Here is a 57,462-nt window from a genome sequence, read left to right on the forward strand (position 1 = left end):
CGGGCGGTATCCCCGGCCAGGCGTTGCTTGCCCGCCTCGAGGAATTCCTTCGACCAAGTGTAATACAGGCTCTCGCTGATACCCTCGCGTCGGCACAGCGCGGCAATGCTCTCCTCGCCGCGCAGGCCCGCCAGCACGATCCTGATCTTCTCTTCCGCCGAGTAATGCTTGCGCGTCTTGCGCTTGATCCCTTTGACCAGCTTGTCAGCCGCGTCCTTCGATGTTCCGGATTTCTTGTTCATCTTCGCTCCTTGGTGGCTGCGATGAACCAGAAATCCTCCGTTACGAAAACCTCAAATCTGTCCCATAGGCGCTGACGTCAGACAGTCCTCTCTGACACTAGCCGCTCTCAGGTACAGTGAATGACGTGAAGTGATCCTTCGAGCCGATGGCACAAAGGTAATCTTGCGCGTAAATCGTCTCTAGCCCTCACAGCCAATCGGGAAAAGCGTCTTAGGGCCGACCAAATGGTTATTCATTCTATGACTTCGGTAGCCATTCGACTCTCAAGCAATTCGTTCTCCACGAGTACGTAGATATCATTTGGCGGTGTTTTAAGACCGTGGATCATTACGCCGGGATCAATACCCATCTCAATCAGATAGCCCATCGTTTCACCTTGGCTAAACTGGATGTCCTCAACCGCAAAGAACACCGGCATATAGCCTGGTGTTTCATAGTAGTGTTGGTGAAGCCCAACCGCGCCCCCAAGAGAAACCCGACGTTCCACCCCACCGGCGAGTACATATGGACAGGAGGAAAGGCAGACCATTTCTGAGAGTATAAGAGTGTTCAACGAACGATTTCGTACAAGACGTCCCAGTTCGAGTGCCTCATCAACAATACCGCCAAGGCTATTGATCGCGATGCTGTCCGGTGGCACATCAAGGCCCTCAAGGTAGGCATGCGCTCTTTCTGCGTCTCCGGTAGCGATCTGCCCATGCATGATCACCAAGGAACCGATGTCTGGTTCATCTCGAAGCGAGAAATTCAGGCGAGGAGGAAGATCAGATGGCAGGTCGATATCTGGTCTTGATCCTGGCTCGGAGAGCTGTGGGTCGTACTGGTTCGGGTTGTATCTCCTAACCTGGTCGCCAGGTGAGACTGGCTGGGTGATCTCTGGTTTGTCGGAAGGTCTGTCGAGATTCCACCGCGCACCAACGTCCGTCAAGATCAGCAAACCGGCGATCACCACTTGAAGAAGTAGAATGAACTTGAGTCCTCTACCAATTGTTAGTGAACGGCCTTTCTCAATGAAGCGCTGCAAAGCCTAGTCAGCCTCTGAGGTTTTATCGTCTTGCGATGGCTTGTTGATGCGCAATCGCCTGAGGATCTCGGCATCCGTATCGCCCATTGAGACCTCGACGTCTCTCATCGCGTTTATGGCAGCCTTGAGATCGGAAAGGGTAAGAGTCTCTTCGATGCTCAGACCGTCTCGGCCACTTCTGATCGCGGCCTGTGTGACGGCAAGGACAAACACGAGAACTCCGGGAAGCAGATCGATGGCAATCGCACCCGCCCAAGACGGTGCAAAGCTGCTCGCATATCGAATTACGGCGTCCGCACTCGAGATCGGATTGTAGGCCGTCTCTTGAGGTGGCTCCATCTCCAGGACTTGTGCAGCCGCCTGCCCGAGTGTCCGGCTGCGCTGATCCAGGGCATCAAGTACGGACCCAATGGTCGTGGATTGAGCTTCCCGCACGCTATTTGTACGACCGTCGAGTTCAGGCAGTACAACAGAGGCCGGCAGATCTGCCGCGGCACGGGCTACGAGCAATGCGACAGAGAACTGATTGAGATTTGATATAACGCCGGCAAGCCGAACACTTTCTTCAGAAAAGGCTACCGAGCGCTGTTCGACAGGACCCGGTGCGACTGTAAGCCCACGCATCCGGCCGAGGATTTCATTTCCCTGTTCGAAAGCAGCGTCGATCAAGGGCTGCTGCTCTGCAATCTGGGCTTCGAGGCTCTGCAGTTCTTCGGTTTTTTGTCGTAGGACGCGATAGACCGCCCCCTCACCTGCCGTCCCTGACAGCTCACCGGACCGCTCCTGCTCGGCAAGTGCTTCAAATGCCTCACGGGCACGGCGGACCTCTCGCTCCAGGGCCTGCGCGGAAAGGGCAATATCATGGGCTTGCTCGAGCGCGTTCTGATAATCCCGAACGGTCAGATCGAGATGCTGTTCGACTGCAGCCGACCCTGCGAGAGCGGCAGCATTCAGCCAACTGGACATCGCTATGATTGCGAGGGATCCGACCATCGTGGAGACGGTCAGGCCGATGAACCCACCGGCACTTCGCATTGATGGCAGCAGCCGCAGCATGTAGCTCCAGAAAACAAATATGCCGACGGAGACCGCAACCGAGTAGGCAACGGCAGCGAAAAAACTCATCGCACCAGTGTCTTCAAGAAGCGACGTTACGCCTAGGTAAGTATATATGCCCGACGCTATTGCCAGAACGCCGAGCGCGGCCGGGGTGAAGGTGTCGAGCCATGCGAGGTGCCCTTCAAGCTCCTTGGCCGTGCGTAGGCCCTTGGTTTCCGCGGCCGTCAAACGCCTGTTTTGGTTGGTCATGCTAGGTTCCCGAAGATTGGTTCAGCAGTAATTTGACTGTGGCAAGCGTGACCGTGCACCGGCTGGCTCGAGGGACCTGTAGCGGCCTCCGGAATACCTTTGACAGTCCAGTGCATGGCCGTTGGCGATCACGACTGCGCCAACGTCGACCCATTGTCCATCTCGCTCGATGAAGCATGTGCCAACCCAGCGGTCGTATGTGCGGTCGCCATTCAGGTCACAAAAGACCTGCTCACCGCGCAACAACCTCTCCATAAAGGCCTTTGCTGTTCGTCCGTACCGGTTCGAAAGCTCCGGCGCATCCACTCCATTCAGGCGGACCGGTGTTCCGGCCACCACAACAGTGTCAGCATCGCGGACATAGGCACTCCCAGAGATCTCTCGGGCGTTGACGGACGTCGTGCCGAAGAAAAGGAATATCGTGAAGACCGTTAAGAGATGCTTCAAATTTCTGAACCTTCTGGCGATTTTCGTGAGCTCGAATGCAAGTTCATCAGAACTGCTCAACGATTCCGAGGTACCGTAGCGCCGTGCAATTATATCGTCGAGCCATATCATATCTGCTGGTCTGAGCTTGCGGCCGCAGCAATTTCAGGTTCCAGTATTTTGTAGACAGCCATTTCAGAAATTCTGGGACCCACATATCGGTTGCTCCATACGGCTCAGGGATTGTTCCTGAATGGTTGCTCATCACCTGCGCCACCACAGCATTCCCTGTGGGTGAACCACTTTCAGCGGGCTACTCCACAAGACTCGGTTTCTCTACAACAACTTCGTCGAGCGACTTTAGCGATCCCGGGAATACGAATGCGACTATTTCAATGCAGGAAAAACAGGACCAGGTTGGAAAGTCGCCGTCCAAATGTGGATAAAGTTTTACACCTCAAAACGCCCATACTCCGCTCTTGGCGACAAACATCTGGCCGCGGTCTATTGGCTGAGAAAAGACTAAAACCAACCCGATCAACAGGAGCAGAGAGTAGCTTGAATCAAGCCAGATACTGTCAGAACATTTGAGAGTATCTCAAATCTACGAAATCAATCCAACCAGCTTCTCCCGCGCCCGTAAAAATTGCGTTCCATCCCTCACCAATGTCAAATTTAGTCAAATTTCTGCTTTGACTCGTGCATATGGGGGAGAACGATAGCGCTTCAGAAAACTCTGTTTTTCTGAATTTATATTTGCATCCAGATGCTTGAATGCTATCGCATTGGAAATACGAGAGGCACATTGGGCTCAAGCGGGAGAGAGAAGAAGTGATCAAAAATATTCGGTTTGTTAGCGCTCTAGTGCTCACTTCATTTGTTGCGGCATGTAGCACACCACGCGAGAGTTGTATCTCAAATGCGACGAGCGACTACCGAACACTGCAAAGCCTAATATCCGAAGCACAGCAAAACATCTCCAGAGGCTACGCCCTGCATTCTGAAACCGTGCCTTATACAGTCCAAGGAATTTGCTACAGGACTGACCCCAATACCTATCAATCAATTCCTTATTCTTGCCCGTCAACTCAGTATAGAACTCAAACTACTCCAGTCTCAATCGACGTGAATGCAGAAAGGGCAAAGCTAAAGCAGTATCAGACTTTCTTGCCTGAATACGCTGCCCAAGCAAACGCTGCAGTTCGTCAATGTGAAGCTCAGTTCCCTGAAAGTTAGTAGAGGCAAGATCAGTCATCGTTCTTGTGAACCTTCCTGTAGGATCGGACATAGAGTGGCAACATGAGCCTGGGATCATGGCCATGTTGCAGGCTTCCATCGCAACAACTCGGGGCGGAAGCCGATTCAAAATACTCCGATGACAAAGGAAGCTCTTGGAACACAGCAATGCATCCCCATTGTCCAATTCTGCAAGACTGCAGGGGGTTGGTCCCTCAGTCGTGCATTTGTATCCATGGCAAAATTCTTTTGCGGTGCAATTTTCCATGTCTTAAGGGGAGCAAGATTTCACCCAGCATGACTCTCGGAAGTGCTTTGTATCAAGCAAGGCAACGCGTAAAAACAATAAGGTATCAATGATGATTGACCGCAGAAGGTTTTTGGCGGCAACGACGTGCTTCGCGTACCTCGGTAGCGAGGTGAAGGCATTATCCCCTGAAGATGCTGACCCGTTTGCGGGCCAACTTCTCATAACAGGATTCCGGGGCACTGGCCCCTCGGATCCGGAGGTGGATCAGCTTCGGCGCTATATTGAAGATGGAATTGTCTCAGGCGTGATTTTGCTTCGGCGGAACATCCGGTCGCCGGAACAGCTTTTGAACCTAACGACGTCGCTACAGTCCACGTCATCAGAGCATCCAGTGATCATAGCTATCGACCAAGAGGGGGGTGAGGTTACACGTCTTGATCGCAGGAGTGGTTTTTTGCCATGGATGTCCGCCGCAGATATGGCGGCATCGGGACGCAAGAACGATGAGGTTTTCGAGTATTACTCGGTCCGGGCACGAGAATTGTCGGTAGTCGGTGTGAACCTGAATCTCGGACCTGTGGTCGATCTGAATGTAAATCCGTACAATCCGATCATAGGCGCCAAGGGACGTGCGTACGGCAGCCAAGTCGAAGATGTAGTCAGGTTCGCAGAGTTGTTCATTCGAGCACACCGCTCAGAGGGCGTGAAGACATGTCTGAAGCATTTTCCAGGACATGGGTCGTCAGTCGGAGACAGTCACTTCGGCACCGTGGATATTTCAAAGACTTGGAGCGCCGAAGAGATTGCTCCTTTTGAGCGTCTAGTGCGTGCGGGATTGGCCGACACAATTATGAATTCTCATGTTCTCCATAGGCACCTATCCGACGCAGCGTGGATCCCCACCTCACTATCAAAGAGTTCTGTTGCCGAGATGCGAGAAGGTCTTTCTTTTACAGGGCCAATCATTACGGATGATATGCAAATGGGTGCGATAGCGGACTTCATGCCAGCTCGAGACGCGAGTATCGCTGCCGTCTCGGCTGGTAACTCCCTTCTGATCTATTCGAACTATGCGGATCGATACTCAGTCCGTTCAATAAATGAGGTTCACCAAAAGCTGATCTCAGCGATACAGGACGGCACGTTGCCCGCGCCGCTTGTCGCCGAGCACGCAAGACTTGTCAGGAATTTTCGGAAGTCCCTTATCAATCATCATTGACGATGCCTGAAATCACGCCGAGCTGCTCCGTGTACTGACCAATCCCATGCTTCGGAAAACACCAGGCTTTCTTTGGAACATAGCTCCAGGCGACACAATCTGTTGTTGCCTGACAGGCGTGACGGCATTGATCGAGGCTCATGTTTCGCAGGCCTCGAGGATATAAATCATATCCGCGGATATCGAGACCTGTCGCTTCAATGAAGGGACGGTTGAATATCTCTGGGTTAATACGGCTCGGGTCCGTTATTCCGCTTGTCACATTTTTGGCCATGCTGATGTTCTCTACCCCGGATTTCGGCCAGCACCATCGAGTTGCATGAACATAACTCCATGCGGAGCAGCTTGCGGTGCGTTTGCAATATGCTTCGCACTGATCGATGCTCACATTGCGCAAACCACGGGAATTTAGGTCCATACCGAAGAAATCAGTATCAGAGTATCTTTTCTCGATATCTGGCGTCGCCTCAGGTGCAGGCTGAACCGGTACAGATGGTGGTGTTGATCGCGCGGTTTCGGTTGAATCCGGCTGCCGGGATGGACGTTCTAAAGCGCTAGGAGTTGCGTTTATGAAACCATCAACCTCCACGACACGATCCAGAAATTGTGTATCATTGAGCCCAAGCCCAAGCTGCTGTTTTTCCAACGCCTTAAAGTAATAAATATCAACCGTACCGAACATCTTTTCATACACAAAAGCCGGCGTGTCGAATTCATTCAGTATGCCGATGATGTCTGAAGTCGTATACTGTGTAGAAGCGGTTGTAAGGTCCTTCCGTCCCGATTGCTTTGCATTATCAGAACCTGAAAAGAACTGATGAACGCCTAACTCACCGAGCACCATACGCTTGCTACCACCGAGGAAGATTTTCGCGCAGGAGGACTCACAGTTTGCCTGCTCTGGAATATAGGTGTTCACCCCCTTGTCATTAAGGATACTGGCCATCTGGAGGCCTTCGTAAACGCTGCCACCCGCGCTCGCGGCCACGACCATATCCACGTCGTAGTCTCGCATAGCACGGCGAAGCTCAAACGAATCCCCGTTCTTTATTTCACCGACCAAAAAGAGAACGTTTGGGATTTCGTCGTAGTGGCGATAGCTCCCATAGGTCGTCACCTCAGCGCCAGCAATGCTCGGTGTGAGCGTGAGTGCCGCGTATACCAGTATCAACATAGAACGCATATTTAGTACTTCCCCGAATCTCGTTTTCTCGTGAAGTTTTATCAATAAACATGTTGATGTTGGGGCGAAATTCACAATTTCCGCACCTCGTGAAGCTCGGTACTTTCGGCCCATTTCTGCCGTTCATTAAGTATCTGTCGCTGCGACGCAGCTAGCCAAATACTACACACAGCTCTTGAAGGAAAAACGAACCTCAGTCCCGTCAATCCTTCGAATCCAGAAGCATCGGGTTCCAAAGTCGCCTCTTCCCACGAAGAAGTGTTCGATGCCAACGCCGGTTTTTGCCAGATAATCGGGATGCCGCTCGATAGCTGCATTGAGAAACTCTTCGTCCGCTCCGGAGATCCGCTCTTCGAACTCGAAGCGGTACAAAATGCCACGAAAGTGGGCGAGAGCAGCTGATTTCTTTGGGAAATCAATACCGCCTATATTTACTGGCTGCGCCCTGGCCATTACGTTTCCTGAATGCCCGCTGCGCCTGAAGCCTCAAGGCGCTTTTGCTCTATCACTCGGTTGATCTCTCGCTTTACCAAAGCTGGAAGGTCTAACGCTTCCCACTCTCTAGACTCTAAGCTTTGCAGCACTTCGGCTTCGCTTAAACGTGTTCTTCCAAGAAAGTTACTGAGTTCGATAGAGCTCGTTCTCGATAGTCCCAAACCAATCAAGCTAATGAGTGTACGTGTACTCACACCGAATTCGAGGAAAAGATCGTAAGTCAGCTCTTCGGGGAACTCTTCGGACAAGCCACGTTCATGATAAAACTGTCGCAAAACAGACAGGTACGCGCCGAGGTATTTAGGTGCTAGAAATCTAGCAATGTTCTCGACATCAGCCATCGTGTCTCGAATGAATTTCGCATAAGGAAGTTCAGTGTCACCTCGATATTCTGGCTTTTCTCTTTCACGCCGCAGTCTTGCCGCAATAATTCTGCCCAGTGTTTTTCCGCGCATCCAATCCCAAGTTGTCAGAGCACATGGCAACACGCGTTTTTCCGGTGCAAAAACTGGAGCAAGCGTTCGGTTGATGATATCGAATATGCGAACAAACCGATCCACGGACTCGTCGTCTTCCGGCGGTATTGGGAGAAGTTGTTCAGGCAAGCCTGAGTAGGCGCGGAAGAAATCAAGAAGCGATTGAAGGGCTACGATTGATATTCCAGGATTGGCTTCCACAATTTCCTGGGAAACGTCAATCGCGTCTAAAGAAGGTTGAATGAGTTCTTCGAGCTTGGTTGCGACATCATCGCTTAGCTAGCTGACCGGGGGCGCATTCTTGATGGTTCCCTCTCTGTACTGCCAACTCATGAGGTATGCCGCAACGTGTTCTAGCTTTCCATCAAAAGCGTCTTGATCCATTTGGGTTCGCTCTTCGAGATACCCTGATAGATCATCAAACTGCTCTATCACTTTGTCCGTTTCGCGTTGGATCGGGTACGCTGTCTTTTTAGGCAAACCGTTTGGCCATACGTTGTCCTTCTGAACGTCAACGCAAACAATATTGCCATAGAAATCAGACCCCCAACGACCAGCTCTTCCCGCAAGGTTCCAAAAATCTTGAGGCGACATCGGGTTGCCTTGTCCTTTGCGAGGCCCTCTGACGACGATTGTGCGGCATGCAAGATTTACGCCCTCGATTAGGGTGGAAGTCGATACCAGGAAGCGTAATTTGCCTGATGTGAAAAGGCGCTCAATCTCTTCGCGCAGTAAAGAAGGCATGTTCCCGTAGTGGAAAGCCACACCTCTTTTGACAAGATGAACTAATTGAAACTTCGGGTGGATGACCTTTTCGCAGAACTCAGAGAGGTCAGCGAGTTCGTCGTTGTCATCAGTCACCCAAACTTCAAGTCCATCGTAGATGAGTTGCGCTACGATTTCCGCTTCACTTGCAGTGTTGGCATAGACAAGCGTTCCCGTTGTTTCTTTGCCCAAGGCTAACGCTACGAATGCTATGCGCTTGCGTTGGTTGATTGGACGATCATAGAGATCGAACTTGCCCAACGGTTTTGGATCACCTTCAGTAACAAGCGAAAGTGTCCATTCCTTGGGTTTTCCGCGTATTTGTTCTGCCATTACAAGGTTTTGCATGACGGTGGCAGTGTTGCTAGGGACAACAGATGTCCGGATCTCGTCAGGAGAGTTCTCGAGAAGAACATCAGGGTTTTCGCTGTGTGGGCTTAAGAAAATAAAGCTACAACGATCATTTGCGCGAACTAGTCTTTCTACTGCGTCCTGAAGAATAACTCCACGCCGCTCGTCTGAAAGCTTCTGAGCTTCATCGACCACCGCAATGTTGAACGGGTGCGGTTCTTCACCAGCATTCAAAAAGATATGCAATCTTTCTTGTGTAAACACTGCGATGAAACGATCTGAACGCAACTCTTCTTCATTTATTGGCAGTGAAGTAACTTTGAGATCGTTGAGGCCGTGAACAAGCTTCAATTCATTAAGTTGGCGCTCGACCTCGGAGACGAGTGCTCGGGTTGGCGCTAAAAAGACTGAGCTCTTCGACTTTCCAGTGGCATGCTGCCGAAGAAGCCAATTGAGCACAGCATAAGTTTTGCCTGCTGCTGTGGGCGCAGTCGCAGACACCCATTGAGCTTCCGAGAGTGATGACCACAAGTCTGATTGAAACCTGTTTCCCAAGATCGACTTTGTATCGTTGAGAATAATCTCGGACCGCAGCCTTCGACGTGTCTGCAAAAGAGCTTCCATCGTGCCAAGACGGTCGTCTAACTCGGGTTTCAAAAAACCCTTTTCCTCGGCTAGCGCGACAGCCCTGTGGTTTGAAAGTCTGGTCAGGATGAGGCTGCCAGCATCTTTCACAAGGTCTTCGTCTGAAAAGCACACAGCCGCTTCGGCCACCATGAGCGCATACTCTTGGGCTTCGCGTTTATCACTTTCTGCAAGTATGCTCGCAGCAAGCAAAAGATGCCGCCAATCCTTTGGCGATGTAGCATCTTCGATCTGGAGCACGCCTTATCCAAAACTCAGTGCTGCTGACCACTGCCTGAGGCTATCAAGCTCATCCCTAATCCCATTACAGCTAATGAGCCAATCCTGAACATTCTTTAGGCTCATGTTTCGTGTCCTAAGAGGCTGAGGAAGTAAGAGCGGAACTCTTCGATTGCCCTCATCGGCACGCAAATAAAGCTTATCTCAAAACTCGTGATTTCTTCTTTTCCAACTCGACTTTTGATCTGCTTGATCCAACCTGGCACTTCTTCTTGCAAAGCAGTTTCAAGGGCATTCTCGTCGATATTTTGACCATCCTCCAAGTAGCTAGTGGAGTCGAAACCAACGAGCGCTAGTCCGCAATGACGCAGGGCCAATGACTCTTTTTTATCCTGATTAAAGTAGTTTTTCAGGCCTTCAGTGAGCTTTTGGTCGTCGAAGTTGGCAAACTCGTTGATTAGGAATACGTCTCGGGTACGCGCTGAGTCAGCGCCGTCAGTGTCTGTTAGAAATGGCGCAAGCGAATTCAGGCAGTCTCTTACAGCGTCTGACGCACCACCATAAAGCTTTGACTCACCCCAGTAGACTTTCAACCCACCATCGTCTGTTCCTTTGGCGTAAACGCCATCTGCTCCGTGGTAGTGCATCTCTGTGGATGTCTTTAAGCTCATTTTACTAATGATCTGGGACATGCCAAAAACTGCCTCGGCAAACGCAAAAACGAGAAGTTCGCCTCCTTCGCCGCTCTTGGCAAGCGAAGTGAACAGCGCTTCCGCCTCCTTTTCAAGTTTCAGAACGAGTGCTGAGGAACCTGTATCATTGAAAGAGTTTTTTGCTTCTTCGATGCGTTTCCGGGGGATAGCGTAGTCGACAATTCTTGCGCGCAGAAACTCCGCAAGCGGCTTAAACCGTACTCTCCCGTGCGCATCAATCGGCAGTCGGTAGCAATGCACCTCTGTCGCTGTGTCTTCGACAATTTGTGCGGGCGTGAGCTCCACAAGATGTGAATCTGTGACCTTGCCTCCAGTCCGTAGCGTCTGCGTGAGAAGCGTGGCTAGGTCAAGAGGCGCATCTTCAATTTTGGTTTCTTCGTTCATATGGTAGTGCTCATTACTCGTGCCACAAGTATTAGCTATCCTAGCAATGAATACGTTCTACCAGAAGCGGAATTTCCTAGGTTTTTCACTCGTGTTTTTGCTCTTGAAGCTGATCCTTTTGTAAACAAGTAGGTGCAGACTTTGTGGTGGAATGGAACGGGAAACATGCACCACTCCCGAAGGCCGTTGAAGGCCCGAGTCAAGAACCGCTGTCTACAGCGCAAGTCTTTCGAAGCCTTTTGGCAGTTCATTATCTATCAAAAGTGATCTTCTGTCGCTTCGCGAGTGCTCGCCACGTGTCCTATGCTAACTGCGACGTCAATTGATTGGAAATGGCGTAGAGCGCTGAGCGGATCACACTGCTGCGCGCGTCACACGCCAAAAATGCCGTTAGGGTTCAGGCATGTTTGTCCATGAGAGCCGCAAATTCTTACCTTTTCTTCTTGGCAAATTCATCCGTTTCACAAGACGTCCGGAAACCTCGAAATCGGCACTAACCTTTACAATGAGAAGTCTGTTGAAGTGCCTGTCGAGACGCACGTTGATTTGCTCTTTGCTGTTGAGCGGAGAGATTGTTTTTATCTCAACAAAGTCATTTCCCAGCCGGCCATCAGAACCTTGGGCATAATTCCTGTGAAGCTTAATTCCGTACATAATCGCGCCAAAAAGCTCACCGATGTCACCGTAGACGTTAAGATGCTGCCCAGTTTCTTGAAAGTAAGATTCTGCAAGCGTCAACAGGTCTTGAAAATATGGGATCAAAGTTAGGTCAGCGTTCGGATATTTGAATCGCAGGTGGGCTTCCCGTTCCAGCTCAGCAAGACGGCTATACCTGACTTCTTCTGGGTCGATAATGCTATCCCAATCCAGCCATTCTCCGTCGATCCAAAAAGCATTATCTGGCCCAAGTTCTTTCATTGTTACTCCAAATTTAACTTTTCGAAGCTTTAGTAGGCCACTTTGGTAAAATTGTGACTGCTTTGAGGGAGGCTCAGACGGATCCAGTTGGCAGCGTATTTCGGAGTTGGCGATCAGCCATCCGGGACCTTGCTGCGCTTTTGCCGATACAGCTATCGCGTGCCCAGAAACTGCTCGCGTGACCTCAAACTCGGCCCTCCATCAAAGGATATTTCACGAATATCAGAACCGAATGTGATACAAAATGTGATACACATTCTGGGCGCACGGCTCCGCAAGAATCAAAATTCTACTTGCAAATCAACCACTTGATAGTGGTTTCGTTTTGCAAAATGGTGCCCGGGGGCGGAATCGAACCACCGACACGAGGATTTTCAATCCACTGCTCTACCCCTGAGCTACCCGGGCACGGGAGAAGGCGAGGCCTTCGGGTGGATGCGTTTTAGGCGAGGCGGGGCGGGGTGTCCAGAGGGTATGCGCAAAAATCAATGGGGTTTTTGCGGCTCTTGATCAACAGCTTCAATGGCCGCCTCGACATCCTCGGGATCGGCGGAGGGCACGGCGTAATCGCCGCTGAACCACTTGCCCAGATCGACATCGGCGCAGCGTTTCGAGCAGAACGGGCGATAGCGGGTATCGGCAGGCTTTCGGCAGATCGGGCAGGTCATGTCACCACATCGGTCAGGGGCAGGCGGTCGCGTTTGCGTTGCAGTTCAAAATGGCTGAGGGGCGTCCATCCCGCAAGCGCGGTTTCGGTCGCATCCTTGCGGAAAGCCGCGCGCAGGCTGGTCTCGAATGTGCGCCGATCCTTCTTCGGCATCGGCGCAAGATCGAGCGTGATCTGCCCGCCCAAACCGCGTAGGCGCAATTGCCGGGGCAGGTCGCGGGCCATGGCGAGATTGGCCTTGAGCCCTGCGGCAGGGCTGGCATCCCCGCCGGTGTTTACATCGACGGCCACCAGCGCGCGTGTCGGCTCCACGAAATACGAGCCGCCACCGGGCAGGGGCACCTGCGCGTCGCTCAGCCTGTCCACCTGATCAAGCACGCCGAGCGTGGCGAAGCAGCCTGCATCGGTGATCACCTCCGAGGGCTCTGCCCAATCCCGCCAGGCGAGGGCATGCGGGCCATCGCCTTCGGTCAGCTTTTCAGGCTCGCGCCCGGCAGCATCGGCCAGCACCGCGCGGGCCAGATCCTGCATGGTGCGAATGTCCTCGGCGATCTCGTCTGCGTCCCCCACGGCGCAAGCCGAGCGCAGGATCAGACCCATATTGCTCTCGCCCATTTCCGCATGGGCGATCTGCAAAAGCGTGTCGCGCAGGTCGTCGTCCTTGATCGACCGTGATACGTTGAGCCCCGGGGCATCCGGCGTGACGATTGCATAGCGGCTCTTGAAGAGCAGTTTCGTCGTCACCGGCAGCGCCTTGCCCGGTTCCGCATAGCCCGTCACCTGCACCAGAAGCGGCTGACCGGGGGCGAAGCCCTTGACCTGCCGCAGAAACGCCGAGCCATCGGAGGTGCGCAGGAACATGCCGCCCTGTCCCTTTACGGGCCGGTCGGCGATGGCGCGGTAGATGGCACCGGGGCGGGGTTGGTCCGAATCGATCAGCAGATCGTCGAGCCTGCCCTCCACTATAAGGGCGGCGGCCTCGGCCCCGCCGATATGATCGAGGGCGATGGTGCGCGCGGTCATTGGGTGTCCTTCCAGAGGGGATAGCCTGCGGCCTGCAAGAGCCCAGCGGTCTCGGCCAGCGGCAGGCCGACAACGGCGGTGAACGAGCCCGAAATCCACGGGATCAGCGCCCCGGCGGGGCCCTGAATGCCATAGCCGCCCGCTTTGCCCTGCCAGTCACCCGAGGCGAGATAGGCGTTGAGTTCTTCATCCGAGAGGCGCTTCATCCGCACAGCGGTCACCACGTCCCGCTCCCATATCCGGTCGCCGCGTCGCACCGCGACGCCGGTGATCACCCGGTGACGGCGGCCCGAAAGGGCAAGCAGGAACTCGGCGGCCTCTGCCGCCGACTCGGGCTTGCCCAAGATACGGCGACCCAGAGCCACGGTCGTATCGGCGGCGAGCACGATATCGTCGTCCTCCGCGGTGACCGCCCTCGCCTTTTCTCGCGCCATGCGGGCGCAGTAGGGGCGGGGCAATTCCCCCTTGGCGGGGGTCTCGTCGATCTCGGGCGGGCGGATATCATCCGCCACGACGCCGATCTGCGCCAACAGATCCCTGCGGCGCGGGCTGCCCGATCCGAGAATGAAACGCATGAAAAATCAGACGCTTACTTGAAGCGGTAGTTGATCCGACCCTTGGTCAGATCATACGGGGTCATCTCAACCTGCACCTTGTCGCCTGCCAGAACGCGGATGCGGTTCTTGCGCATCTTGCCTGCCGTATGTGCGATGATCTCATGGCCGTTCTCAAGCTCGACCCTGAATGTCGCATTCGGCAGGAGTTCCTTGACGACACCGGGGAATTCGAGCGTGTCTTCCTTGGCCATGGTCTCTCCTTGCTTTGGCTTTCCGCCTGTTTTGCGGAACGCGCTAGTAAATGAGCCTCTTTAACGTTTTTTTCAAGGGCATATTCACCCGAGCGGTGTAGATGTGACCTGCATGTCGCGGCCCCTCTGTTCGGCCCAGTGGCGGCGGTTGAGCACGACGCCATCCGCGCGGACATGCGCGACGCGCGCGAGGTCGACCTCGGCCAGTGTCCATCCCGGTCGGTTGAGCGCGCCTTCGGCAATGACGCCCGACGGCGGAAAGCCCGTGTCGGGCGGGCCGAAGATGCCGCCCATGCCGGTGTTCTCATCCACGGCCGGGGACCATTCCGCGTCGCCCACGGTCGAGGCCATGACGGTGACACATTGCAGCTCGAGCGCGCGCGCCATCGCACCGATGCGCACCCGCCAATATCCGGCGAGGGCCTCGGTGCAGGAGGGCACGAGGATCATATCCGCGTCCTGCAGGGCGCGACCCAGCAAGGGAAATTCACTGTCATAGCAGATCAGGATGCCGATCTTGCCGAGGCTCGTGTCGAACAGGCGCAGCGGCCCGCCCGGAACAACATCCCAGTCCTCGCGCTCGAACCGGGTCATGATCTGCTTGTCCTGAACACCGCGGCCTCCCGAGGGAGTAAAAAGCCGCGCGCGATTGACCGGGCGGGCGCCAAGACCGGGATCGAACACCGGGGCCGAGGCCGCGAGGACGTGCATCCCGTGCCGCACGGCCAGAGTGCTGTGCAGATCATCCACATCGGCAATCCGGTCCGAGACCGCATGCAGCGAGCGTTCCAGATCGCCCGCCACCTCCGGCCCGTCGAGCATCGCCAGTTCCATCGCCCCATATTCGGGAAAGACCGCCAGATCGGCCCCCTGCCCTGCGGCATCGGCAACCCACTCGGTGATCTTGGCGGCGTAGTCGGCCCAGTTGGTCAGCACATCGAGCGGATAGGCGGCGGTCGCGATTTTCATCGAATTCCTCATATGCAGCAGGTGGCGCTCTTGTAATCGCTCTGCAAGGGCACGTCGAGCGATTGCCGCCTTGCGCGCAACCGTGCTATCACTTGTCGTATCGAGGCAGGGCAGCCCTACATATGGCAAAAACGGCACTCAGCAAATACCAGCGGCTCGAAGCGGCGGGCCTTTGGCGCGCCGACGCAGAGGCGCAGCGCATCGACGTGATCGTGTCGGTGGGCGAGGCGACGCTGACCATCACCGACATGCGCGAGCGGGTGCAGGCGCATTGGTCGATCGCCGCCATCGCGCGGGCCAATCCGGGGCAGACACCGGCGATCTATCACCCCGATGGCGACCCCGGCGAGACGCTGGAACTGCCCCAGAACGAGACCGACATGATCGCCGCCATCGAAACCCTGCGCAATGCGATTGCCCGGCAACGCCCGCGCCCCGGACGGCTGCGGCTCTACGGCGTACTGGCCAGCGTGTTGGCGGTGCTCCTGATGGGCCTCTTTTGGCTGCCGGGTGCCGCGCGGGACCATGCGCTGCGGGTGGTCCCGGCAGTCAAACGCGCCGAGATCGGCCAGGCGCTTATCACCCATTTGCAGCGCGCCACAGGTCCCGCCTGCCGTGCGCAAGGCGGCAACGCCGCGCTGGCTGCGCTGGCGCGTCGCCTGCCCCCGCGCACAGGCGGCGTGCGGTTCATGATGGTGCGCAGCGGCGTCGAGGACACCCTGCGTCTGCCCGGCGGAACGGTCATGATCAACGCCGATCTGGTCGAGGATCATGACGAGCCCGACGTCGTCGCGGGCCACATCATCGCGGCCTACCTGCGCGCCGAGGCCCGCGACCCGCTGCACCGCCTGCTCACCGACGGCGGCGCGATGGCGAGCCTGCGCCTGCTGGCGACCGGACAACTGACCGACGACACCCTGCGCGCCCATGCCGAAACGCTGTTGAAATCGCCGCCCAACCCACCACCCGATGCCGCGCTGCTCGGAGGATTCGCCCGTTGGCAGGTGCGCATGGCCCCGTATGCTTACGCGCGCGACATCACCGGCGAAACTGTCTTGTCGCTGATCGAGGCCGACCCGTTCGCGCGCGGAGCAGAGCCGCCGCCGCCGATCCTGAGCGACGCAGACTGGTTGCGGCTTCAGGGAATTTGTGGTGGCTGAAAAATCCATGGTTCTGGCCGTCTCAAGCGCGATCACCTTGATGATCCTGGCCAGCGCCGCATCGGCGCACGCCTCAGAGCAGGGGTTCGTGCTGCTCTTGCCGACGGATGTCTATATCGCGACGGGCGGGGCCACCGTGGCACTGACCGTGGCCTTATTGGCGGCATTGCCGGGCCGGGTGGCAGGGGCGCTCTTTCGGCCTCTGCCGTTGGCCGTCTCACCGCCAAGGCCCCGCCATATTCTCAGTCTTGTGGCAACCGCTGTCCTGTTGTGGCTAATCTGGCGGGGCCTGTCCGGGCCACGCGATCCGATGCTCAACCCGCTATCGCTGAGCATCTGGGTTGTCTTCTGGATCGCGCTGGTCAGTCTTCAGGGGCTGATCGGCGACATCTGGCGCTGGATCAATCCGTGGTCAGGGCCCGCCGCACTTGTCGCGAGGGCCACCAGACGTCGCGCGCCCCTGCGCTATCCAAGGGCACTCGGGCATTGGCCCGGAGTGCTGAGTTTCCTCGCTTTCGCAGGCTTTCTGCTGGCTGACCCCGCTCCCGCCGATCCGGCGCGGCTGGCATTGGCGGTGGCGGTCTATTGGGCGGTCCACATGGTCGGGGTCCTGCTCTTCGGTGGCCCGTGGCTCTTGCGCGCCGAGGGGATCACACTCTTGATGCGCAGCTATGCGCGGATGGGCCTTTTGGGCCGGGCGCGCGGACGGCTGGCCCTGGGCCTGCCGGGATGGCAGGTACTGGCCCGCTCGATGCCGTCGCTCAGCCTTGCGGTGCTGATGCTGGTCCTGCTCGGGAGCGGCAGCTTCGACGGGCTGAACGAGACCTTTCTCTGGATGGGCTGGCTTGGCCTCAACCCGCTGGAGTTTCCCGGCCGTTCGGCGGTGATCGGGCCTAATCTGCTGGGGCTGCTGCTCACCAACCTGGGACTGATTGCGGTCTTTGCGGCTTGTCTCTGGCTTGGTGCGCGGCTGGCGGGTGAGCGGGCGGGGCCGGGCCTGCTGATCCGTCGCTATGCGCCCACGCTCCTGCCGATCGCGCTGGCCTATCACATCGCCCATTACCTCACGAGTTTCCTGCTCGACGGGCAATACGTGCTGGGCTGGCTCTCGGAAACGTGGGGCGCCGGGCATGTCCATGTCACGGCCGGGTTTCTGAACAGCCCCGGCCCGGTGCGGCTGATCTGGATGACGCAGGCGGGCGTGGTGGTCGCGGGGCATGTGATCGCGCTGCTGCTCGCCCATGCCATCGCCATCCGCGCCGGTCAGAGCACGCGGCGCGCGGCACTGGCGCAGGCCCCGCTTGCGCTCTTCATGGTGGCCTATACCGTCTTTGGCCTGTGGCTCTTGGCCACGCCGCGCGGGGCCTGAGGGCTAAAGGGCTGGACATGCAGGCCGCTGTTGCGCAATTTGCGCGCAACCGGGCCTTGCGGCCCTAGTTCTGACTGATCGGAGGATCGCCCATGACCACCCCGACCAAGACCGCCACCCGTCGCGGCGCGCTCAAGACGCTGGCAGGCGGTGCCGCAGCCGCCACCTTGCCGCTTTGGGCGCGCTACACCCACGCGCAAACCGCCGAGCCGATCCGCATCGGGTTTCAGCAGCACCGCACCGGCATCGGCGCGGCCTATGGGCGCTGGTATGGCCGTGCCACCGAGGCCGCCGTTGGGCTGATCAACGCGGGCGGCGGTATCAATGGTCGCCCCATAGAGATCGTCGCCGAAGATGACGGCACCGACCCCAAGCGCGGGGCCGAGGTTGTCGAGAAATTCGCCAACCAGCATGGCTGCCACGTGGGCTTCGGCACGCTTTTCAGCCATGTGGTGATCGGCTCCGCCCCCCGCGCCGGAGAGTTGAAACTGCCCTATTTCGTTGTGTCCGAGGGCACGCATGTCTCGTCGGGCATGCTCAACCGCTACACGTTACAGCCCGGCATCACGGATGTGCGCAGTCAGGTCATCGCCATGGCCCCGTTCATCACCGACACGCTGGGCAAGAAGGTCACGATGATCTTTCCGGATTACGGGTTTGGATATGACCACCGCGATGCCCTCGCCCCGGCCATCGAGGCGCAGGGCGGCGAGGTGCTGGCCAAGATCGCGATTCCGCCGTCCGAAACCTCGTTCACCAAGTATTTCCCCAAGATCCCGCGCGACACCGAGGTGCTCTATCACGTGATGGTCGGGCCGGCGGTGCTGACCTTCGTCAAGGAACTGGGCGAGTTTTTCGGCGGGCAGGGGCCAGAGCTTTTCGGCTTTATCGACAGCCTCGAGGCAGTGGCCATCGACAGCCCCGGCCTCGACTTCCTCGAAGGCAGCCATTTCTGGGAAGGCATGTGCCGCCACCAACAGCCCGACGAGAGCGCGCATGAGACATTCTATCGCGAGGCGGTGGGCGTCGATGCACGCGGGGCCTCGGTGAACGATCCGGCGGACGTGTCGACCTACGGCCACATGTTCGGCTGTTGGGAGACGCTGCACGTGATCAAGGCTGGCATGGAGGCGGCGGGCTATCGCGGGCCGCAAGACCGCGCCGCACTGATCGAGGCGGTCGAGGCGATGACCGACATGCCCCACTCCCGCGAACACCCCCAAGGGGCCAAGCGGTTCAACGGCAAGACCCATCAGGTCTTTGGACATCAGTATATCAGTCAGGTGCAGAACGGCACGCTGACCCGCGTTCATACCACCGCGATCGAGGATTCGGCCTATCCCGATATGGTCGATTACACCACGCAGGCGTTCTGAGATGGGTCCGGCGGCGCTCTTGCGGGGGATGCTGGCAGGGGCGATGCTCTTGCTGGCCGCCTGCGCGGCACCGCCTCCCCCGCAACTCGAGGAGGTGAGCCGCCTTGCCTCCGCGATCCGAGGCCTCGGACCGGAGGTGGACCCGGAGGAGGCACAGCGCGCAGCCACCATGGCCTATCGGCACACGCATGATCTGGCGCTGGAATACCAGATCACCGATCCACCCATCGTGCACAATACCAAGGTCAATATGGGGCTGAAGCCACGCGGGCTCTGCTGGCACTGGGCACGCGACATGGAGGACCGGCTGAAAGCCGAAGACTTCCAGACCCTCGACCTGCATCGCGCGGTGGCCAATTCCGACAACGCCTTTCGCCTCGAACACAGCACCGCAATCATCAGCGCGCGGGGCGACGCCTATGATGAGGGCATCGTACTCGACCCGTGGCGCAAGGGCGGCCGCCTGACCTGGGCAGGCGTGCGCGAGGACGCATCCTATGACTGGCAACCGCGCGACGAGGTCGTGGCCCGCAAGCTGGAACGCAAGCACGGCCAGATCGTAACCCTGACCGACGATCAGCGCCTCCTCGTGGGCGGGGTGGAGTACGCGGCGCAATGACCCCTGACACCCGGACAGCCTGATGGATCTAGGCCCCTATCTCGTGCTCGCCACGCTGGAAGGCGCGGTGACGGCGGCGGTGCTGGCGCTCACCGCCGTAGGGCTCAGCCTCGTGTTCGGGGTGATGCGGGTGGTCAATATCGCGCATGGCGAATTCTTCATGCTGGGCGCGGTGCTGGCGTGGTGGATCGCGACCAGCGTCGGCGGGCACCCGGCGTTCGGCTTCGGTGCGGCGCTGATCATGGCCCCCCTGATCGTCGGCGCGCTCGCCATGGCGGCCGACATGACCATTCTCAAGCGACTGGACTATGACCCCGAGCGTACAATCGTGGCCACCATCGGCCTGCTTTACATCATCCAGCAACTGACGCTGATGGGCTATGGCCCCGAGGCGCGCCCGGTCGAGGCGCCGTTCAACACGCGCCTTGCGATCCCGTGGTTCGAGCATGGCCTCGAAGGCTGGCAGATGATCTGGCCTTGGGGGCTGGGCACCACATCTTACAAGCTGGCGGTGATCGGAGCGGCGGTGGTCATCCTATGCGGGGTCTGGGCGGTGATGGCGCGCACGCGCCTTGGCCTCGTGATGCGCGCCACGCAGGCGGATCGTGAAATGGCATTGGCTTTCGGCATCCCGGTAGAGCGAGTCTATGCCATCACCTTCGGTCTCGGCGCGGGGCTGGCGGCGCTCGCAGCTGTGCTGATCGTGCCGATCCAGCAGGCGCATTACCTGATGGGGGCCGATCCGCTGCTGCTGTCGTTCATCGTGGTCATCATCGGCGGGTTGGGCAGCCTGCCCGGCACGGTTCTGGCCGCCGTGCTGATCGGGCTGTCAGACGGGATCATCTCGGTCTTCTTCTCGCCCACGCTGGCCAAGATCATCGCGACGCTGCTGGTGGCGCTGGTGCTGGTGTTCCGCCCGCAGGGCCTCTTTGGAAAGCGCGCGGCATGAAGGCTTTGGTGCTGCATCTTGGCCTTCTGGCCGTGCTTCTGGCGCTGCATTTCGTGCTCCCTGCCTATCATCACGGCAACCTTGCGCGGATCATGGTGCTGGCCAGCTTCGCCATGGGATACAACATCCTCTTTGGCTATACCGGGCTGCTCAGCCTCGGACATGCGCTGTTCTTCGCGGCGGGCATGTATGGCATGGGCCTGTCGGTGCAGCACCTCGGACTGAGCGCGGGGCCAGCATTGCTACTCGGTGTCCTCTCGGGTGCGGTCGTTTCGGGCGCGCTGGCGCTTCTGGCACTGCGCACCAGCGGCGTGGCTTTCATGATCGTCACGCTGATGTTCGCGCAGGCGGGATACCTGACGATCCTGCACTTTTCCGAGTGGACGCGCGGTGACGAAGGGTTCGTTCTGGCGCTGGCCGGGCGGATGGCCTGGGGGGTTGATCTCAGCGACCCGAACGCGCGCTATATCGCTGCCCTCATGCTGTTCGGCATATGCCTCATGCTCAGTCTCTGGCTGGTGCGCGCACCCTTTGGCCGGGTGCTGGTAGCGATCCGCGAGAACGAGGAGCGGGTGCGCATGCTGGGCTACGACACCTTCGCGCATAAACTTGCCGCACTGACAATCTCGGGCACCATGGCGGCGGCGGCTGGGGCCGCTTACGGCATTCTTTTCGGCTATGTCGGGGCGAGTTTCGCCGCCGTGCAATACTCGATCCTGCCGCTTCTTTACGTGTTGCTGGGGGGCGCGGGCACGGTGCTTGGCCCCTTCATCGGCACGCTTTTCATGTTCTACCTGATCGACCTCAGTTCCGGCATCACCACCGCCTATATGCTGATCGCGGGCATCGCCCTCGTCCTGCTCACGCTCTTCGCGCCGCAGGGGATCATGGGAGAATTGCGCCGCAGGCTGTGGAAGGGGCTGCCGTGATGCTCTTGTCGGTGAAGGGTCTCTCCAAGCGGTTCGACGGTCTGCACGCGGTCAAGAGCGTTGATCTGGACCTGCCCGAGGGTGAAATTCGCGCGCTGATCGGCCCCAACGGCGCAGGCAAGACAACGCTTGTCGGCATGATCTCCGGGCGCATCACAGCGAGCGCCGGGAGCGTGATCTTTGACGGTGAGGACATCACCCGCCTGCCCGCGCATCGCCGCATCGCGCGTGGCATGGCCTATACGTTCCAGATCACCTCGGTCTTCGCACGGCTCAGCGTGGCCGAGAATGTCGGACTTGCTGCGCGCCGCCACCTGCATGGTGCCAAGGCGCGCAAGGCGGTGGCCGAGGCGCTTGACCGCGTCGGCCTCGGCGCACGGGCCGAGCAGGAGGCGGGCGATCTGGCTTACGGGCATCAGCGCCTGCTGGAACTGGCCATGGGGATCGTGCAACACCCCCGCCTGCTCATTCTAGACGAGCCGACGCAGGGCCTGTCAGAAGGCGAGATCGAGGCGTTTCAGAGCCTGATCCGCAATCTGGCGCAGGAGACGACCATCCTGTTGATCGAGCACAACATGCGCGTGGTCATGGCGCTTGCCGACCGGATCACCGTGCTGGATGCGGGCCGTGTGCTGGCCGAGGGCACGCCCGAGGAGATCCACGCCAACGCCGCCGTGCAGGCTGCCTATCTGGGGGGTGGCGATGCTCAGACTGGATAAGATCGGGGCAGGCTATGGCCATGCCCAAGTGCTGCATGAGGTGTCATTGCAGGTGTCCCCCGGCGAGATCCTGTGCCTCTTGGGCCGCAATGGCGCGGGCAAGACCACGCTGATGCGCGCGGTCATGGGCCTTGTGCCGCTGATGTCGGGCGCGGTGCAGTTGGACAACGTGACGCTGAGCGACCTGCCCCCGCACGATGTGCCGCGCGCCGGTGTCGGATATGTGCCGCAGGGGCGCAGGCTGTTTTCGGGTCTGAGCGTGGCACAGAATCTGGAGATCGGGTTGATGGCTGGCGGTCAGGGAATGGCCATGCGCGAGGAGGTGCTCGACCTCTTCCCGCGCCTGCGCGACCGGATGGGACAGGCGGCGCAGACGCTGTCGGGTGGCGAACAGCAGATGCTCGCCATGGCGCGTGCGCTCTGCCTTGCGCCGCGCGTGCTCCTGCTCGACGAGCCGACAGAGGGCTTGCAACCCTCGATGATCGACGCCATCCGCGAGGTCATCACCGCCATGTGCGCGCGCGGCGTCGCGGTCTTGCTGGTGGAACAGCGCCTCCATGCGGTGTTGTCGGTGGCAGACCGCGTCGCGTTTCTCGAGGATGGCAGAAACGGCCCGGTGATCCCGGCCGAAACACTGCGCGCGGATCGCGCCCTTGCCGATCGCTACCTCGGTGTCTGACCTCAATCGTGGCGGATGCGCGCGCGCAGCTTGGCAAAGCCGCCGGGGCTGAGCACGAAGGACGCAAGAAAGCCCACGACAAAGCCGCTGACATCGGCCACCCATGTCGCATTCGCGCCAAAGATCAGCCCAAAGACAAGTTGCAGCCCCATCAGCACGCCAATGAGCGTAAACGCCCGCGCCTGATTGCTGCCCAACTGCCCCAACCGCAGCCACATGATATAGGTGAAGCCGCCGATCAGGCCGTAAACCCCCGGGAACGCCCCGATCAGCCACGGACGGTCCTGCACCACCAAACCGAAGACCAGCGCACCGGCAACCGTGCTGAGCAGGAAGAGGACCAGAACCGCCCAGTGCCGGAACACCTCGCTTACGAATTTCCCCATGGCCAGCAGCAGCACCCCGGCAAAGAGCGCGTGGGTGAAGCTGCCATGCACGAAGGCATAGGTCACGAAGCGGCGCAGATGTTCCACGGGCCAGACGTTGTTCTGCAACATCCATGTCAGGATATCGCCGTTAAACCCGTAATCCTCGATCGCACCCGCACGCCAGCCGATTGCCTCGGGCCCGCCGATCATGCCGCGCGCGCCGAGCGAGAACATCGCCTCGACCCCGATGATCACCAGAAACAGCGCGATCACGAAGGGCGGCACCGGGTTGAGCGGGCTGTGGCGCTGCGGGTCTTGCATTGCGGCTCTCCTTGACGGGGCAATGGCGCATGGGTAAGCGAGGCGGGCACAGAAATCCACCACGGAGTTGAGCCATGACCGAGGCGGCCTTTACCCCCCGCGTGTTTTCGGGAATCCAGCCCTCGGGCAACCTGCATCTCGGCAATTACCTCGGCGCGCTGAAACGCTTTGCCGATGCCCAGAACCAAGGTGTGCAGACGCTCTATTGCATGGTCGATCTGCACGCCATCACCGTCTGGCAAGAGCCCTCCGATCTGCGCCATGCCACCCGTGAACTGGCCGCCGGGTTCATCGCCTCGGGCCTCGATCCCGCGCGCTCGATCCTGTTCAACCAGAGCCAGGTCGCCGAGCACACGCAACTGGCATGGGTGTTCAACTGCGTGGCGCGGATGGGCTGGATGCAGCGCATGACACAGTTCAAGGACAAGGCGGGCAAGAACGCGCAGAACGCTTCGCTCGGCCTCTTCGCATACCCCGCGCTGATGGCAGCCGACATCCTCGCTTATCACGCCACCCATGTGCCGGTGGGCGAGGATCAGAAACAGCACCTCGAACTGACCCGCGATATCGCGATCAAGTTCAACAACGATTTCGGTGTTGATTTCTTTCCCATCACCGAACCAGTGATCGAAGGCGCGGCAACCCGGGTGATGTCCCTGCGCGACGGATCGAAGAAAATGTCGAAATCCGACCCCTCGGACATGAGCCGGATCAACCTGACCGACGATGCCGACGCCATCGCCAAGAAGATCCGCAAGGCCAAGACCGATCCCGAACCACTGCCATCCGAGGCCAAGGGGCTGGAGGACCGGCCAGAGGCGCGCAACCTGGTCAATATCTACGCGGCCCTTGCGGATATGAGCGTCGATCAGGTCATGGCCGAAGCGGGCGGCAAGCCGTTCTCAGAGTTCAAGCCGATGCTGGCCGATCTGGCGGTCGACAAGATCGCGCCGATCTCGACCGAGATGTCGCGACTGATGCAGGATGTGACCGAGATTGACCGCATTCTCGCCGACGGGGCGGACCGCGCCCGCGCAATCGCCGCACCGATCCTGCACCAGACCTACGAGATCATGGGCATGGTCGGCCCGCGCGAGGTCTGATCCGTCACGTCTTGCCGGTAGGCCAAGCCTCTGCTTAGCTGTCACCGGACAGCTTCAACGGCGAGGAGAGGCCGATGACCAGCATGCGTGACAGTTCTGGCCTGACCGAAGAGCGCCCCGCCGTGATCCCGGTCGGTGCCGCCTATTGCGCCGTCGATATCGACCGCCCGTCCCGGCATTTCGCCTTTCTCCTGCAGCCCGACTTCACCCTGCTGGCGTTCAGCGCTGCGCTCGATCCGCTGCGCATCGCCAACCAACTGGCACAGCGCCCGCTCTATCGCTGGACGGTGTGTTCCCAGGATGGCGCGCCGGTCAGCAGTTCCTGCGGCATGTCGGTCAATGTCGATCAGCCGCTGGCACGCTTCGCCCGAGATACCGATCTGGTGGTCTGTGGCGGCACCGTGCGGCCCGGCGGGTCGCACCCCGGCGCGCGCGCCATTCTGCGCGAACATGTCCGGTTTGGCGGGCGCGTTGGCGGCATCTGCACCGGGGCCATCGCACTGGCCGAAGCCGGGTTGCTGGAGGGGCGCAAGGCGACGCTGCACTGGGAAAACCAGCCCGCCTTTCGCGAACAGTTCCCGCAGGTCGAGATCACCACCAACACCTACGAACTGGATGGCGGCATTTTCACCTGTGGCGGCGGTGTGGGCGCGACCGACATGATGCTCTTGCGCATCGAAGAAGACTACGGCCCATCCTTTGCCGATGTGGTGGCCGATATGTGCCTTTACGGGCAGCGCCGGGGCGAACGCACGCAGCAGCGCGCCTCGGTCAGCAGTGCCATCGACAGCCGCAATCCCCTTTTGGTGCGCGCGATCAAGGCAATGCAGGCGAATATCGAAACGCCGCCCAGCATGGACGATCTGGCCGCCGCTGCCGGGTGTTCGCGACGGCAGATGGAACGCCTCTTCATGAAATATTGCGGCAAGACGCCCTACCGTTTCTTTCGCGACCTGCGACTGGATCACGCGCGCGGCCTGCTGCGCGAGACCGATCTGAGCGTTTCGGAAATCGCCGTCGCCTCGGGATTTGCCTCACAGGTGGTGTTTATCAAGAGCTTCCGGGGCCGGTTCGTCCATGCGCCGGGCCGGTTCCGCAGCGGCAAAGCGGCGCCCCTCCAGACCACGCCTTGAGCCAGTAGAAACCGGGGCTTGACAGCAACACGCACCTGACCAAAGGCTGGATCGCGATCCCGGCCAAACGGAGCCCGCCCCATGTCCAACGATCCCCTCCTTCAGCCCTACCAGCTAAAGCATCTGACCCTGCGCAACCGGATCATGACCACCAGCCATGAACCGGCCTATCCCGAGGACGGGATGCCCAAGGAACGCTATGCCGCCTATCATGCCGAGCGCGCCCGTGCGGGCGTCGCCTTGGCGATGACCGCCGGGTCGGCGGCGGTCTCCAAAGACAGCCCGCCGGTCTTCAACAACGTCCTCGCCTACAAGGACGAGGTAGTGCCCTGGATCAGACAACTGACCGATGCCTGCCACGACCATGGCTGCGCGGTGATGATCCAGCTGACCCATCTTGGCCGCCGCACCGTCTGGTCAAAGGGCGATTGGCTGCCGTCGCTGTCGTCCTCGAAACACCGCGAACCCGCGCACAGGGCCTTTCCCAAGCTGGCCGAGGATTGGGATATCGAGCGGATCATCACCGATTTCGCCGATGCCACCGAACGGATGAAAGCGGGCGGCATGGACGGGATCGAATTGCAGGTTTACGGACACCTGCTCGATCAGTTCTGGTCCCCGCTGACCAATGACCTCGATGGCCCCTATGGCGGGCACGACCTCGACAGTCGGATGAAGCTCTTGATGGACGTGCTGCGCGGCATCCGCAAACGTGTCGGCGATGAGTTCATCGTCGGCCTGCGCTACACGGCGGATGAGGCCGAGGCGGGCGGAATCACCCCCGAGGAAGGGCTGGAGATTTCCAAAAAGCTGGCCGATTGCGGCATGGTCGATTTCCTCAACGTGATCCGCGGGCGCGTCCATACCGACCCGGCAATGACCGATGTGATCCCGGTGCAGGGGATGAAGAACGCCCCGCATCTAGATTTCGCAGGCGCGGTCAGGGCGGTCACCGGCATGCCCACCTTTCACGCCGCCAAGATCCCCGACGTGGCAACCGCCCGGCATGCGGTGCAGGCCGGGCTCTTGGACATGGTCGGCATGACCCGCGCGCATATGGCCGATCCGCATATCGTGAAAAAGATCACCCAGGGACGTGAGGACGACATCCGCCCCTGCGTCGGCGCTACATTCTGTCTGGATCGCATCTATGCGGCGGGCGAGGCGCTCTGCATCCACAACGCCGCCACGGGCCGCGAACTGACCATGCCGCACGAGATCGCCCCGGCCCCCGAGCGCAGGAAAATCGTCATCGTCGGTGCTGGCCCCGCCGGGCTCGAGGCCGCGCGCGTCGCCGCAGAGCGCGGCCATGACGTGACGGTGTTCGAGGCCCAGCCCGACCCCGGCGGTCAGGTCCGGCTGACCGCGCGGAACCCGCGCCGCCGCGAGATGATCAGCATCATCGACTGGCGCATGGCGCAATGCGCCGCACGCGACGTGACCTTCCATTTCAACACCTGGGCCGAGGCCGCAGACATCGCCGCACTCGCGCCCGATGTGGTGATCGTGGCAACGGGTGGCCTGCCCAATGTCGAACTCTTCGAGAGCGGCAAGGAACAGGACCTTGTCACCACGACATGGGACATCATCGCGGGCGACGTGAAGCCAGGGCAGAACGTGCTGATTTATGACGAAAGCGGCGATCACCCCGGCCTGATGGCCGCCGAAGTGGCCGCCAATGCCGGTGCCAGCGTCGAGGTGATGACCCCCGACCGCACCTTTGCCCCCGATATCATGGGGATGAACCTCGTGCCCTACATGCGCGCACTGCAGGACAAGGATGTGACCTTCACCGTCACCCGCCGCCTCTTGGACGTGACCCGCGACGGCAACCGGCTCAAGGCCACGATCGGCACCGATTACAGCGATTTCACCTCAGAGAAGAGCTACGATCAGGTTGTCGTGAACTACGGCACCCTGCCGATGGATGATCTCTATTTCGAGTTGAAGCCATTGTCCTCGAACGGCGGCGAGATGGATTACGATGCGCTGATTGCCGGTCAGCCACAGGCCGCCACGCGCAACCCGGACGGCGCGTTCCAGCTGTTCCGGATCGGCGACGCGGTCAGCGCACGCAACACCCATGCCGCGATCTACGACGCATTGCGTCTGCTAAAGGATATCTGACATCAGATCGTGGGGCCGCAATAGGCGCGCAACTACCCCTGCCCACCGGGTGAGGACGGCCCGACAAGGATCTCGCCAAGGCTGATCTCGCGCGGGGCGGGGTCGCGCAGATCAAGCGTCGTCACGATATCGACAAGGTGGTTTTTCATCAGTTCCTCGGCGTCATCCGCATCGCCGCGCGCGAATGCGTCGAGAAGGGCGTGATGGGCGTGCTTCTCGCACATCGCACTCTGACGTTGCCAATAGAGGGCGATGATCAGCGACGAACGCGCGACCAGGCGCTCGATGAAACCCGCGATCGTGGCCTGATCCGCAATATGTGAAATTTCGATGTGGAATTGCCCGGACAGACGCAGGGCCTTGCCGTGTTCGGCGCGGGCCATAGCGTCGTGCTCGGCCTCGATATGGGCATGCAGGCGGTCAAGATGCGCACGCGTCATCCGCTCCGTCGCAGAGCGCGCCGTGCGCGGCTCCAGCAAGGCGCGTGCCTCGAACACCTCGCGCGCCTCGCGGATCGTCGGCTTGGCGACAAAGGCCCCGCGATTGCGTTTCAACTCCACCAACCCGTCATGCGAGAGCGCCTGAAGCGCGCTGCGCACGACGGTGCGCGACACGTCGAACACGTCGCTCAACTCGTCCTCGCCCAGCTTTGTGCCCGGCGCCAGCCGATGCTCATGAATTGCCTGTGACAGCCGCGCGACGATCGCGGCACTCGGGCCGGTGATCGTCGGCTGGATAAACAGGGGGGATTCGCTGAGATGGTTCATGCAGGTCTCCTGCGGCAATCATGCGCCCCTGTGTGCACGTGCACAATACCGGGTGGAATCACATCCCGCCTTCAGATGAATTGTATACAATGATTGCGCACAATATTGCGCCGTGCCGCGATGAACCTGCCCAAAATACGCGCAACTTGTCGAATGCGCCGCGCCGCACCGCCGAATCCATTGCGAGATTCGATCCCGTTCGCCGCAGTTGAACCATGCCGATAACGGGACCCCAGATGACAAACGCAGCCGATCTAGAATTCGTTTCCCTGACCAAACGCTACGGTAACACCGTGGCGGTCGATGCGATCTCGCATCACTTCAAGGCGGGCACCTATGCCTGTCTTCTGGGGCCGTCGGGCTGTGGTAAATCCTCGACCCTGCGGATGATCGCGGGACATGAAGAGGTCAGCGACGGGGCCATCGTGCTATCAGGGCGCGACATATCCCACCTGCCGCCCGCGCGGCGCGGCACGGCGATGATGTTTCAAAGCTATGCGCTATTCCCGCATCTCAATGTGCGCGACAACGTGGCCTTCAGCCTGCGCATGGCTGGGCAGGACAAGGCCACGCGCCTTGCCCGAGCGGATGAAATGCTCGACCTCGTCGAAATGACGCAATACGCGGAACGCAAGCCCGATCAGTTGTCCGGCGGGCAGCAGCAGCGCGTGGCCCTTGCGCGGGCGCTCATCACCCGACCGCAGGTCCTGCTGCTGGATGAGCCGCTCTCGGCGCTGGACCCGTTTCTGCGCGTACGAATGCGGACGGAGCTGAAACGGTTGCAACGCGACCTCGGCATCAGCTTCATCCATGTCACCCACGGGCAGGATGAGGCATTGGCCCTCGCCGACGAGATCATCGTGATGAACGACGCGCGCATCGAGCAGGCGGGCCCCGCGCGCGAGGTGTTCAACGCGCCGCGCTCCGCCTTTGTCGCGCGGTTCATGGGGGGGCATAACGTGCTGCACCTGCCACAGGGACGGATCGCCCTGCGCTCTGACGTCATGTCCGTCACAGCGCCCGAGGCCGGGCGTATCGACGGGCGCGTCACCGGAATCGAATACCAGGGCACGCATGTTGCGCTCATTTCCGTGGTGGCGGGCGACGAGGAGGTGACAGCGCTTTTGCCCGAGCGCGAATTTTTCCAGAACCCCCGGGAGTTGGGCGAGGTGATCGGTCTGGGATGGGACGACCGGGCGGCCCATCCGATTTCAGCCTGAAGAACAAAGACCCGAGTCAAATGACCACAACGGAGAGGACCAACCATGACGACGATCTGCAAGACCCGCTACAGCCGCCGAAGCCTGCTCAAATCAGGAGGCGCAGCACTTGCCGCCTCTGCCCTGCCCGCGCCGATGGTCTGGGGTCAGGAAGGCAAGGATATCGTGCTGCGCCAGTTCGGCACCGGGGTGTCCAACCTCAACGAGGTGGCAACCAAGGTAAAGCAGGATCTGGGCATCACGCTTGAGATGACCGCGCTTGATACTGACAGCGTGACACAGCGTGCCGCCACCCAGCCCGACAGCTTCGACATCGCCGATATCGAGTACTTCGTCTGTAGAAAGGTCTGGCCGACCGGCAACCTGCAAGCGATGGATGCCGGCCGTATCAAGAATTACGACAAGATCGTCGGCATTTTCCGCGACGGCAAACTGACCCCCGAAAGCGAGATCGCCCAAGGCACCGCTCCGCATACGGTCGGCTTTGTCGAAGGGCCGGGCGGCACCGATTTCGTGGATACCGAAAGCGGCTGGATGACGCTGATCCCGACGATCTACAACGCCGATACGCTCGGCATCCGCCCCGACCTGATCGGGCGTCCGATCGAAAGCTGGACCGAGTTGCTCAACCCCGAGTTCAAGGGCAAGGCGTCGATCCTCGACATATCCTCGATCGGAATAATGGACATGGCGATGGTCTGCGAGGCGATGGGCGAGATCACCTATGGCAACAAGGGCAACATGACCGTCGAGGAGATCGACAAGACCATCGCGATCTTCACCGAAGCCAAGAAGGCTGGCCAGTTCCGCGCGTTCTGGAAAACCTTCGACGAGAGCGTGAACCTGATGGCGAGCGGCGAGGTGGTGATCCAGTCGATGTGGTCGCCCGCCATCACCGCCGTGCGGTCGCGCGATATTCCCTGCGTCTACCAGCCGCTGAAAGAGGGCTATCGTTCTTGGGGCGGCGGCATCGGGCTGTCGGCGTCGCTCTCAGGAATGGAGCTGGATGCGGCCTATGAGTACATCAACTGGTATCTCAGCGGCTGGGCCGGCGGATTCCTGATGCGGCAGGGGTATTATTCGGCGGTGCCCGAAACCTCCAAGGCGTTCATGAGCGAAAACGAATGGGGCTACTGGTTCGAGGGCAAGGAAAGCACTGACGTGATCACCTCGCCCTTCGATGACAAGCTTGCCGGTGTGGGCGAAATCCGTGATGGCGGGTCGTTCTATGACCGGATGGGCGCGGTGGCCTGCTGGAACTCCGTCATGGACGAAAACCAGTACATGGTCCGCAAGTGGAATGAGTTCATTGCCGCCTGAGTGAGGCATCGGATCGCCTTTGGCGATCCGACCAACTGGGGGGCGTTCCGCCCCCCAGACCCCCTGAGAGTATTTTTCCCAAAAAGAAGAGGCTGCCGGGTGCTGCGAAATCGAAACCTTGTCGGATGGCTGCAAGCGGCCCCGCTGGCGACCGTGCTGTTGGGCTTTCTCGTGGCCCCAATAGCCATGATCGTGATCGTCAGCTTCTGGGGCGCGACAGAATACTCGATTTACCCGGCCTTCCAGTTCGACAATTACCAATTCCTGTTCAGCTCTCCAGTCACCTACACGGTGTTCTTCAACACGCTCAAATACGCGGCGATCACCTGGGCCTTTACCCTCGTCATCGGCTTTACTGTGGCCTATTTCCTGGCTTTCGAGATCCGCAGCCTGAAATGGCAGATCGCACTTTTCCTTCTCTGCACCATCCCGTTCTGGACCTCGAACATCATTCGCATGATCAGTTGGATTCCGTTTCTTGGCCGCAACGGCATCGCCAATTCGACGCTGATCAGTTGGGGCGTCATCGACGAGCCGCTGGAATGGCTTTTGTTCTCGGACTTCTCGGTAATCCTTGCCTTCGTTCATCTCTACACGCTGTTCATGGTGGTGCCGATCTTCAACTCGATGATGCGGATCGACCGGTCATTGATCGAAGCCGCGCGCGATTGTGGTGCCAATGGCTTTCAGACCCTCTGGAACGTGATCGTGCCACTGTGCAAGCCGGGCATCATGATCGGCACGATCTTTGTCACAACGCTGGTGATGGGGGATTTCATCACCGTACGGTTCATGTCCGGCTCGCAGCGCGCCAATGTCGGGCGTCTCATCTCGAACGATATCAGCCTGCTGCAATACCCCTCGGCCGCAGCGACGGCGGTGGTGCTGCTCTGCACGGTGCTGATCGTGATCGCCGTGCTGTTGCGGCTGGTCGATATCCGAAAGGAGTTGTGAGCATGGAACGACGCAGCCGGAGTTTTTACCTGCTGGCCGGATTTTTCGGTCTGTTCGTGCTGTTTCTCTATGGCCCGATCGTGACCATCGGCATCCTGAGTTTCCAGGGGCCGCAAGGTGGCCTCACCTTTCCGATGAACGGCGTCTCATTGCACTGGTTCCGGGACTTGTTCGAAGAACAGGCCGTCGGTGATATCTGGGGCAGTTTCCGTCGGTCATTCGCCCTCGGGCTGATGGTGATGGTGACGACGGTGGTGGTCTCGGTTCTGGCAGGGCTAGCGTTCCGCAAACGCTTTGCCGGGGCGACGGTGCTGTTCTACCTGAGCATCGCCTCGCTGGTAATCCCGTCGATCCTGATCTCTCTCGGCGTCGGGCTAATCTTCAATCAACTGGGGTTCAGGGTGCATTGGATCACCTCCGGTTTTGGAAGTCAGCTGACATGGACCCTGCCCTTTGGCCTGTTGATCATGTTCGCGGTCTTCAACCGGTTCGACAAGAGCTATGAAGAGGCCGCGCGCGATCAGGGCGCGACGCCCTGGCAGACCTTTGCGCATGTTGTACTGCCGATCATCGCGCCGTCACTATTGGGCGTCGCGCTGTTCGGCTTCACCCTGAGCTATGACGAATTCGCCCGCACCCTGCTCACGGCGGGCAGCTACAACACGCTGCCGCTGGAAATCTTCGGCATGACCACCAATGTCACCACCCCGGTGATCTTTGCGCTCGGCACGCTGACCACGCTGTTTTCACTGGCGGTGATCGGCACCTTCTTTCTCACGGTCTGGCTTCTGTCGCGCCGGCGCAAGCGCCCGTCGGACGCGGGCAAGGGGATGGTCTGACCGGTGGCCGTGATCCTCATCAACCCCAACAGCACAGAGGCCATGACCCAAAGCGCGCTGACCGCCGCACGGCTGGCCGCCCCCGATCTGGAATTCGAGGGCTGGACCTCTGCCCAAGGCCCCGCCGTGATCGAGGGAGAGGCCGATGGCGCGCGCGCGGTGCCGCCCCTGCTGACGCTGATCCGGAAGGCATCGGATATCGGGGCCGAGGCGATCATCATCGCCTGTTTCGACGATACCGGGCTCAGCGAGGCGCGCCGCATCGCGACCTGCCCCGTGATCGGGATCGGGCAGGCGAGTTTCGCGCTCGCGGGCCTCTTGTCGGATCAGGCGGCGGTGATCACCACGGTCGAGGCTGCCGTTCCGGTGATCACCCGCAACATCGCGCAGCATGGCTATAGCGCAACCATCCCGCAGGTTCTCGCCGCCGACACCCCCGTTCTGATGCTGGAGGAAGAGCCCGCCCGCGCCGCCGCGTATTTCGCGCGTACATCGACACGCGTCACACCCGGCACCACGCTCGCCATACTGGGATGCGCCGGGGCTGTGACGATCATTGGCGCGGTGGCCAAGGCGGTGCCGTTTCCGGTCATCGACGGGGTCACGGCAGCGGCGCAATTGTGCCGCGTGCTGGTCGCGGCGTCGAAACGGAACGCACTCAACGCGCCATGACACCGCCAAGGAAAACACCAATGGCCAGCCGCGTTCGGGCGGCAAACCCTTCGGGCGAGGCCAGCCGCGAAGGGTCGAGCAGCGATTCCAGCGGCCACGGGCGCAGCATGTCGAGCAAAAGTGCTGCGGCCTTCCCGGTATCATCCAAGCTGATCTCCGCGCGTGCGACCCCGCGATCCAACTCCGCGGTCAGAATGCGCAGATCCCGCTGCATCAGCCGATCCACCAGATCACGCCCGATCTCGGGACAGGCGGGGACCTGAGCCATGAAGGTCCGCAGGATTTCCAGCGGCAAGCCGTAGCCCTGATGACGCGCATTGCGGGACATGAGACGGGTCAGTCGTTCGGCAATCGGCAGGGCAGTTTCAGGCGTGGACAAGGGCTGAATGAATTGCTCGGCGACCTTGTCCATATAAGCGCGCAAGAGCGTGGTCCGGCTCGGAAAGACATCGTAGAGCGTGCGCTTCGACATCCCCGCATGGCGCGCGATCGCCTGCATCGTTGCCCCGTCCAGCCCAGCCTCCGAATGCAGTTCTTCGAGCGCGGCGAAAATCGCCTTGCGCCGGGCGTCTGTCGACAATGTCACCGGTCGGCCACGCCGTGCCGGATCACACTGCCCGATTTGCGGGCGCTTTACCGGTATCGACCCCATTCATCCCCGCACAGTCACTGTGCGCCCCCAATTGCGCGCTTGCCATTTTCAAACGCGTCATATTTATAAAACCCTAAAGTTTTATAAATCAACGGACGCATGCGCGCCAATCCTTTATGCGTGAAAGGGCTTGTGATGGCTTATCTCCCCCGTTTCATGGCTGCACTCGCGGCCTGTGCCTGCCTGATGCCAGCGGCCCTGACGGCACAGCAGGGGCAAGGCCCTGCGCCAGTGACGGTGTTCACGGTCGAGCCGCAGGACGTGACATTGACCTCGCTCTTGCCCGGGCGCGTCGCCGCCTCCGCCGAGGCCGAAGTGCGCCCGCAGGTCAACGGCATCATCATCGAACGCCTGTTCGAGGAAGGCGCGGATGTGTCCGAGAATGATCCGCTCTATCAGATCGACCGGGCGACCTATGAGGCCACCGTCCGACAGGCACGCGCCAGCGTGGCACAGGCCGAGGCACAACTGCGCGCCGCCGAACGCGAGGCGAACCGGTTGGTCGAACTGCAATCGCGCAACGTGGCCAGCGAGCAGGCGCTCGATGAGGCGATATCGGCGCGTGACAGCGCCGAGGCCGGGCTGGAACTGGCGCGCGCGCAACTCAACTCCGCCGAGATCGAGCTGTCGCGCACCACGATCCGCGCGCGGCTTTCTGGCCGGATCGGCCTGTCGCAGACCTCGCAAGGCGCGCTCGTGACCGCCAGCCAGGCGCAGCCGCTGGCGGTGATCCGCAATATCAACCCGGTCTATGTGGACGTCACCCAATCCGCCGCCGACCTGCTCCGCTGGCGGCGCGGCGAGACCGAAGAGGAATTGCGCGGCGCAGATGCGACCGTGCGGCTGATCCTCGCGGATGGCTCGGACTATTCCGAAACCGGCCAGCTCAAGGCCGCCGAGCCGAATGTCGATCCGCAGACCGGCGTGGTGACGCTGCGCATGCAGTTCGACAATCCCGATCTGCTGCTCTTGCCCGGCATGTATGTGCAGGTCAACATGCCCGTCGAGGTGGCCGAATCCGTCTATCTTGTCCCGCAGGAAGGCGTCGTGCGCGACCGGCGCGGGCGGCCCAACGCATGGGTGGTGAACGAAGACAACGTGATCGAGGAGCGCACGATCAGCATCCTGCAGGACCGGGGCAACCAATGGGTTGTGGACGAGGGGCTAAATCCCGGGGATCGCATCGTCGTCTCCGGCTTTCAGAAAACCGCAGCAGGGGCGACAGTGACCCCCGAACCGCGCGCAGAATAACCGGGCAAAGGACGTAAAGCATGGCACGTTTCTTCATCGACCGCCCGGTCTTTGCCTGGGTCATCTCGATCCTGATCATGGGCGTGGGCGTACTGGCGATCCGGCTCTTGCCGGTGGCGCAATATCCCGAGATTGCCCCGCCCTCGGTCACGGTGGCCGCCAACTATCCCGGCGCCTCCGCCGACACGGTCGCCAATACCGTGACGCAGGTGATCGAACAGCAGATGACCGGGCTCGATGGGCTGCGCTATTTCTCGTCGCGCTCCACCTCGCAGGGCAATGCCGAGATCACGCTGACCTTCGAGACCGGCACCGATGCCGATATCGCGCAGGTGCAGGTGCAAAACAAACTGGGTCAGGCCACGCCGCTCCTGCCGGAAATCGTGCAGCGTCAGGGCATCACGGTCGAGAAATCCTCGGCCGGGTTCCTGATGGTCGTGGGCATGATCTCGACCGACGGCGCGCTCGAACAGGTGGACTTGTCTGACTACATGTCGACCAACCTCGTGGACGAGTTGAGCCGCGTCGAGGGCGTCGGCTCAGTGCAGGTCTTCGGCTCGGAATACGCGATGCGCATCTGGCTCGACCCGTCCAAGCTGGCGGCGTTCGGCATGTCTCCGTCCGAAGTAGTGGCCGCCGTCTCGGCGCAGAATGCGCAGATTTCGGCGGGGGCGTTCGGCGCACGGCCCGCAGTCGACGGCCAGCAACTCAACGCCACGATCACCGCGCAATCGCTGCTGAGCACGCCCGAGGATTTCCGCCAGATCGTGCTGCGCGCCGAGACCGATGGCGGTCTCGTGCTGCTCGATGACGTGGCCCGAGTCGAGATCGGCGCGCAGAACTATGCCACGACGGCGCGCTTCAACACCGATCCTGCGGCAGGCATGGCGATCACGCTGGCACCGGGGGCCAACGCGCTCGACACCGCGCGCGCGATCAAGGAACGTATGGCCGAATTCGCCCGCTTCTTCCCCGAGGGCGTCGATTACGTGATCCCCTATGACACCACGCCCTTTGTGGAGATTTCGATCAAGGAGGTGGTCAAGACTCTCTTCGAGGCCATCGGACTGGTGTTCCTCGTGATGCTGCTCTTCCTGCAAAATCTGCGCGCCACGCTCATTCCGACGCTTGCCTTGCCGGTGGTGCTTCTGGGCACCTTCGGGGTGCTCGCCGCCGCCGGTTTCTCTATCAACACGCTCACCATGCTGGCGATGGTGCTGGCCATCGGCCTTCTGGTCGATGACGCCATCGTTGTGGTCGAGAATGTCGAACGGATCATGGAGGAAGAGGGCCTGCCGCCGCGCGAGGCCACGCATAAATCCATGGGCCAGATCACCGGCGCGCTGGTCGGCATCGCCATGGTGCTCTCGGCGGTCTTCGTGCCGATGGCTTTCTTTCCCGGCTCCACCGGCGTGATCTACCAGCAATTCGCGATCACCATCGTCTCGGCGATGGCGCTCTCGGTGGTGGTGGCGATCACGCTGACACCTGCGCTCTGTGCCTCACTGCTAAAACCCAAGGGGCATGAGCCGAAACGCGGCCCGTTCGCGTGGTTCAACACCGGATTCAGCAAGCTGACCAACGGATATACCGGCACGGTGCGCTGGTCGGTGCGCCGCCCGGTGCGGGTCTTCGTGGTCTATCTCGCACTCGCCCTCGGCATGGCGCTGATGTTCCTGCGCACCCCCACCGGGTTCCTGCCCGAGGAGGATCAGGGCATTCTCTTCACCCTCATCCAGACCCCGACGGGATCGACCGCCGAGCGCACGCTCGACGTGGTGAAACAGGTCGAGAATTACTACCTCGAACAGGAATCCGAAGTGGTCGACTCGATGTTCGGCGTCGTCGGTTTCAGCTTTTCGGGCAACGGTCAGAACATGGGCCTCGCCTTCGTGCAGCTAAAGGATTGGGACGAACGCCCGCGACCCGATCAAAGCGTGCAGGCCCTCGCCGGTCGCGCCTTTGGTGCGTTCAGCCATATCCGCGACGCGCAGGTTTTCCCGGTGGTGCCACCCTCGGTGATCGAACTGGGCAACGTCTCGGGGTTCGACTTCTACCTGCAGGCACGTGGCGGGCAGAGCCATGGAGATCTGATGGCGGCGCGCAATCAGCTTCTGGGGATGGCCGCGCAAAGCGATCTCATCGCCTCGGCGCGACCCAACGGGCTAGAGGACGCGGCGCAGTTCAACCTCGATATCGACTGGCGCAAGGCCGGGGCGATGGGGCTGACGCCGACCGATGTCGGCGAGTTGCTGCAAATCGCCTGGGCGGGCACCTATGTGAACGATTTCCTCGATCAGGGCCGGATCAAGCGCGTCTATGTGCAGGGCGAATCCGAGGCCCGCGCCACCCCTACCGATATCGACAAGTGGCGCGTGCGCAACGCAAGCGGCGGGCTGGTCCCATTCTCGAATTTCGCCGAAGGCAACTGGGATTACGGCGCGCAGGGGCTATACCGCTATAACGGCATTCCCTCGGTACAGTTGCAGGGCTCTCCCGCGCCCGGCGTCTCGACCGGCGAGGCGATGGCCGAAATGGAGCGGCTTGCCACAGAGCTTGGCACGGGTTTCGAGCTGGCGTGGACCGGGCTTTCCCTGGAAGAACGCGAATCGGGCAATCAGGCACCGCTTCTCTATGCGCTCTCGCTGGCCGCCGTGTTCCTGTCGCTGGCCGCGCTCTATGAAAGCTGGTCAATCCCCTTCGCCGTGATGCTCGCCATGCCCATCGGCATCGTCGGCGCGCTCACCGGCGCATGGCTCGGCGGGTTCGAGAACGGCGTGTTCTTTCAGGTTGGCCTGCTCACCGTCATCGGCCTCACCGGCAAGAACGCGATCCTGATCGTGGAGTTTGCCCGCGAACGGCACGAGGCGGGCGACCGCGTGATCGAGGCGGTGGCGACGGCGGCGCGGCAACGCTTCCGCCCGATCATCATGACCTCGATGGCCTTCTCGCTTGGCGTTTTGCCACTGGTGCTCAGTTCCGGCGCGGGCTCTGGCGGGCGCAACGCCATCGGCTCGGGCGTGCTCAGCGGCACGATCTCAGGCACGGTGCTGGGCGTGGTCTTCGTGCCGCTCTTCTTCGTGATCGTGACGCGCCTGTTCCGGCGCGGCGCGGCCAAGCAATAGCCTCAGTCCACCGCGATATTGTCGATCAGCCGTACCCCCGCGAGCCACGCCGCTGCAAACAGCCGCGCCGGGCGCGTTGGGGCGGCAAGTGCGGAAAGGTCGTCCTGCGCCCGCAGGTCGAGGTAATCGACCCCGGTGAACCCGGCCCGCTCAAGCTGCGCCTCGGCCTGTGCCTGCAACCCGGAAAAATCCTCTCCGGCGCGCAAGCCCTCGGCAATCTTTTCCATCTCTTCGAAGAGTACGGGTGCCTTGGTGCGCGCCCGGTCGGACAAGAGCAGGTTGCGCGACGACAGCGCCAACCCGTCGATGTCGCGGATCGTCGGGCAGCCATGCACGGTGATCGGAATATCCAGATCCCGCGCCATGCGCCGCACCACCATGAATTGCTGGTAATCCTTTTCACCGAAAAACGCGTCGGTCGCAGCGGTCTGGGTGAAAAGCTTGGTCACCACCGTGGCCACCCCATCGAAATGACCGGGACGCCAGGCCCCCTCCATCACATCGGTCAGACCGGAGACAGAAACCGTGGTCGCGAAATGCGCGGGATACATCTGGTCGCCATCCGGCACCCAGAGCGCATCAACGCCAAAACGCTCCAGCTTGCGCGCATCCTCGACCTCGGTCCTTGGATAATTCTTCAAATCCTCGGGATTGTTGAACTGCTTGGGGTTTACGAAAATCGTCACGATCACCCGGTCGCACCGCGCCTTGGCCGCCGCCACCAGCGACAGATGCCCGTCATGCAGCGCGCCCATTGTGGGCACGACGCCGATGGTTTCGCCCGCGCGGATGAAGGGACGGGTGAGATCGCGCAGGTCACTCAGCGCGCGCAGAATCGGGGCGGTCATGCCTTTGGGGCCTTGTCGGAAAACACATGTTCCGGTGCGGGAAAGCGGCGGCTGCGCACCTCCCCGGCATAGGCCGCGATCGCAGCCTCGCCATCCTCGCCCAAATTGCCGTACCGCTTGACGAATTTCGGCTTGAACGCGGTAAAGAGGCCGAGCATGTCATCGACCACGAGGATCTGCCCGTCGCACCCCACCGAGGCCCCGATGCCGATGGTGGGAATGCTGATACCGGCGGTGATCTCGTCGGCCAACGTCGCGGGCACCTTCTCCAGCACCACCGAAAACGCGCCCGCCTCATCGACGGCGCGCGCGTCCGCAACAAGCGCCTCTGCCGCCGCCCCCCGGCCCTGCACCTTGTAGCCACCGAGCGTATTGATGGATTGCGGCGTCAACCCGATATGCGCCATCACCGGCACACCCCGCGCCACGAGAACGTTGATGGTTTCAGCCATGTGCCGCCCGCCTTCGAGCTTGACTGCCGCCGCGCCCGTTTCCGCCATCAGCTTTGCTGCATTGCGGAACGCCTGTGCCGGGCTTTCCTCGTAAGACCCGAACGGCATGTCGACGACCATCATGGCGCGTGACAGCCCTCGCGCCACCGCCTGCCCGTGCAGGATCATCATCTCCATCGTCACGCCAAGCGTCGATGGCAAACCGTGCAGCACCATCCCCACGCTGTCGCCCACCAGAACGAAATCGCAATGTTCGTCCATCATCTGGGCCATCGGCGTTGTATAGGCGGTCAGGCTGACGATGGGCGTCCCGCCCTTCATCGCCCTTATGTCATCGGGCAGCGGGGCGGATTTCTGGGCAGTGGCGCTCATGGCGGTCTTTCGATTGTCTCTGCGTTGCGGCGCAAGCTAGCAAGGCTGGCAGGGGAAATCCACAACTCAGTTTTGCACCGGCGAGGGCGGCAAACGTCGCTTTTGGGCGGCTTTGTGTCGGCTGAATTTCGCACGGATTGGCAGGACTGATAAAGATCGCCCAAACACCGCATACCCCAAGGGAGTCGCATGCCATGAAAACCCAAGTCAAAGCCCTCGTCGTCGGCGGCGGTGCCGTCGGCACCTCCATCGCCTATCATCTGGCCAAGGCGGGCTGGGACGATGTCATGCTGCTGGAGCGCGACGAGCTGACCTCGGGCTCGACATGGCACGCGGCGGGGCTTCTGCCGCTCTTCAACATGTCCTACGCCACGACCCACATCCACAAGTATTCGGTCGATTTCTACAAGACGCTGGAGGAAGAGACCGGGCTCAACGCCGGGTTCGCCGTGGTCGGCAACCTGCGCATGGCGCAGACCGACGCGCGCATGGACGAATACATGCTCTACGCCTCGACCGCCGAAACCTGCGGCGTGGCCTATGAATGGCTGACGCCGGAGCAGATCAAGGAGCGCTGGCCGCTGATCGAGACCTCCGACCTCAAGGGCGCGATCTACCACACCGAGGACGGCTACATTAACCCCGCCGACGTGACCCAGGCGATGGCCAAGGGCGCGCGCCAGCGGGGCGTGATGATCGAGCGCAAATGGCAGGCCGATGCGTTCCACTGGAATGGCGCGGCGTGGGAAGTCACCTGCACCAAGATGGTCGAAAAGGGCGGCAACCTCGTGCCCTCGGACGAGCAGATCGTGATCACCGCCGAGCATGTCGTGACAGCCTCCGGCAACCATGCGCAGACTACCGCGAAGAAACTGGGCATCAAGATCCCCGCAATCCCGGTCGAGCATCAGTTCATCGTGATGGACAAGGACCCGGCACTCGTCGATTATCGCGCTAATGGCGGGCGGGAACACCCGGTGATCCGCGAAGCCGATGCGCAATCCTACGTGCGCGAAGAGCGTGGCGGCTGGATTCTCGGGGTCTATGAGAAGAACGCGCCCGCCTGCTTTGAATACGGCGTGCCCGACAGTTTCCGCGCCGACCTCTTCCCGCTCGACCTGGAGCGGATCGAAGAGCAATATATGGCGATGATCCACCGCATCCCGTCCTGCGAGGAAAGCGGTCTCAAGGACGATTTCAACGGCCCGATCTGCTACACGCCCGACGGCAACCCGCTGGTCGGCCCCGCGCCGGGGCTGCGCAACATGTGGCTGGCTGAGGGCTTCAGCTTCGGCATCACCGCTGCTGGCGGCACCGGCTATTACCTCGCGCAGCTGATGGTCGAGGGCGAGGCCGAAATCGACATGGCGAGCCTCGACCCCAAGCGCTATTCCTCGAACTGGATGACCACCGAATTCGCCGCGCGCAAGAACGAGGAGGCCTATGACCACGTCTATATCCTGCACCACCCCGACGAGGAGCGCCCCGCCGCCCGTCCTCTGCGTACCGTCCCGGCCTATGACCGGCAAAAGGCGCGCGGCGCGCAGTTCGGCTTTGTCAACGGCTGGGAGCGGCCCAATTACTATGGCCCCGTGGGCGCACCTGATACCTTCGATCACGACGCCCGCAGCTTCCGCCGGGGCGGCTGGTGGCAACATGCCGTGGACGAGGCCAAGGCGATCCGCGAGGGCGTCGGCCTGATCGACGCCACAGCCTTTACGAAGCACTTGATCAAGGGGCCGGGGGCCACCGCCTTCCTCGACTGGTTCACCTGCAACAAGCTGCCGAAAGTGGGCCGCATCAACCTGACCTATGCGCTCACCGATCACGGCACGACCCGCACGGAATACACCATCGTGCGCCTGAAGGAGCACGAATATTACTGCGTCTCCGCAGGGGCATGGACGGAATACGACGCCGACTACCTGCGCAAGGCGGCCGAGGACATGGCCCCCGAATTCGGCTATATCGAGATTCAGGACGTGACCACGCAATGGGGCGTCTTCGCCATCGCCGGTCCGAAATCGCGCGACGTGCTGCTTGAGGTGATCAAGGACGCCGATCCGGCAACGGCGCTGTCCAACAAGCGGTTCCCCTGGCTCTCGGCGCGGCAGATCGAACTGGGCATGTGCCCGGTCAACGCCATCCGCGTCGCCTATACCGGCGAGTTGGGCTGGGAATTGCACCATCCGATCGAGATGCAGAACTACCTCTTTGATCTGCTGGAGAAGGCGGGCGAAAAGCATGGGATGAAGCTGGTGGGCGCGCGCGCGCAAAACTGGCTGCGGCAGGAGAAAAGCTATCGCGCCTTCGGCAATGAGCTGGGCCGCGATGCAACGCCTTTGGAGGCCGACCTGCCCCGCTTCGTCGATCTCGACAAGGAGTTCCGCGGCAAGGAGAAACTGGTCGAAACCGGCGTGCGGGTGAAATGCTGCACGCTGCTGATCGACGGGCCCGAAGATGCCGACCCCTGGGGCCGCGAGGTGCTCTATACCGAGGACGGCACCCGCGTCGGTCGCCTGACCTCGGGCGGCTATTCGGTGGCCTTCGGGAAATCCATCGGCATGGGCTACGTCAAACCAGAGCTTGCGGTCGAAGGCACGAAGCTGCAGGTCAAGATGCTCGACCGGCTCTGGGAGGCGACAGTCACCTGCGACAGCCCCTATGACCCCAAGAACGAGACCATCCGCAAGGATGGCTAGGCGCATCCGGGTTCTGGTTGCGGGTCTCGCGCTGTTGGCTGCCATCGCGGCGCTTACCTATGATCAGAACCCTTTGACCCGTGCAGCGCAGGCGCACGCAGAGTCTGTGGCGAAGGTCAGCGCAGCAACTTACGTATCGCTGCGCGCGCTCAATGCCTTTCTCTCGACGGCACAGGAGATTGAGCTTGGCGGGTCGCTGGTCGTGTCGGGTTCGGCGCAGCCACTCAAGATACTCGAGCCCATCGACGACACCATCGAACGAGTCGCCGGCCTGATTTTCATGCTCATGGCGGTCTCAGGGGTGCTGGCTGTCGCGATGGGTCCCGTGGGCGGCATCGGATGGGCGCTCGTGGCGCTCGCGGCGTTGGTCTGGTTTGCACCGCGCTCGCGGGTTCCCGGGTTGCGCGCGCTGGTACAGCCTATGGGCTCCTACGGGCTGTTTCTTGGGCTGGCATTGCCGCTCGCCTTCGTGCTGGCTGCGACGTTTGCCGACAGAATGACCGAGCGCACCTATGCCCGCCATAACGCGACCATCGCGGAGCTCACAACCGATATTGCCCCCGCGGACGTCACCGCCGAGACAACTGCCTGGCAAGATGTAGACAGGTATCGCCGCATGGCGGGTACTCTCTATTCACAGGCCGACACCCTCATCGCGAGCTACCTCGCAATTCTTGCGGTTTTCGTGTTTCGCATATTCGTTTTTCCACTGGTCTTGCTTGGCCTGTTTTTTGCGATCACACGGCATTTTGCCCGCGATCACGACAAATAACCTGGATAGTAAGTTCATACGCATTCGCCGATGCGTGCGCTACTTGTGGTGCTGGCGCAACCACCTGCGCCAAGCGCCCACTGACCCGCGAAACACGTTGATATCAACGCCTCCCTCGACCCCCGGCACGATCCCGGTGCCGGTATATTGCCAGAACACCCAAGGGTGACCGGGATAGACCTGATCGGGCGTTTTCGCCACCGAGCGCAGCCAGAATTCCGCCCGCACCTGTCCGATGCCGGTCTGCGCATAGAATTCCGGCGTGGTGTAGACGATCGGGCGCTGGCCGTAGTGACGCTCGACGATATCGAGGAAAATCTCGGCCTGACGCCGGACCTCGGCCCCCGGCGGGCGCACCGTGCAGGTGGGCGAAAACGGGTTCCACTCCATGTCGAGCACAGGCGGCAAGGCCTTGCCACGTTTCGGCACATTACGGATGAACCAGCGCGCCTGCACCTCCGGTGCCGTGCAGAAATAGTAGAAGTGATAGGCGCCGCGCGGCACACCGTGGCGCGCCGCCAGCTGCCAGTTGCGATCAAATTGCGGATCTTTCAGATCGCCGCCTTCGGTCGCCTTGATAAAGGCGAATGCGGCCCCCGAGAGCGCCACGCGCCGCCAGTCGATCTCATTCTGGAACCGCGCCACGTCGATGCCGTGCACCGCATAGCTGGCCGGACCGCGCGGCCCGAAATCCACCGGATCGTAATCGCCGAACCGCTCCGCCGAAACAGAAGGGGTGATCAAGCTGATCAGGCAAATGATAAAGACGCGCAACATCAGGCAAGACCCTAGAGCAATGAGGTTCACCAAAGGTTACCCGAAACGGGCCGAAAAGATCAGCCCGTTTCGCAAATATCTCGCGCCTCAGCGCATGAACTTACCCAGAACATCGTCAAGCGGCGAGCCGTCGCCATCGGCATCCAGCATCTGGCTCAGCATACCGAGGCCGCCGCTTTGCTGATCCCCCGCCTTGCCGCCCATCAACCCGCCGATCATACCCATCAGGCCCCCGCCCGAGGACCCGCCGGTCTGCATCATGCTGTCGATCTCGCTATCGGGCATCTGTTTTTGCAAACCACCTTGCGCCATCGCGGCAAGCGCGGGCAGAAACTGGCTGACCGTGTTCGCATCGACACCGGCCCGGTTTGCGGCCTCTTGTGCCAGGCCCTCGGCCTCTTGCCGTCCGCCCATGATCTGCTCGAGAAACGCCATGCCCTGTGCCTGACCGTCCGGGCTGGCGGCGACAGAGGCATCGTCGAACATCTGCGCCTGCCCCTCGCCGCGCATGGCACCCAGAACATTATCCATACCGCCCTGCTGCACCCGTTGCTTGGCGGCGGATCCAATGGCCGGGGCCAGCATTCGAGTGAGCTGATCCGCAGTGCCCTGATCGAGCCCGAGCTGCGAGGCAAGTTGCGCCAGCCCCTGACCGCCCTGCGCCTGCTGGAGAAGTTTCATGATCGACATTGGCTGACTCCTGTCACTGGTTAATCAATACTGTCAGCCAAGCATGAATCCATCCTATTACAAAGGGGAAGTTTCCGCCGCCCCGGCGCACGAATGCCTAACCTTGGCTCAACTCGTCATAGCAGGTGATCGCCTTGGCGGCATACATCATCGCCGGGCCACCGCCCATCTGGATCGCCATGGCGAGCACGTCGCCGACCTCTTCGCGGGTCGCCCCTGCGCGGATCAGCGCCTCCATGTGCAGCCCGATACAGGGCTCGCATTTGGTGGCCACCGCGATACCAAGCGCCACGAATTCCTTGGTCTTGAAGTCGAGCATGCCGCCTTCCTTGACGGCCTTGCCAAGCCCGCCAAAGGCGCGCGCGGTATCGGGGATAAGCGCGTTGAGCGTGCGCAAATCCTCACGGGTGGTGTCGATGGTCTTGGACCAGCTCATGTCAGGGCCTTTCGGTGGCTGCGGTTGCACCTGCAAAACCACCCTTGGCGCGGCTTGGCCTTGATCCAGATCAGCCGGGACGCTCGGCCACCAGAAAGAGATTGTTGGCGGGCATCTGCCGGGATGGCGCTACGGTCAATCCGGCATCGTCCAGCCATCCCTCCACCTCGGCCAGATCCTTGTATCCGATGGCCGGATCTTGCGCTGTCAGGCTTGCATGAAACCGCGCGTCGCCCTCCGACGTGGCCTGCCCGTCGCGCAGAAACGGCCCGTAGAGCGCAAAGCGTCCGCCGGGGGCAAGCGCCTGCGCCGCCTCCGCGATGATCCGGCGTGCCTCCGGCGTGCTGATGAGATGCAGAAGGTTGATCAGCACGATCAGCGCCTGACCCGCCTGCGCCTTGCCCCAGTCCGCTTCGGTCGCATCGACCGCCATGGCGGCCCGCAGATTGGGCAGACCTGCCTCGGCGACATAGGCGTCGATGCTCGCACGCCGCGCAGGGTCGATCTCGGTCGGTTGCCAGATCAGGCCCGGCATCGCAGCGGCGAAGGCCACCACATGCTGCCCGGTGCCGCTGGCAATTTCCAGCGCGCGCGCCGTCTTAGGCGCGATCTCACACAGAGCTGCGGCAATCGCCGCCGCATTGCGCTCCGCCGAAGGTGCGTGCAGTTTCGCCCCCTCACCCAGATGCGCCACCGAGGCGGAAGGTGGCAAGGGGCGCGGGCCGTTCATCTCAGGCTTCTTCCGTGCGGTCGGTCGCAGGCGGCGGCACGGGGGTAAGTGCCGCAAGACGCTGATAAAGCGCGGCATCCATGTCGAACTCAATGGCAGCCAGCGACGGCGCGATTTGCGCCGCCGACCGGCCCGAGACGAGCGGCACCGGTCCGGCGGGATGGTTTGCGGCCCATGCTACGGCAAGCGTCGCGGGGTCGGTGCCAAGCTCTGCCGCGATTTCGACCAAAGCGACAGCCGCCTCGCGCATCCAGTCCTGACCGTAGCGGACCGCATAGCGTTCATTACCCGTCAGCCGCCCGGTCTCGCCCCGTGCATACTTGCCGGTGAGCAGACCGCCCGCCAGCGGCGAATACCCGGCTACGACCATGCCCTCAGAGGCCGCCATCGGCAGGATTTCCACCTCGGCCTGCCGTTTGATGAGGCTGTACATCGGTTGCAGGATCGAGATTGCCAGATCAAAGCGCGCCGCGATACAGGCCGCCTTCATCACCTGCCAGGCCGCGAAATTCGACAGGCCCACGTGGCTGATCTGGCCGCGCGATTTCAGCTCCGCGAAACACTCCAGCGTTTCCTCAAGCGGGGTGTCGGGATCGAACCGGTGCAAATACAGAATATCGACATGATCCATCCCGAGCCGCCGTCGCGAGAGATCGAACTGCGCGCGGAGATTGTCGGCCCCCGCGCCCCCCGAATACCCCGCCTTGGTGGCGATCACCAGCCGGTCGCGATGCGGTGCCGCGAACTGGCCCAGCAGGGTTTCGGACGCGCCATCGGTATAGAGATGCGCGGTGTCGAAATGGGTGATGCCCGCCGCGAGGCAGACCTCGAACATAGCGCGCGAGGCGCTCTCATCCGCCACATCGCCGAATTGCATGGTGCCAAAGGCAAAGCGGCTGGCCGGGGTTCCGTCAGGAGAAGTGATCTGTGTGCTCATGGCTTGAACAGTGCCATGCGCGACCCGTTAAGAAAAGGTGCCACCTTGCATCTTGCGGGCAAGAGTCATAGGCGGATGCGGAGTGAATGCGCCCCAAGGAGCCCACCCCGCATGAAGATGCACGAAACCTTCATCAAGCCGATGCACCCCGAGGGGCGCAAGTTCGTCGCGATCTTTGCCGCGATCACGCTGGTCCTGTTCATGCTCTGGGATGTGCTGGGCTGGGTTGGCGTCGGCCTCACCGTCTGGTGCTATTATTTCTTCCGCGACCCCGAGCGCGTGACCCCGCAGCGCCCCGGCCTGATCGTCAGCCCGGCAGACGGCATCGTCTCGCTGATCGAGCCTGCGGTGCCACCTGCAGAGTTGGGCCTGCCAGATGCGCCGCTCACCCGGGTGAGCGTGTTCATGAGCGTCTTCAACTGTCACGTGAACCGCGCCCCGGTTGCGGGCAAGGTCCATGCCGTCGCCTATCGCCCCGGCAAGTTTCTCAACGCCTCGCTCGACAAGGCGAGTGCCGATAACGAGCGCAACGGCATCGTGATCGAGATGGCGGATGGCCGCCTCTTGCCGGTGGTGCAGATCGCCGGGCTGGTGGCGCGACGCATCGTCTGTTTCGTCGGCAAGGGCGGCGCGCTCTCGCGCGGCGAGCGGTTCGGGCTGATCCGCTTCGGGTCGCGTCTCGATGTCTACCTGCCCGAGGGGGTGGTGCCGCAGGTGCGCGTGGGGCAGACCATGGTCGCAGGCGAAACGGTGATGGCGGAGCTCGAGACGTGACAAAACCCCCGCGCAATACTCCCCGCAAGGAGGTCACGCTGGCGCAGCTTCTGCCCAACATGCTGACCGTGGCGGCGATCTGCGCGGGTGTCACGGCGATCAGGCTGGGGGTCCAGGGCGACTACGTGCGCGCCGTTCAGCTTCTTCTGATCGCGGGCGTGCTCGATGGGCTCGACGGGCGTCTGGCGCGGCTCTTGCGCAGCAGTAGCGCCATGGGGGCCGAGCTCGATTCTCTGGCTGACTTCCTCAATTTCGGCGTCGCCGCGCCCCTGGTGATCTATTATTGGGGCTTGCAGGACGCGCGTCACGCGGGCTGGATCGCAGTTCTGTTCTTTGCGGTCTGCTGCGTGATGCGGCTGGCGCGCTTCAACGTCAGCGCCAAGGAAGAAGGTGCCAAGGGTGGCTCGGGGGCCTATTTCGAAGGTCTCCCCTCACCCGCAGGCGCGCTCTTGGCAATGCTGCCGATGTTCGTGACCTTTGCCGTGCCGGGCATGCCGCATCCGCCTGCGATCTTGGTCGGGATATACATGGCGGGCGTCGGCCTGCTGATGATCTCACCGGTGCCGGTCTGGTCGTTCAAGCGCACCAAGATCTCGCGCGAAAACGTCAAGTTCTTCCTCTTGGGCTTTGCCTGCGTCGCCGCCGCGCTCGTGCTTTTCACCTGGGCCGCGCTGATCGTGATGTGTCTGGCCTATGTCGCGATTGTCATCTGGGCGGCCTTGATCTGGTATCCAAAGGACCGATCTGGTTGAGTGGTGCAATGAGGTGAGCGATGGAACTTGATGCGGTAAGGAACTCCTACGCCCGATGGGCGCCGGTCTATGATGCGACCTTTGGCCGGATCACCCATGCCGGGCGGCGCGAGGCGGTGCGCCATATCAACGCGCGCGGCGGGCGCGTGCTCGAGGTGGGGGTCGGTACCGGACTCTCGCTCGAGGCCTATGATCCTGCCCTCCAGGTCACAGGTTTTGACTACAGCGACGACATGCTGCGCAAGGCCCGTGCGCGTGTGGCGCGGCGTGGCCTGAAACATGTCGAGGCGCTGCACCAGATGGATGCGCGCAGCCTCGATTTTCCCGATGCCAGCTTTGACACCGTCGCTGCCATGCACGTCCTGTCGGTGGTGCCCGAACCCGAACAGGTGATGACCGAAATCGCCCGCGTCCTGCGCCCCGGCGGGCAGGTGGTGATCACCAACCATTTTCGGCACGAACGCGGGGTCTGGGCCGGTCTCGCCCGCGCCGCCGCGCCGCTCGAACGGGTTCTGGGCTGGCATTCGGATTTCGAGATCGACACCGTCTTGCAAGACCCGCGCCTGCACCTGATCACCCGCCGCGACCTCCCGCCGATGGGGATGATGACCTTCCTCGTGCTGGAAAAGCGGTTGAATTGAGCCCACGAAAAAGCCCCGCCGAACGAGGCGGGGCTTTGGTTCGGCATATGGATGCGTATCAGTTCGGGATTTGCCCGCTGATCCCCTCGACATAGAAATCCATCCCCAGAAGCGTGCCGTCATCGGCGACCTCGCCCTCGGCCAGCCATGCGCTGCCGTCCTGCCGGTTGATCGGTCCGGTGAACGGGTGATACTCGCCCTCCGCCATAGCCTGCTTGAGCGCGAGCGCCTCGTCCTTCACATCCGCAGGCACCGCATCGGTGATCTCGCCGATCTCGACCATGCCCTTGTCGATGCCCTGCCAAACCTGCTGGCTCTCCCATGTGCCATCAATCACCGCCTGCGTGCGCGCGATGTAATAGGGCGACCAGTTGTCGATGATCGAACTCACCCGCGGCAGGGGCTTGTATTCCGCCATATCGGACGCCTGTCCGAAGGTGATCACGTTCCCGGCCTTTTCCGCCGCCGCTTGCGGGGCGGTCGAATCGGTATGTTGCAGGATCACGTCTGCGCCCTGCTCGATCAAGGCCGTGGCAGCATCCGCCTCTTTCGCCGGGTCGAACCACGTATAGGCCCAGATGATCTTGAACTCGATCTCGGGGTTGACCTTCTTGGCATGAAGATAGGCCGCGTTGATGCCGCGAATGACTTCGGGGATCGGGAAGGAGGCGATATAGCCGACGATGTTCGACTTGGTCATCTTGCCTGCGATATGGCCCTGCACCGCGCGCCCTTCGTAGAACCGCGCCGAATAGGTGGAGAGGTTGGGCAGGGTCTTGTACCCGGTGGCATGCTCGAACTTCACATTCGGGAATTTCTCGGCCACAGCCACCGTCGGCTCCATGAAGCCAAAGGAGGTGGTAAAGATCAGATCCGCACCCTGAAGCGCCATCTGCGTGATCGCGCGTTCGGCATCTGCGCCTTCGGGCACGCTTTCCTGATAGACGGTCTCGACCTGATCGCCAAAGTGCTCCTCGATGGCCAGGCGCCCCTTGTCATGCTCATAGGTCCAGCCGCCATCACCGATGGGACCGACATAGATAAAGCCGACCTTGGTCTTGTCCTGCGCCACGGCCGTGGTCGCAAGGCCAAGCGCGAGCGCGGCCGAGGTCAGAAGATGCGTGAGTTTCATGCGGGGTCTCCCTGTGATTGATCTTATTGCGAGGCGTGAAAGATGCGGCCCAACGAGGCGGGCGCGCGTGATTTGTCGCCTGCCATGATGACCAGCACGAGGATGGTGATCAAGTAGGGCGACATGGAAAGATATTCGACCGGGATGGCAAAGCCCGCGGCCTGAAGATTGAGCTGCAGCACCGTGACCCCACCAAAAAGCCACGCCCCCAGCAGAACCCGCCCCGCCTTCCACGAGGCGAAGACCACGAGCGCAAGCGCGATCCACCCGGCACCCGCCGTCATGCCTTCGGTCCACTGGGGCACACGAATGAGGCTGATATAGGCCCCGCCCAGCCCGGCGCAGGCCCCGCCGAAAAGGATCGCCATAACCCTTATGCGCACCACCTTGTAGCCAAGCGCATGCGCCGCATCATGGTTCTCGCCCACCGCGCGCAGGATAAGCCCGGCACGGCTGTACTTGAGCACCCACCAGATCAGCCCCACCAGCGCGAGGCCCAGATAGACCATCAGGTCATGCGAAAAGAGAACCCGGCCCAAAAAAGGGATATCGCCAAGAAGGGGGATATCCAGCTTGGCCACCGGCGGCGGCTTGATCCCCACATAGCCCTGTCCCAGAAGCGACGACAGGCCGAGACCAAAGAGCGTCAGCGCCAGACCGCTCGCCACCTGATTGGCCAGCGCCACTTGCGTGAGCAAGGCGAACAGGAGCGCCAGCACCGCGCCGCCCCCCGCCGCCGCGACAAAGCCGATGGCAGGCGAGCCGGAATTGACCGCCACCGCGAAACCGCAGATCGCCCCGGTGATCATCATCCCCTCGACCCCGAGATTGAGCACGCCCGCGCGCTCCACCACCAACTCGCCCAGGGCGGCAAGCAGGATCGGCGTCGCCGCGACCATCAGAGAGGCGAGAAGAAGTTCAGGGCTGATTGATCCCATATCCATCACGCCACCTCCCGCCTAGCCAGTCGGATGCGGTAATTCGTCAGCACATCCACCGCCAGCAGGAAAAACAGCAGCATCCCTTGGAATAGCTGAATCGCAGCAGCGGGCAGCCCCATGTTGGATTGCGCGATCTCGCCGCCGATATAGGTCAGCGCCATCAAGAGCCCCGCCAGCAAAATGCCCAGGGGATGCAAGCGACCAAGAAACGCCACGATAATCGCCGTGAACCCGTAGCCCACGTTGAAATCAATGCTCACCTGGCCCGCAGGGCCGGACACCTCGAACATCCCCGCAAGCCCCGCCAGCGCCCCGGCGGTGCCAAGACAGACCAGCACCAGCCGCGCCGGGCGCACCCCGGCGAAGCGTGCGGCGCGCGGCGCCTGCCCGGTCAGGCGGATGTGATAGCCCAGAGAATGACGCGTTAGCAGCACATAGGCAAAGATCACCGCGATAAACGCCGCCACCACGCCCCAATGCATGCCGGTCCCGGTGATCAGTTCGGCGTTATGCGCGCTCTCGTATTGCCGCAGGTTGCGCGACCCGGGAAACCCCATCCCCTCGGGGTTCTTCATCGGCCCGAGCGCCATGGCCGCCAGCAACTGCTCCGCCACATAGACCAGCATCAGCGATACCAGAATCTCGTTGGTGCCGAACCGCAGCTTCAACACCGCCGGGATCATCGCCCAAGCCCAACCACCAAGCGCCCCGGCCAGCACCATCAGCGGAAAGATCAGCACGCTCTCGGTGGGGTAAAACGCAAGCCCCACCCCCGCGCCGGTCAGCGCACCGACGATATACTGCCCCTCGGCCCCGATATTCCAGATCCCCGCCCGAAACCCGAGGCTGAGGCCGATGGCAATGAGAATGAGCGGCGCGCCCTTGATCAAAAGCTGCGGGCGGTAATAAAACGCGAACTCACCGAATAGCGGCTGCCAGAAGATCGTGGCGATCGCCTCGACCGGGTCCTTGCCAAGTGCCGCAAAAAGCGCGCCACCCGCCAACATGGTGATCACCACCGCCAGAAGCGGCGTCACCCATGTCCAGAGCCGCGAGGGCTGCGGGCGCTTTTCGAGCTTCAGCATCCCGCGCCCCCGGGTTTCTTTATGGCAGAAATACTCAAATCCGACGGCTCAGACATGCGCCACCTCCATGCCATGCGCGCCGCCCATCATCAGGCCGATCTCCTCGACGCTCAGACCCTGCGCAGGCCGGATCTCCGACAGCCGCCCCTCGTTGAGCGCTCCGAACCGGTCGGAGATTTCCATCAACTCATCCAGATCCTGACTGATGCAGAGGATCGCCGCCCCATTTGCCGCCAGATCGAGCAGCGCCTGCCGGATCGCGGCGGCGGCGGCGGCATCCACACCCCATGTCGGCTGGTTGACCACCAGCACGCGTGGCCGTTGCAGCACCTCGCGCCCGATCACGAATTTCTGCAGGTTGCCGCCCGACAGCGCCCGCGCCGCGACATCCGGCCCCGGTGTGCGCACGTCAAACCGCTCGATGATGGCACGCGCAAACGCCCGCGCCGCAGTCCAGCGGATAAACCCGCGCGCGGTCAGCCCCTCGCGCTGCGCACCCGTCAGAAACGCGTTTTCCGTCAGGCTCATATCCGGGGCGGCGGCATGGCCCAGCCGTTCCTCGGGCGCGGCCAGCAGGCCCAATTCGCGCCGCGCGGTCGGACCTAGCCATCCGATGGGTGTGCCATTGAGCCGGATCGCCCCGGCGTCGCTCGGCAATTCCCCCGACAGCGCCGCCAACAACTCGTCCTGCCCGTTCCCCGCCACCCCGCCAAGGCCCAATATCTCGCCTGCCTGCACGCTCAGGTGAATATCCTTGAGCGCGGTGCCGAAGGCCGAGGGCGAGGCCACCGACAGCCCGGTGATCTCGAGCGCAACTTCGCCCGGCGCGCGGGACGCGCGTTCCGGCGCGGCAAAGCTCGACCCGACCATCATCTCCGCCATTTCGCGTGCCGAGGTTTCGCGCGGCAGACAGGTGCCCACATTCTGCCCCTGCCGCAGGATCGTCGCCTGATCGCACAGGCTGCGGATCTCCTCCAACTTGTGCGAGATATAGAGGATCGCCACCCCTTCGGCGCTCAGCTTGCGCAGGGTTTGAAACAGGATCTCCACCTCCTGCGGGGTCAGCACGCTCGTCGGCTCGTCCATGATCAACAGGCGCGGGTCCTGCAACAGGCAGCGGATGATCTCGACCCGCTGCCGCTCGCCCGCCGACAGATCGCCGACAATGCGTCCCGGATCGAGCGGCAGGCCATAGGTCTCCGAGACATCCTTGATCCGCGTGGCAAGGTCGCGCAGGCGCGGCGGCTCTTCCATGCCCAGCGCCACGTTCTCGGCCACGCTCATCGCCTCGAAGAGCGAGAAATGCTGAAATACCATCGCCACGCCCGCCTTGCGCGCCGCATGCGGATCGGGCGGGGCGTAGGGCGCGCCATGCAGGGCCATCGCGCCGCTATCGGGCTTCACCAACCCATAGATCATCTTGACCAGCGTCGATTTGCCCGCGCCGTTCTCACCCAACAGCGCATGCACCTCGCCCTCCATGATATCGAAGGACACGGCGTCATTGGCGACGACACCGGGATAGGCCTTGGTCAGGCCCGAAATACTGAGCAGCGGCGTCGTCACGCGGTTGTCCCCTGATGGCGGGCGGCAGATACTTGTCGCCTCTTCAGTAACGCAGTGGCGGTGCCGACGGCAATGGCCTGAGGGTGTTTGCCAAGGCTTGGCTCACCGATCGGGCAGTCGATGCGCGCGATTTCGGCAGGCGCATGGCCAAGGGCCACCAGACGCTTGCGGAACCGCGCCCATTTGGTGGCCGATCCGATCAGCCCACAACCCGTGAACCCATGCTGCAAAAGGGCATGACAAAGCGCCAGGTCAAGCGCGTGCGAATAGGTGACGATCAGATGACGCGCGTCGCGCGGGGCATGCGCGACAAGCGCGGGCAGGTTGGGCGCGGGCCAGACCGTGACGCCCTCCGGCACCACAGCAGGAAACCGCGCCGCGCCGGTATCGGCCCAGGTGACGCGAAAATCGGGCAGCGGGCCGAGTGTGGCGGCAAGCGCGCGCCCGACATGCCCCGCCCCCCAGATCCAGAGCGGGGCTGCGCGCGGGCGCACCGGCTCGACCATCCAGCCCTCGATCAGTTGCGGCGCGGGCAACTCGCCCCGGTCCCGCGCCCGCGCCAGCCTGCGCCGCACCGCGAGCGGGGTGTCATCGCCGCCCGTGACGGGGCGTGCAATCACGTCGCGCCCCTCCAATGTGGCAAGCCGCGCAGCATCATAAACCTCGCTCACCACCTCCACCACACCGCCGCAGCATTGCCCCATATCAGGGCCCAGCGCATGGCGGCTCAGGCAGGTGGGTACGACTTGCGCCCGCGCCGCACGCGCCAATTCATATTCCAGCGCCCCGCCGCCGACGGTGCCGGATTGGCCTGCGTCCCAGACCAGCATCGCCGCCCCCACCTCGCGCGGGGCAGAGCCATGAGTCGCTGCGATCACCACACGGGTTACCCGGCCATGCCGCAAGACCGCCGCGCGCACGGCATCGAGATCAAAGCTCATGCGCGCATCCTCTCCACCGCTCGCAAGACCCGCTCCGGCGTCGCAGGCGCGTCGAGCGCCGGATAGCCCGTGCCACAGGACGCCACCGCATCCGACAGCGCCAGCAAGGCCGAGATGCCCAGCATCAAGGGCGGCTCGCCCACGGCCTTGGAGCGATAGATCGTCTCCTCGCGGTTCTGCCCGTCCCAGAGGGTCACATTGAACACCTCCGGCCGATCCGAAAAGGCCGGGATCTTGTAGGTCGACGGCGCATGCGTGCGCAGCCGCCCGGCCTTATCCCAGACCAGTTCCTCCACCGTCAGCCAGCCCGCGCCCTGCACATATCCGCCTTCGATCTGCCCGATATCGAGCGCGGGGTTCAGCGAGGTGCCGCAATCGTGCAGGATGTCCGCGCGCAGGATGCGGTTCTCGCCCGTCAGCGTGTCGAGCACCACCTCAGTCACCGCCGCGCCATAGGCGAAATAATAGAACGGTCGGCCCTGCCCCCTGATCCGGTCCCAGGCCAGCTTGGGCGTCTTGTAGAACCCAGTCGAGGACAGGCTGATGCGATGCTCGTAACACAGCTGCGCGGCCTGCGCGAAACTCAACTCATGTGCGCCAACACGCACCGTGCCGCCGTCGAATGTCACGGCCTCGGGCACCTCCTGATGATAGCGCGCAAGAAACTCCGCCATTCGCTCTCGTATAGTGTCACAAGCGACCTGCACCGCCATGCCGTTCAGGTCACTGCCCGAACTCGCCGCCGTGGCCGAGGTATTGGGCACCTTGCCGGTATCGGTGGCGGTGATCCTGACCGCCTCCAGCGGCAGGCCGAACCGCGCGGCCGCCACCTGCGCCACCTTCTGGAACAGACCCTGCCCCATCTCGGTGCCACCGTGATTGAGCTGCACCGAGCCGTCCTGATAGACATGCACCAGTGCGCCTGCCTGATTGAGATGGCTGAGCGTGAAGGAAATCCCGAACTTCACCGGGCTGAGCGCGATCCCCTTCCGGAGCACCGGGTTACGCGCGTTCCACTCCGCCACCGCCGCGCGCCGGGCGTGATAGTCGGATGTCTCGGCCAGCGCGTCGGTCATCTCGTGCAGGATGAAATCCTCCACTTCCTGCCCATAGGGCGTGTGCTGTTTCTTCTGGCCGGAAATATCCTCGGGGGGGCGCGCAGCGCGGGGGGTAGACAGCCCCCCTCCATCCGCTGCCGTATAGTAATTCCGCCGCCGCACCGCGAGCGGATCAAGCCCCAGCTCATGCGCCACATGGTCCATCACCCGCTCGATCCCCAGCATCCCCTGCGGCCCGCCGAACCCGCGAAAGGCCGTGGCCGAGGCGGTATTGGTGCGCAACCGGTGGCTCTCGATCCGGGCAGCAGGCAGGTGATAGGCATTGTCGGCATGCAGCATGGCGCGGTCGGCCACCGGCAGCGACAGGTCCTGGCTCCAGCCGCAACGCGCGTACTGCACGAACTCCACCCCCGTGAGCCGCCCTTCGCCGTCAAATCCGGCGCGATAGGTGATGCGGAACTCGTGCCGCTTGCCAGTGATCACCATGTCGTCGTCGCGGTCATAGCGCATCTTGCAGGGCCGCCCTGTCGCCATCGCCGCGACGGCACAGGCCACGGCGAGCGCATTGGCCTGGCTTTCCTTGCCGCCGAACCCGCCGCCCATGCGCCGCGTCTCGACCCGCACGCCATGCATGGGCCGCCCGATGGCATCGGCCACCTTGTGCTGCACCTCCGATGGATGTTGGGTCGAGGCATGCACCACCATGTCGCCGCCTTCCTGCGGCAGGGCGAGGGCGGCCTGGCCTTCGAGATAAAAATGCTCCTGCCCGCCCATCTCGATGACCCCGTCGACCCGATGCGGCGCAGTGGCGATGGCGGCTGCGGCATCGCCACTTTGATAGACGCGCGGCCCCTCCTCAAAACGGCGGCCGGCGGCGAGGGC

General features: G+C 61.6%; 55 protein-coding genes and 1 tRNA gene (1 of these 56 only partly in view). 24 read left to right on the top strand and 32 right to left on the bottom strand.

The features are described from left to right. The 4 genes from BMX04_RS13530 to BMX04_RS13545 form a co-directional block, all read right to left on the bottom strand. Nucleotides 1-242 (bottom strand): transposase (locus BMX04_RS13530; RefSeq protein ID WP_074787492.1); only part of this gene is annotated, 242 nt, incomplete at its 3' end. 233 nt (nt 243-475) lie between these two features. Next, nucleotides 476-1,267, bottom strand: coding sequence for a COG3904 family protein (locus BMX04_RS13535; protein ID WP_074787336.1), 792 nt, complete (start codon nt 1,265-1,267; stop codon nt 476-478). A 3-nt stretch (nt 1,268-1,270) separates the two neighbouring features. Next, nucleotides 1,271-2,575, bottom strand: coding sequence for a hypothetical protein (locus tag BMX04_RS13540; RefSeq protein ID WP_074787338.1), 1,305 nt, complete (start codon nt 2,573-2,575; stop codon nt 1,271-1,273). Between the two features lie 21 nt (nt 2,576-2,596). Next, nucleotides 2,597-3,133, bottom strand: a complete 537-nt coding sequence (locus tag BMX04_RS13545) for a thermonuclease family protein (RefSeq protein WP_083398190.1) — start codon at nt 3,131-3,133, stop codon at nt 2,597-2,599. Between the two features lie 1,463 nt (nt 3,134-4,596). Between BMX04_RS13545 and BMX04_RS13555 the strand changes: the two genes are divergently transcribed. Beyond that, a complete protein-coding gene (locus BMX04_RS13555; RefSeq protein ID WP_217644485.1) occupies nt 4,597-5,706 on the top strand; it encodes a glycoside hydrolase family 3 N-terminal domain-containing protein in 1,110 nt (369 codons plus the stop codon). Here BMX04_RS13555 and BMX04_RS13560 read toward each other — a convergent pair. From BMX04_RS13560 to BMX04_RS13610, 12 genes are all read right to left on the bottom strand, one after another. Continuing rightward, entirely contained in the window at nt 5,693-6,889 is a 1,197-nt protein-coding gene (locus BMX04_RS13560; RefSeq protein WP_175477372.1) for a PAN domain-containing protein, read from the bottom strand. The two genes, BMX04_RS13555 and BMX04_RS13560, sit on opposite strands and share 14 nt — an antisense overlap. Nucleotides 6,890-7,051: 162 nt before the next feature. Then, nucleotides 7,052-7,342: a DCL family protein gene (locus tag BMX04_RS13565; RefSeq protein WP_074787344.1), complete on the bottom strand. Its 291-nt coding sequence runs from the start codon at nt 7,340-7,342 to the stop codon at nt 7,052-7,054. Next, nucleotides 7,342-8,061, bottom strand: a complete 720-nt coding sequence (locus BMX04_RS19110) for a hypothetical protein (protein WP_139194560.1) — start codon at nt 8,059-8,061, stop codon at nt 7,342-7,344. Before BMX04_RS19110 ends, BMX04_RS13565 begins: the two co-directional genes overlap by 1 nt. Nucleotides 8,062-8,139: 78 nt before the next feature. Continuing rightward, nucleotides 8,140-9,861 (bottom strand): DEAD/DEAH box helicase, encoded by a 1,722-nt coding sequence (locus BMX04_RS18900; RefSeq protein WP_139194561.1) that lies wholly within the window; start codon nt 9,859-9,861, stop codon nt 8,140-8,142. A 101-nt stretch (nt 9,862-9,962) separates the two neighbouring features. Further along, nucleotides 9,963-10,937, bottom strand: coding sequence for a HamA C-terminal domain-containing protein (locus BMX04_RS13575; RefSeq protein ID WP_074787346.1), 975 nt, complete (start codon nt 10,935-10,937; stop codon nt 9,963-9,965). 390 nt (nt 10,938-11,327) lie between these two features. Then, a complete protein-coding gene (locus BMX04_RS13580) occupies nt 11,328-11,855 on the bottom strand; it encodes a hypothetical protein (RefSeq protein ID WP_074787348.1) in 528 nt (175 codons plus the stop codon). Nucleotides 11,856-12,188: 333 nt separating this feature from the next. After that, nucleotides 12,189-12,263, bottom strand: a tRNA-Phe gene (locus BMX04_RS13585). 77 nt (nt 12,264-12,340) lie between these two features. After that, entirely contained in the window at nt 12,341-12,523 is a 183-nt protein-coding gene (locus BMX04_RS13590) for a DNA gyrase inhibitor YacG (RefSeq protein ID WP_050662273.1), read from the bottom strand. Further along, the gene (locus tag BMX04_RS13595; RefSeq protein WP_074787350.1) at nt 12,520-13,545 is read right to left on the bottom strand and encodes a ribonuclease E/G; all 1,026 of its coding nucleotides are present in this window, start codon (nt 13,543-13,545) and stop codon (nt 12,520-12,522) included. The genes BMX04_RS13590 and BMX04_RS13595 overlap by 4 nt, the downstream gene beginning before the upstream one ends. After that, nucleotides 13,542-14,120 carry a Maf family protein gene (locus BMX04_RS13600; RefSeq protein WP_074787352.1) on the bottom strand — a complete coding sequence of 193 codons (579 nt, stop codon included), beginning with the start codon at nt 14,118-14,120 and terminating at the stop codon, nt 13,542-13,544. The genes BMX04_RS13595 and BMX04_RS13600 overlap by 4 nt, the downstream gene beginning before the upstream one ends. Before the next feature lie 14 nt (nt 14,121-14,134). Beyond that, a complete protein-coding gene (gene infA / locus BMX04_RS13605; protein ID WP_005978431.1) occupies nt 14,135-14,353 on the bottom strand; it encodes a translation initiation factor IF-1 in 219 nt (72 codons plus the stop codon). 84 nt (nt 14,354-14,437) lie between these two features. Further along, the gene (locus BMX04_RS13610) at nt 14,438-15,322 is read right to left on the bottom strand and encodes a carbon-nitrogen hydrolase family protein (protein WP_074787354.1); all 885 of its coding nucleotides are present in this window, start codon (nt 15,320-15,322) and stop codon (nt 14,438-14,440) included. Between the two features lie 122 nt (nt 15,323-15,444). Between BMX04_RS13610 and BMX04_RS13615 the strand changes: the two genes are divergently transcribed. The 8 genes from BMX04_RS13615 to BMX04_RS13650 all read left to right on the top strand — a co-directional run bounded on the left by BMX04_RS13615 (nt 15,445) and on the right by BMX04_RS13650 (nt 23,122). Further along, nucleotides 15,445-16,482: a hypothetical protein gene (locus BMX04_RS13615; protein ID WP_074787356.1), complete on the top strand. Its 1,038-nt coding sequence runs from the start codon at nt 15,445-15,447 to the stop codon at nt 16,480-16,482. Beyond that, the gene (locus BMX04_RS13620) at nt 16,475-17,851 is read left to right on the top strand and encodes a hypothetical protein (RefSeq protein WP_244888552.1); all 1,377 of its coding nucleotides are present in this window, start codon (nt 16,475-16,477) and stop codon (nt 17,849-17,851) included. The genes BMX04_RS13615 and BMX04_RS13620 overlap by 8 nt, the downstream gene beginning before the upstream one ends. Nucleotides 17,852-17,943: 92 nt before the next feature. Beyond that, complete coding sequence (locus BMX04_RS13625; RefSeq protein ID WP_074787358.1) at nt 17,944-19,227, top strand: ABC transporter substrate-binding protein; 1,284 nt, start codon at nt 17,944-17,946, stop codon at nt 19,225-19,227. 1 nt (nt 19,228) lies between these two features. Then, nucleotides 19,229-19,846 carry a hypothetical protein gene (locus BMX04_RS13630; protein WP_074787360.1) on the top strand — a complete coding sequence of 206 codons (618 nt, stop codon included), beginning with the start codon at nt 19,229-19,231 and terminating at the stop codon, nt 19,844-19,846. Nucleotides 19,847-19,868: 22 nt separating this feature from the next. Further along, the gene (locus BMX04_RS13635; RefSeq protein ID WP_074787362.1) at nt 19,869-20,795 is read left to right on the top strand and encodes a branched-chain amino acid ABC transporter permease; all 927 of its coding nucleotides are present in this window, start codon (nt 19,869-19,871) and stop codon (nt 20,793-20,795) included. Next, the gene (locus BMX04_RS13640) at nt 20,792-21,724 is read left to right on the top strand and encodes a branched-chain amino acid ABC transporter permease (protein WP_074787364.1); all 933 of its coding nucleotides are present in this window, start codon (nt 20,792-20,794) and stop codon (nt 21,722-21,724) included. The genes BMX04_RS13635 and BMX04_RS13640 overlap by 4 nt, the downstream gene beginning before the upstream one ends. Then, nucleotides 21,721-22,443 (top strand): ABC transporter ATP-binding protein, encoded by a 723-nt coding sequence (locus tag BMX04_RS13645; RefSeq protein WP_244888557.1) that lies wholly within the window; start codon nt 21,721-21,723, stop codon nt 22,441-22,443. The genes BMX04_RS13640 and BMX04_RS13645 overlap by 4 nt, the downstream gene beginning before the upstream one ends. Beyond that, nucleotides 22,427-23,122, top strand: a complete 696-nt coding sequence (locus BMX04_RS13650) for an ABC transporter ATP-binding protein (protein WP_074787368.1) — start codon at nt 22,427-22,429, stop codon at nt 23,120-23,122. The genes BMX04_RS13645 and BMX04_RS13650 overlap by 17 nt, the downstream gene beginning before the upstream one ends. Before the next feature lie 2 nt (nt 23,123-23,124). Here BMX04_RS13650 and BMX04_RS13655 read toward each other — a convergent pair whose 3' ends face one another. Beyond that, nucleotides 23,125-23,811 carry a rhomboid family intramembrane serine protease gene (locus BMX04_RS13655; RefSeq protein ID WP_074787370.1) on the bottom strand — a complete coding sequence of 229 codons (687 nt, stop codon included), beginning with the start codon at nt 23,809-23,811 and terminating at the stop codon, nt 23,125-23,127. 74 nt (nt 23,812-23,885) lie between these two features. On the opposite strand from BMX04_RS13655, the gene trpS reads away from it, so the two are divergent. The 3 genes from trpS to BMX04_RS13670 all read left to right on the top strand — a co-directional run bounded on the left by trpS (nt 23,886) and on the right by BMX04_RS13670 (nt 28,174). Continuing rightward, complete coding sequence (gene trpS / locus BMX04_RS13660; RefSeq protein WP_074787372.1) at nt 23,886-24,914, top strand: tryptophan--tRNA ligase; 1,029 nt, start codon at nt 23,886-23,888, stop codon at nt 24,912-24,914. Between the two features lie 74 nt (nt 24,915-24,988). After that, complete coding sequence (locus BMX04_RS13665; RefSeq protein ID WP_074787374.1) at nt 24,989-26,047, top strand: GlxA family transcriptional regulator; 1,059 nt, start codon at nt 24,989-24,991, stop codon at nt 26,045-26,047. An 81-nt stretch (nt 26,048-26,128) separates the two neighbouring features. Continuing rightward, on the top strand, nt 26,129-28,174 hold the full coding sequence (locus tag BMX04_RS13670) for an NADH:flavin oxidoreductase (RefSeq protein ID WP_074787376.1): 2,046 nt from the start codon (nt 26,129-26,131) through the stop codon (nt 28,172-28,174). A 32-nt stretch (nt 28,175-28,206) separates the two neighbouring features. On the opposite strand, the gene BMX04_RS13675 is transcribed toward BMX04_RS13670, so the two are convergent. After that, nucleotides 28,207-28,941 (bottom strand): GntR family transcriptional regulator, encoded by a 735-nt coding sequence (locus BMX04_RS13675; protein WP_139194562.1) that lies wholly within the window; start codon nt 28,939-28,941, stop codon nt 28,207-28,209. A gap of 236 nt (nt 28,942-29,177) precedes the next feature. Between BMX04_RS13675 and BMX04_RS13680 the strand changes: the two genes are divergently transcribed. From BMX04_RS13680 to BMX04_RS13700, 5 genes are all read left to right on the top strand, one after another. Further along, entirely contained in the window at nt 29,178-30,161 is a 984-nt protein-coding gene (locus BMX04_RS13680; protein WP_074787378.1) for an ABC transporter ATP-binding protein, read from the top strand. 54 nt (nt 30,162-30,215) lie between these two features. After that, complete coding sequence (locus tag BMX04_RS13685; protein WP_139194566.1) at nt 30,216-31,481, top strand: ABC transporter substrate-binding protein; 1,266 nt, start codon at nt 30,216-30,218, stop codon at nt 31,479-31,481. 99 nt (nt 31,482-31,580) lie between these two features. Next, complete coding sequence (locus tag BMX04_RS13690; protein WP_074787382.1) at nt 31,581-32,435, top strand: ABC transporter permease; 855 nt, start codon at nt 31,581-31,583, stop codon at nt 32,433-32,435. A 2-nt stretch (nt 32,436-32,437) separates the two neighbouring features. Continuing rightward, a complete protein-coding gene (locus tag BMX04_RS13695; protein WP_074787384.1) occupies nt 32,438-33,274 on the top strand; it encodes an ABC transporter permease in 837 nt (278 codons plus the stop codon). A 3-nt stretch (nt 33,275-33,277) separates the two neighbouring features. Further along, nucleotides 33,278-33,946 carry an aspartate/glutamate racemase family protein gene (locus tag BMX04_RS13700; protein ID WP_074787386.1) on the top strand — a complete coding sequence of 223 codons (669 nt, stop codon included), beginning with the start codon at nt 33,278-33,280 and terminating at the stop codon, nt 33,944-33,946. Here the strand turns inward: BMX04_RS13700 and BMX04_RS13705 are convergent. Further along, complete coding sequence (locus tag BMX04_RS13705) at nt 33,933-34,532, bottom strand: TetR/AcrR family transcriptional regulator (RefSeq protein ID WP_244888553.1); 600 nt, start codon at nt 34,530-34,532, stop codon at nt 33,933-33,935. The genes BMX04_RS13700 and BMX04_RS13705 overlap by 14 nt on opposite strands. A gap of 201 nt (nt 34,533-34,733) precedes the next feature. On the opposite strand from BMX04_RS13705, the gene BMX04_RS13710 reads away from it, so the two are divergent. Then, a complete protein-coding gene (locus BMX04_RS13710) occupies nt 34,734-35,849 on the top strand; it encodes an efflux RND transporter periplasmic adaptor subunit (protein ID WP_074787390.1) in 1,116 nt (371 codons plus the stop codon). Between the two features lie 20 nt (nt 35,850-35,869). Continuing rightward, nucleotides 35,870-38,974, top strand: coding sequence for an efflux RND transporter permease subunit (locus BMX04_RS13715; RefSeq protein ID WP_074787392.1), 3,105 nt, complete (start codon nt 35,870-35,872; stop codon nt 38,972-38,974). A gap of 2 nt (nt 38,975-38,976) precedes the next feature. Here the strand turns inward: BMX04_RS13715 and panC are convergent, their stop codons facing one another. Continuing rightward, a complete protein-coding gene (gene panC / locus BMX04_RS13720) occupies nt 38,977-39,822 on the bottom strand; it encodes a pantoate--beta-alanine ligase (protein WP_074787394.1) in 846 nt (281 codons plus the stop codon). Further along, nucleotides 39,819-40,646 carry a 3-methyl-2-oxobutanoate hydroxymethyltransferase gene (panB, locus tag BMX04_RS13725; RefSeq protein WP_074787396.1) on the bottom strand — a complete coding sequence of 276 codons (828 nt, stop codon included), beginning with the start codon at nt 40,644-40,646 and terminating at the stop codon, nt 39,819-39,821. Before panB ends, panC begins: the two co-directional genes overlap by 4 nt. 194 nt (nt 40,647-40,840) lie before the next feature. On the opposite strand from panB, the gene BMX04_RS13730 reads away from it, so the two are divergent. After that, nucleotides 40,841-43,348, top strand: a complete 2,508-nt coding sequence (locus BMX04_RS13730; protein ID WP_074787398.1) for a GcvT family protein — start codon at nt 40,841-40,843, stop codon at nt 43,346-43,348. Between the two features lie 34 nt (nt 43,349-43,382). Beyond that, a complete protein-coding gene (locus BMX04_RS13735) occupies nt 43,383-44,120 on the top strand; it encodes a hypothetical protein (RefSeq protein WP_139194564.1) in 738 nt (245 codons plus the stop codon). Nucleotides 44,121-44,159: 39 nt separating this feature from the next. Here the strand turns inward: BMX04_RS13735 and BMX04_RS13740 are convergent, their stop codons facing one another. The 5 genes from BMX04_RS13740 to BMX04_RS13760 all read right to left on the bottom strand — a co-directional run bounded on the left by BMX04_RS13740 (nt 44,160) and on the right by BMX04_RS13760 (nt 47,690). Then, a complete protein-coding gene (locus BMX04_RS13740) occupies nt 44,160-44,897 on the bottom strand; it encodes a glycoside hydrolase family 25 protein (protein ID WP_074787402.1) in 738 nt (245 codons plus the stop codon). Between the two features lie 87 nt (nt 44,898-44,984). Next, the gene (locus tag BMX04_RS13745) at nt 44,985-45,587 is read right to left on the bottom strand and encodes a DUF937 domain-containing protein (protein ID WP_244888554.1); all 603 of its coding nucleotides are present in this window, start codon (nt 45,585-45,587) and stop codon (nt 44,985-44,987) included. A gap of 97 nt (nt 45,588-45,684) precedes the next feature. Continuing rightward, nucleotides 45,685-46,023, bottom strand: coding sequence for a carboxymuconolactone decarboxylase family protein (locus BMX04_RS13750; RefSeq protein WP_050662299.1), 339 nt, complete (start codon nt 46,021-46,023; stop codon nt 45,685-45,687). Nucleotides 46,024-46,093: 70 nt separating this feature from the next. Beyond that, complete coding sequence (locus tag BMX04_RS13755) at nt 46,094-46,753, bottom strand: DUF938 domain-containing protein (RefSeq protein ID WP_074787404.1); 660 nt, start codon at nt 46,751-46,753, stop codon at nt 46,094-46,096. Between the two features lies 1 nt (nt 46,754). Further along, entirely contained in the window at nt 46,755-47,690 is a 936-nt protein-coding gene (locus BMX04_RS13760) for an aldo/keto reductase (protein WP_074787406.1), read from the bottom strand. Nucleotides 47,691-47,801: 111 nt separating this feature from the next. Here BMX04_RS13760 and BMX04_RS13765 point away from each other — a divergent pair, with 111 nt between their 5' ends. The 3 genes from BMX04_RS13765 to BMX04_RS13775 are packed head-to-tail and all read left to right on the top strand — an operon-like array spanning nt 47,802 to nt 49,857. Then, a complete protein-coding gene (locus tag BMX04_RS13765; protein WP_074787408.1) occupies nt 47,802-48,464 on the top strand; it encodes a phosphatidylserine decarboxylase in 663 nt (220 codons plus the stop codon). 59 nt (nt 48,465-48,523) lie between these two features. Further along, nucleotides 48,524-49,216 (top strand): CDP-alcohol phosphatidyltransferase family protein, encoded by a 693-nt coding sequence (locus BMX04_RS13770; protein WP_074787503.1) that lies wholly within the window; start codon nt 48,524-48,526, stop codon nt 49,214-49,216. A 20-nt stretch (nt 49,217-49,236) separates the two neighbouring features. Then, the gene (locus tag BMX04_RS13775) at nt 49,237-49,857 is read left to right on the top strand and encodes a class I SAM-dependent methyltransferase (protein WP_074787410.1); all 621 of its coding nucleotides are present in this window, start codon (nt 49,237-49,239) and stop codon (nt 49,855-49,857) included. A gap of 58 nt (nt 49,858-49,915) precedes the next feature. Here the strand turns inward: BMX04_RS13775 and BMX04_RS13780 are convergent, their stop codons facing one another. The 6 genes in view from BMX04_RS13780 to xdhB are tightly spaced (at most 48 nt apart) and all read right to left on the bottom strand, a layout consistent with a single transcriptional unit that may run on beyond the window. Next, nucleotides 49,916-50,989 (bottom strand): BMP family ABC transporter substrate-binding protein, encoded by a 1,074-nt coding sequence (locus BMX04_RS13780; protein WP_074787412.1) that lies wholly within the window; start codon nt 50,987-50,989, stop codon nt 49,916-49,918. Nucleotides 50,990-51,012: 23 nt separating this feature from the next. Then, complete coding sequence (locus BMX04_RS13785) at nt 51,013-51,933, bottom strand: ABC transporter permease (RefSeq protein WP_074787414.1); 921 nt, start codon at nt 51,931-51,933, stop codon at nt 51,013-51,015. Continuing rightward, nucleotides 51,933-53,015, bottom strand: a complete 1,083-nt coding sequence (locus tag BMX04_RS13790) for an ABC transporter permease (RefSeq protein ID WP_074787416.1) — start codon at nt 53,013-53,015, stop codon at nt 51,933-51,935. The genes BMX04_RS13785 and BMX04_RS13790 overlap by 1 nt, the downstream gene beginning before the upstream one ends. A gap of 48 nt (nt 53,016-53,063) precedes the next feature. Further along, nucleotides 53,064-54,581, bottom strand: a complete 1,518-nt coding sequence (locus tag BMX04_RS13795; RefSeq protein ID WP_074787418.1) for an ABC transporter ATP-binding protein — start codon at nt 54,579-54,581, stop codon at nt 53,064-53,066. Then, nucleotides 54,578-55,522 carry a xanthine dehydrogenase accessory protein XdhC gene (xdhC, locus tag BMX04_RS13800; RefSeq protein ID WP_074787420.1) on the bottom strand — a complete coding sequence of 315 codons (945 nt, stop codon included), beginning with the start codon at nt 55,520-55,522 and terminating at the stop codon, nt 54,578-54,580. Before xdhC ends, BMX04_RS13795 begins: the two co-directional genes overlap by 4 nt. After that, nucleotides 55,519-57,462: the 3' portion of a xanthine dehydrogenase molybdopterin binding subunit gene (gene xdhB, locus BMX04_RS13805; RefSeq protein WP_074787422.1), read on the bottom strand. It continues 393 nt past the right edge of the window; 1,944 of the gene's 2,337 nt are visible here — the last part of the coding sequence; its start codon lies off the right edge, out of view; the stop codon is at nt 55,519-55,521. The genes xdhC and xdhB overlap by 4 nt, the downstream gene beginning before the upstream one ends.

Origin of the sequence: Roseovarius tolerans (genome assembly GCF_900109855.1) — a bacterium.
GTDB lineage: Bacteria > Pseudomonadota > Alphaproteobacteria > Rhodobacterales > Rhodobacteraceae > Roseovarius > Roseovarius tolerans.

Bases quoted from the DNA above. Each gene is read 5' to 3' on its own strand.
- BMX04_RS13540 (WP_074787338.1), bottom strand. From the start codon at position 2,575: ATGACCAACCAAAACAGGCGTTTGACGGCCGCGGAAACCAAGGGCCTA.
- BMX04_RS13545 (WP_083398190.1), bottom strand. From the start codon at position 3,133: ATGATATGGCTCGACGATATAATTGCACGGCGCTACGGTACCTCGGAA.
- BMX04_RS13555 (WP_217644485.1), top strand. From the start codon at position 4,597: ATGATTGACCGCAGAAGGTTTTTGGCGGCAACGACGTGCTTCGCGTAC.
- BMX04_RS13560 (WP_175477372.1), bottom strand. From the start codon at position 6,889: ATGCGTTCTATGTTGATACTGGTATACGCGGCACTCACGCTCACACCG.
- BMX04_RS13565 (WP_074787344.1), bottom strand. From the start codon at position 7,342: ATGGCCAGGGCGCAGCCAGTAAATATAGGCGGTATTGATTTCCCAAAG.
- BMX04_RS13575 (WP_074787346.1), bottom strand. From the start codon at position 10,937: ATGAACGAAGAAACCAAAATTGAAGATGCGCCTCTTGACCTAGCCACG.
- BMX04_RS13580 (WP_074787348.1), bottom strand. From the start codon at position 11,855: ATGAAAGAACTTGGGCCAGATAATGCTTTTTGGATCGACGGAGAATGG.
- BMX04_RS13590 (WP_050662273.1), bottom strand. From the start codon at position 12,523: ATGACCTGCCCGATCTGCCGAAAGCCTGCCGATACCCGCTATCGCCCG.
- BMX04_RS13595 (WP_074787350.1), bottom strand. From the start codon at position 13,545: ATGACCGCGCGCACCATCGCCCTCGATCATATCGGCGGGGCCGAGGCC.
- BMX04_RS13600 (WP_074787352.1), bottom strand. From the start codon at position 14,120: ATGCGTTTCATTCTCGGATCGGGCAGCCCGCGCCGCAGGGATCTGTTG.
- infA (WP_005978431.1), bottom strand. From the start codon at position 14,353: ATGGCCAAGGAAGACACGCTCGAATTCCCCGGTGTCGTCAAGGAACTC.
- BMX04_RS13610 (WP_074787354.1), bottom strand. From the start codon at position 15,322: ATGAAAATCGCGACCGCCGCCTATCCGCTCGATGTGCTGACCAACTGG.
- BMX04_RS13615 (WP_074787356.1), top strand. From the start codon at position 15,445: ATGGCAAAAACGGCACTCAGCAAATACCAGCGGCTCGAAGCGGCGGGC.
- BMX04_RS13625 (WP_074787358.1), top strand. From the start codon at position 17,944: ATGACCACCCCGACCAAGACCGCCACCCGTCGCGGCGCGCTCAAGACG.
- BMX04_RS13630 (WP_074787360.1), top strand. From the start codon at position 19,229: ATGGGTCCGGCGGCGCTCTTGCGGGGGATGCTGGCAGGGGCGATGCTC.
- BMX04_RS13635 (WP_074787362.1), top strand. From the start codon at position 19,869: ATGGATCTAGGCCCCTATCTCGTGCTCGCCACGCTGGAAGGCGCGGTG.
- BMX04_RS13640 (WP_074787364.1), top strand. From the start codon at position 20,792: ATGAAGGCTTTGGTGCTGCATCTTGGCCTTCTGGCCGTGCTTCTGGCG.
- BMX04_RS13650 (WP_074787368.1), top strand. From the start codon at position 22,427: ATGCTCAGACTGGATAAGATCGGGGCAGGCTATGGCCATGCCCAAGTG.
- BMX04_RS13655 (WP_074787370.1), bottom strand. From the start codon at position 23,811: ATGCAAGACCCGCAGCGCCACAGCCCGCTCAACCCGGTGCCGCCCTTC.
- trpS (WP_074787372.1), top strand. From the start codon at position 23,886: ATGACCGAGGCGGCCTTTACCCCCCGCGTGTTTTCGGGAATCCAGCCC.
- BMX04_RS13665 (WP_074787374.1), top strand. From the start codon at position 24,989: ATGACCAGCATGCGTGACAGTTCTGGCCTGACCGAAGAGCGCCCCGCC.
- BMX04_RS13670 (WP_074787376.1), top strand. From the start codon at position 26,129: ATGTCCAACGATCCCCTCCTTCAGCCCTACCAGCTAAAGCATCTGACC.
- BMX04_RS13675 (WP_139194562.1), bottom strand. From the start codon at position 28,941: ATGAACCATCTCAGCGAATCCCCCCTGTTTATCCAGCCGACGATCACC.
- BMX04_RS13680 (WP_074787378.1), top strand. From the start codon at position 29,178: ATGACAAACGCAGCCGATCTAGAATTCGTTTCCCTGACCAAACGCTAC.
- BMX04_RS13695 (WP_074787384.1), top strand. From the start codon at position 32,438: ATGGAACGACGCAGCCGGAGTTTTTACCTGCTGGCCGGATTTTTCGGT.
- BMX04_RS13710 (WP_074787390.1), top strand. From the start codon at position 34,734: ATGGCTTATCTCCCCCGTTTCATGGCTGCACTCGCGGCCTGTGCCTGC.
- BMX04_RS13715 (WP_074787392.1), top strand. From the start codon at position 35,870: ATGGCACGTTTCTTCATCGACCGCCCGGTCTTTGCCTGGGTCATCTCG.
- panC (WP_074787394.1), bottom strand. From the start codon at position 39,822: ATGACCGCCCCGATTCTGCGCGCGCTGAGTGACCTGCGCGATCTCACC.
- panB (WP_074787396.1), bottom strand. From the start codon at position 40,646: ATGAGCGCCACTGCCCAGAAATCCGCCCCGCTGCCCGATGACATAAGG.
- BMX04_RS13730 (WP_074787398.1), top strand. From the start codon at position 40,841: ATGAAAACCCAAGTCAAAGCCCTCGTCGTCGGCGGCGGTGCCGTCGGC.
- BMX04_RS13740 (WP_074787402.1), bottom strand. From the start codon at position 44,897: ATGTTGCGCGTCTTTATCATTTGCCTGATCAGCTTGATCACCCCTTCT.
- BMX04_RS13745 (WP_244888554.1), bottom strand. From the start codon at position 45,587: ATGTCGATCATGAAACTTCTCCAGCAGGCGCAGGGCGGTCAGGGGCTG.
- BMX04_RS13750 (WP_050662299.1), bottom strand. From the start codon at position 46,023: ATGAGCTGGTCCAAGACCATCGACACCACCCGTGAGGATTTGCGCACG.
- BMX04_RS13755 (WP_074787404.1), bottom strand. From the start codon at position 46,753: ATGAACGGCCCGCGCCCCTTGCCACCTTCCGCCTCGGTGGCGCATCTG.
- BMX04_RS13760 (WP_074787406.1), bottom strand. From the start codon at position 47,690: ATGAGCACACAGATCACTTCTCCTGACGGAACCCCGGCCAGCCGCTTT.
- BMX04_RS13765 (WP_074787408.1), top strand. From the start codon at position 47,802: ATGAAGATGCACGAAACCTTCATCAAGCCGATGCACCCCGAGGGGCGC.
- BMX04_RS13770 (WP_074787503.1), top strand. From the start codon at position 48,524: ATGCTGACCGTGGCGGCGATCTGCGCGGGTGTCACGGCGATCAGGCTG.
- BMX04_RS13775 (WP_074787410.1), top strand. From the start codon at position 49,237: ATGGAACTTGATGCGGTAAGGAACTCCTACGCCCGATGGGCGCCGGTC.
- BMX04_RS13780 (WP_074787412.1), bottom strand. From the start codon at position 50,989: ATGAAACTCACGCATCTTCTGACCTCGGCCGCGCTCGCGCTTGGCCTT.
- BMX04_RS13785 (WP_074787414.1), bottom strand. From the start codon at position 51,933: ATGGATATGGGATCAATCAGCCCTGAACTTCTTCTCGCCTCTCTGATG.
- BMX04_RS13790 (WP_074787416.1), bottom strand. From the start codon at position 53,015: ATGCTGAAGCTCGAAAAGCGCCCGCAGCCCTCGCGGCTCTGGACATGG.
- xdhC (WP_074787420.1), bottom strand. From the start codon at position 55,522: ATGAGCTTTGATCTCGATGCCGTGCGCGCGGCGGTCTTGCGGCATGGC.